Below are 57,671 nucleotides of genomic sequence, written 5' to 3'. Positions count from 1 at the left end.
TGGACGAAACGGTGAATTTCTCGGTTTGCTTGTAAGTATAACAACATTACCCGAATCACTTTTAATCCGCCGCCGGTCGAGCCGGCACAACCGCCGATAAAGGATGCCATCACCAATAATATAGGTAAAAAAGACGGCCATTGGCTAAAATCATTGGTGGTAAAACCTGCGGTGGTTGAAATCGATACCGATTGAAACAACGCATGTTGGAAGGTGATTTCGGCATTATCAAAATAGTTATAAATACTTAAAATGGCAAAACAAATCAAAAACAGGCTTAATTGGATCACGGCAAATGAACGAAACTCATAGTCTTTCCAATAGAGTCGTTTAAATATATTGCCGGTTTGTTTGTTATTTTTATCTTTCAATTGATCGATTAAGGCAAAATGTAAGCCGAAGTTAATTGATGAAATCAGTAAAAATACGGCGGTAATACTATTGATCACAATGCTGTCAAAATAACCGATGCTGGCGTCGTGCGTAGAAAAACCGCCAATCGAAATAGTGGCAAAGCTATGACAAATCGCATCAAACCAACTCATTCCCGCAATTTTAAAAGCAAGGGTGCATAAAATGGTTAAGCTAAAATAAATTTGCCACAGCAATTTAGAGATTTCGGCGATACGAGGGCGCATTTTTTGGTCTTTTAACGGCCCCGGCATTTCCGCACGGTAGAGTTTACCTAAACCGATAAGCGGAATAATTGCAATCGCCAATACGATAATCCCCATACCGCCCAACCATTGCAGAAATTGGCGGTAAAACAGAATGGCTTTAGGTAACTGGTCTAAACCGGTAATAACGGTTGCACCCGTTGTCGTGAGCCCTGAAAAGGATTCGAAAATCGATTCGCTAAAATTCAAATCGGGGTGCTCTAAAATAATAAAAGGCACGGAACCTAGCGAGCCGAGTACCACCCAGAAGAGGACTACGATTAAAAAACCTTCTCGGGAACGCAACTCATTTTTTTGGTTACGACTAAACCACCAGAGCAAAGTACCGACGCTAAACGTCAGTAAAAACGATTGTAGGAATTCTCGACCGCCGCCGTCGCCGTAAATAAGCGCGACGAAAGCAGGTAAGAGCATCGTAAATGAAAAGCTCATCACAAGAATGCCGACAATACGAAGAATTGATAAGAATTGCACAAAGACCTCAAATGAATCGGGTGCATTTGCCCGAAGGTAAGCGGTTAAATTTCGTGAGATTTTAGCAAAAAAGTCAATGGTTATGAATGATTCGCTCTTTCCTCAACCTCGGTAAGAGAAAGTTTTCCGGCAAAACGTTGGGTTATTTGTCGAATAAACAGCTCCAGTTCACTTGGGTTAATCGCTAAGGTTAGGTTAATTTTCTCATTAAATTGCTGTTCAAGCACTACAATATCATGCTCGGTGATTAAATGTTGCAACGTATTAAACTGATCGTATTCACAAATAAGACGGTAATGTTGGCGTAACACTTTACGTTGTTGCTCAACTTGCAGTAATGCTTGTTGTACGCCTCCGCCATAGGCTTTAACCAAGCCGCCCGTTCCTAGCAGAATACCGCCGTAATAGCGTACCACAACCGCAGTAATTTCGCCTAAACCTGAGCCGAGCAAATAATTTAACATCGGTTTACCGGCAGTACCGGATGGTTCGCCGTCGTCCGAAAATCCATATTGTTGCGAATCATTCGGCATCCCGGCCACCGTTGCCCAACACCAATGACGAGCGTGCGGATGCAAAGCCTTTATTTCCGCCCAAAAAGTTTTTGCCTGTTCCATGCCGTCGGTATGGCAAAGATAGGTAATAAAGCGACTTTTTTTGATTTCTTCTTCAAAAATAACGGTTTTTTGCGGGACAAAATATTCCATAAACTTAGCCGAGTAATATATAAAACAATGATGATACCCGAATTTGCCAAGATTTGGCGAAAATAGACCGCTTGTACATAAAAAATGTAGAAAAAAGTTGCATATATTGTACGAAAAAGTATATCTTCAAGCGGCAAACACAATTCTATTTTGAGGGTTTCTCTATGAAAATATCTTATAAACTTTCCCTTCTAGCCGGTTTATTGCTTACCGGTGTTGCGCAAGCTGATCCAACTCCGCTGAAATTGGGGACAGGCAGTGATAGCGGGCTTTATTTTGTAACAGGTAATGCGATTTGCCAATTTGTAAATCGCAGTGAAAATCACACCGCTTGTAAAGCGCTTGCCAGCGATGCTTCGGTTGATAATCTGAATAAAATTGCGAACGGTCAGTTAGAAATGGGGATTGTGCAGTCGGATTGGCAATATCATGCTTATCACGGTACCAGTTCATTTGAAGGCAAACAGAACGACAAACTACGAGCGATTTTCTCGATTTATCCCGAGCCGTTTACCTTAGTAGTACGCAACGATTCCGCTATTCAATCGGTCGATGATTTGCAAGGTAAAAAAGTGAATGTCGGCGTGGACGGTTCCGGCACGCAAGCAACGATGAATGTTCTACTAAAAACCAAAGACTGGACGGAAGCGAATTTTAAAGAAGCGTTAAAACTTACGCCGGCAGAAATGGGCAAAGCGTTGTGCGAGAAAGATGTTGATGCGATTAGTTATAATGTCGGTCACCCGAATGCCGCACTCAAAGAAACCGCCAACAGTTGCGATATTCGCTTGATTCCTGTGGCTGATGAAGTGGTCGGTAAATTAGTGGCGGAGCAAGGCTACTATGCGAAAGCGACTATTCCGGCTCACGTTTATAAAGGTGTTGAACAAGCGGTCGATTCTTTCGGGGTTTATGCAACGTTAGTCACGTCAAGCGATGTAAGTGAGGAACAGGTTTACCGAGTAGTAAAAGCGGTATTTGAAAACTTTGATCGTTTCAAAAAATCACATCCGGCATTTGCTCATTTATCCGAAATGGAAATGGTCAAAAATGCGCTATCCGCTCCGCTTCATTCGGGCGCAGTGAAATATTATAAAGAGCGTGGTTGGTTGTAATTGCCCACTCTGCGACTTTTCAAATATCTTCCTGATGGCGCTCATCTCTGACGAGTGCCTGTATTTTTCATATATCAATAATTACCAGCACCCGTCGGGAGACGGGCGCTATCTTCCGTGCAATCTGCGCATTCCGTGGTTAAAAATGTTTAGTACGAAACACAGTTGCTGTATTTCTTCTGTTACAATTCCGTTATCCATTCACTTATCAACGAAAAATTATGTCAAAACTTAATATTATTTTTGCCGGCACACCTGATTTTGCCGCACAACACTTACAAGCGTTATTAGATTCAGAACATAATGTGATTGCGGTTTATACCCAACCGGACAAACCTGCTGGCAGAGGTAAAAAACTGCAAGCCAGCCCGGTTAAACAATTAGCCGAACAACATAACATTCCGGTATATCAACCAAAATCCCTACGTAAAGAAGACGCACAAGCGGAATTAAAAGCACTGAATGCCGATGTGATGGTCGTAGTGGCTTACGGTTTAATCTTACCGGAAGCGGTACTGAATGCGCCGAAATACGGTTGTTTAAATGTGCATGGTTCGCTGTTACCACGCTGGCGTGGAGCGGCACCGATTCAACGCTCGATTTGGGCGGGCGATCAGGAAACCGGCGTGACCATTATGCAAATGGATATCGGCCTAGATACCGGCGATATGTTACACAAAGTTACTACACCGATTGCCGCAGACGAAACCTCCGCTTCGTTATATGCCAAGTTAGCCGAACTTGCGCCGCCGGCGTTATTAGAGGTATTAGACGGTTTAGAAAGCCAAGCATTTAAAGCGGAAAAACAAGATGAAGCGCTGTCCAACTATGCGGAAAAACTTTCAAAAGAAGAAGCAAAATTAGACTGGAATTTGACCGCTTGTCAGCTGGAACGCAATATTCGAGCGTTTAACCCATGGCCGATTAGCTTCCTCACGTTAGAGGTGGACGGCGTAGAACAAAGTGTGAAAGTGTATCAAGCGAATGTGTTACCGCATCAAGCTAAGGTTGCCGGTACAGTATTACAAGCGGATAAAAACGGTATTCAAATTGCAACGCAAGACGGTGTGTTAAATATCACTCAATTACAACCTTCCGGTAAAAAACCAATGTCCGTGCAAGACTTCCTTAACGGACGTGCCGATTGGTTTGCAGTAGGCAAACAACTCTAAAAATATAAAAACTCTCTGATACCGGAAAACATAACGCACACACTTAGCATAATTATTCCATTAGCGTTGTGTTTTCTGTCATAACAGGAACGCAATATGCCAAACATCAACATCCATAACGCCTTATTTTCCCTTGCTCAACACAATAAACTGTCGATTGAATCACTGGAAATCAATACTCACGATTTTTGGGTAATTGTCGGCGGTAACGGCTCGGGTAAAACCGCCTTCGCCCAAGCACTACACAACTCACTTTCGTTATATTCTGGCGAATATCAAAACAGCTTCCAACATATCGCTTTACTTTCCTTCGAGCAGCAACAAAAAATCATCGAGCAAATCTTTAAACACCGTAACAACGATATGATTTCACCGGATGATTTCGGTTTAACAGCACGTCAAATTATCTTAAACAGTAGCGAAAAAACGCAATTATGCGAAGAATATGCTGCGAAGTTACGTATCCAGCCGTTATTAGATCGCCCGTTTATTCAGCTCTCCACCGGCGAAAGCCGCAAAGTGTTATTTTGCCAAATGTTGGTTAGTGAACCGGATTTATTGATTCTAGATGAGCCTTTCGAAGGGTTAGACCAAGCCTCGGTCGCTTATTGGCAAGACGTTATGGCGCAACTCGGCAAGCAAATGGCGGTGGTTCTGATTTCTAACCGCTTTAACGATATTCCCGACTGTGCTACGCATATCGCTTTATTGGATAATCTACAATTAATTTTGCAAGGCGAACGCCAAGCGATTGAGCAACAAGCGGTCTATTCTCAGCTAAAATTTGCAGAACAGAATGTGAATGCACCGTTGCCGGACAGTGCCGCACCGCTGATTCAACTCCCACCGAATACCAATCCGTTCGAACTGAAAAACGTGATGATTCGTTACGGCGAAAAAACTATTATTGATGATCTAACTTGGACGGTTGCCCCAAAACAACATTGGTGGATTAAAGGCCCGAACGGAGCAGGGAAATCGACCTTGCTTTCGATTATTACCGGTGACCATCCGCAATCTTATGCTAATTACGTACATTTATTCGGTCGTCAGCGTGGCTCCGGCGAAACGATTTGGGATATTAAGAAAAATATCGGCTATGTAAGTAGTCAATTACATATGGATTATCGGGTGAATTGTTCGGCGTTAGACGTGATTTTATCCGGTTTTTTTGATTCAATCGGCGTTTATCAACAAGTACCGAATGCCTTACAGCTCAAAGCAATGGAATGGTTAGAACGCTTACATTTAGCCAGTCTGGCGAAAAAAACGTTCCGTTCACTTTCGTGGGGACAACAACGTTTATTATTGATTACTCGTGCCATGGTAAAACATCCGCCGATTCTGATTTTAGACGAACCTCTGCAAGGCTTGGACGGTGTAAACCGCAAATTGGTTAAACAGTTTATCGAACAGCTTGTGACTAATAGTCAAACCCAGTTGCTATTTGTTTCGCACCAAGATGCGGATGCCCCAAATTGCATCACCCATTTATTTGAATTTGTCCCGCAAGAGAATGGTGGTTATCGTTATGTACAGACGGCTTTGAATCAAATAGAAAACACCTGAGATTTAACCACGGAAAACACGGATTACACGGAAGATAGCACCAGTCTCCTCCTGATGGGGGCTGGATTTGATATAGGATAAAAATAAAGGCACTCTACAAAGACGAGTGCCATTGTAGAGTGCTATCGAAGAGAAATTTAGAGCCACAGCGTAGCTCTCTCAGCCGAAGGCTGATCATAACCACGTACGGCCCGTGCGTGGGCTATTAAAGCGTTGAGTTATAGAACTTGTAAGCCTCGTCTATATTCTCAAATTTATACATAATCCCTTTATCTAATACCATTGCATTATCGCAATAAGACTTCATTGCAGACGGGCTATGCGAAACCAAAATAATCGAACGATCTTTACGTTTTTCAAATAATTCATGCTTACATTTTGCCGCAAAGCGAGAATCGCCCACCGCAATCACTTCATCAATTAAGTAGCAATCAAACTCTACCGAAAGCGACAAAGCAAAGGCAAGTCGGGCTTTCATACCGGAGGAATATTTCTTAACCGGCTCATATAAATAATCACCCAATTCAGAAAATTCCTCGGTAAACGCTTTAACGTATTCAATATCCGCATTATAGATACGGCAAATAAAGCGTAAATTATCCATACCGGTTAAACTGCCTTGAAACGCCCCGCTGAAAGCGAGCGGCCAAGATATCGACATATTACGTTCGATAGTACCTGATGTTGGTGGCTCAACACCACTTAACAAACGGATTAGCGTTGATTTACCCGCACCGTTACGCCCTAAAATACCGATTTTCTCGCCTTTTTTCAGCTCAAAATTAATATCTTGCAATACGGTTTTTTTACCGCTTCGAGTATAGTAATCTTTACTCACATTTTTTACTCTAATCATTGCGGTTCGATTCCTTTACTGAAGTTTTTTACCATAATGAGCCCAAAAAGTAACATGGCTACATCACATATGACGAGATAACTTATACTTTCATATGTGATAACACTGTCGCCAAAATAACCGTGACGAAACATTTCCGTGCCGTGAATCATCGGTATTAAGGTTGCATATTGTTGAGCTTGGCTTGGTAGCGCATGCACAAAGAAAAATGCGCCTGAAAGAGGTAAAAGAACAAAGCTTAATGTTCCCCAGATTTTGCCAAATGCTTCAAATTTTTGTGCAATAGAACAAATAATCAAGCCTAATCCTAATGCAAAAAATGCCATTAATACCCAGGCCATAACCATATAAAACGTATCTTTCGGTATTTCTATCCAGCCTAATAAAATGACTAATGCCATAATAATGATTTGGGCAATCGTTGCACCCGCTACCTCAAGTATGACACGAGCCAGTAAGGTATCTAATACGCGAACATTACGATGATAAAGAAGACTCAAGTTACCGGAAATTGCACCGATAGTGCGGTTTGATGCATTACGCCACATCATTGCCATTGGGTAACCGGTAATCACAAAAGCAATAATATTTAAATCGGAAACGCGATCCGCTCGGATAAATTTCCACATCAAAACGATAAATAAAGTGAGTAATAGCGGCTCAACAAACAGCCACAAAAAACCCAAGTTTTTTCGTCCGTAACGCGTAATAATTTCCCGCATGAGTAACGCACCGATTACTCTTCCTTGAATGGCGAGAGATTGGCGGAAAGTTGTTTGATCACCATATTGCATTAGTTTTTGTGCTCTCTTACGCTTGCAATTAATAAGCTTAATACGCCGTACAGCATCAGTCCGATAAAGAATGTCGCTAAAATATTATATAAGCGATAAGGCTCTTCCGCCCAGTCCGGTTTGCTTGGCTGACTGATTACTTCTAAATAAAGTTGCTGGCGATCTGCTTCATTTTTCGTATTTTGTAACGAGGTTAATGCTGCGGTCAATTGTTGCTGTGCCAGCTCGTTTGCAAGTACTAAGCGTTGGTAATCGGCAGTTTGAATAGCAATAGAGCTATTACTGTTACTGGAAAGCTGTTTTGATTGCTCATCGATTTCCTTACGTAAACTTTTTTGGCGCATAAGCAATGCATCAACTTGTGGGTTGTCCGGTGTAATAGATTGCAATTGAGCCAATTGTGTTTCTACACGAATCAATTCGCTTTTTAGGCTGGAAATTAATGAAAGTTGTACACCGGATTGTGCCGGTAAATCAAAGATTTTATTTTTGATACGGTATTTACTTAAGTCGCTTGCCGTTGCGTTTACATTATTTTCCGCTTCCTTAACCGCTTGTTCCGCAAATGAAATGGTATCTTTTCTTGCTCGTTCATTTAAACGATTGATGAGTGTTTCACCTTCAGCAAGTAATTTTTGATTAATTTGTTGTCCCTCTTCCGCATTAAAAGCACGAATACGTAAGCTGGCAATACCGGATACAGAATCGAAATCAACACTTAAGCGATCTCGGAAATATTTGTAAAACGCCTCTTTACTATTATTTAAATCAAATCCATTAAAGCGAGCGATAATATCGCCTTGATTCTCATAGTATTCACGTATTGGCAAGTCTTTCATTAACTGTTCTAATGCCGTACGAGAATGCATATATTCTTGTACAGTATAAGTATCGTCTTGAGCACGAGAAAATCCGGAACCTTGTAATAAGGCCCCGACACCGGTTAAAGCGGTCTGATTTTTAGGAGATCTGACAACGAAGCTTGATTCCGAAATATAAATATCGGAAGCAACAGAACCGAAATAAAAGGCTGATAATACCGTCGGAATCGCTACAGTTACCCAAAATAACGGATTAAGCTTTTTTAACCAACTTTTTTTCTGTTTAACCGGTTTTTGTAGTTTTTCTGTCGGACTTGCCGTAATAGTTGTTTCCATCTTTTATCCTTATAAATTCAATATATTAATAGGCACGAACAGCATTAGTCGTACTTGTAACCGGCGAAGTAATCGAGAAAATCATTCTCAAGAATTTTTGGAATTCAGACAACGGTGCATTTGATACATAGACAATATCTTTATCTTGCATCGGGAAGCGTTGTAATAAAAATAGTGATTGCGGCTCAAGTAAATTCACACGATAAACCGTCGGTATATCCATACCCATACCATAGCCTTTCGCTCCCCATTGCGTTTGCTGATCTAAACTCAATTGAGAAAAAGGCACATGACGGAAGACGAATACCCCTCTCGGATCTGAACGAGTATCGATTAAACCGCCCATCTTACCGATAGCTTCGGCAAGCGTAAGACCTTTACTTGAGAATTTCATTTGCTGGTTATTGCCTACGGCACCTAAACCGGTAAAGCTATAAGGTGTGTTTAGCAGTGAAACAACATCGCCAGCACGTAACATAATATTTTGCGCCGGATCGGAAATTAACGTTTCGAATGCGAGTGTTTTTACTTCAGAACCACGGGTTAGCTTGACCGTCACATCTTCAATGTTTTCCGTTGTTCCGCCTACTGCAGCAACCGCATCTAATACACGTTCATTATTAGCGGTTAGTGGCATACGAATACTATTGCCTTGGCGAATAACCGTAACATCAGCAGAGTTATTATTCGCAATTTTGACTAATGCTTGCGGCTGATTCGCTTTACGCTGCAATGCCCCAACAATTTGAGACTGAATCGTTTCAGGTGTTTTACCTGAGACACGAATATTTCCCACAAACGGCACGGTTACCGTCCCGTTTTGATTAACCATTTGTGCCGGTAATTGCGTTAAATGCCCGCTACCTTGTCCTTCGGAACTAAATGTACCGCCAAATAATACTGCCGGCGGCGCTTCCCAAATTGAAATTTCAAGTACATCACCCACATTGACTGCACCGGCATAGCCCGCGCTGCCTACTGTGCCTAAAAATCCGGAAAATTGTTGGCTTTGCTGAGTTTGATACAGCTGTTGAACTAAACCGTTATCCAGTTCCACCACATTTACTTCCGGTAAGGGTTTATCCGAACTTTGTGAATTAGCCTCTAAGATCGCACTATGGCTAGGGCCTGAAGTCGGAAGGCTTGAGCAAGCAGAACTTAATAAAGTTGCTAAAGCTAACCTTATGATTGAATTATATTTTTTTGTTTTCATCTTGTAAAAAGACTCTATTGAAAAGGTGTGTAAAATGAGTATAGACTATAAAAAATTATAGATACAATACTATAATTATTGATTATAGTATAACATCCTGTCTTTTAACACGATAACCTAAGATATTACTTTTCTATAAACAATAGACATTATTTTAATAAATATAATTAGGTATAAATGTTGATGAAAATAGCATTTATCGCTTGGAATACTTTTCAAGTTTTACATTTCAAGCCTTTATTACAAGCTTTACCAAATGCGCTATTAATTATCGAGAAACGAAAGCGTAGTGTACCAATTTGTAAGGATATTTTAAGGGATATAAGCAACCATATTGCTTATATCAGTTCTGCGGATGTTCATGCAAAAATTGATGGAAATTTTGATGTTTTAGTCGCTCAAACTGCCTTTGAACAACTGTATTTGTTCAATTATACAAAAATTGCATTGCTGCAATATGGGTATGCTAAAGAACCATATAACTACGGTACTTGGAGAGCATTGGCAGATCTAAATTTAGTTTATGGACATTATGCTTATGAACGAATTTCCTATTTCTCTCCAACTGAAATAACCGGTTGTCCTAGATATGATTTATGGAGTCAGTCATTTTTTCATCAGAAAGCAAAAGAAAAATATAGAAAAATATTAGATACAAAGAAAAAAACGATTTTATATGCACCAAGCTGGGGGGACCTATCTAGCTTTACAGTATATATAGAAGAAATTGAAAAATTATCCTCACATTACAATGTGCTAGTCAAGTTGCACCATAATACGATTTTATTAGCTAATAAGTATCAAGACTATGAGAAATTATATCCGAATTTACATTTTTTCTATGAGAACGAAGAGCTACTTTCGCTTATTTCAATAGCTGATACTGTCATTTCTGATTTTAGCGGAGCAATCTTTGATGCTATTTTTTGTAAAAAACCGATGATACTGCTTGCTATTCCATCATTAAATCAACAAAAGTTAGACAAATTCAGTTTGGAAGTAGCGTGTCGTTCAAAGTTAGGATATGAAGTCTTTGAACCAAAACAAGTTGCTAATATCGTTAATAAAGCTCTTATCGAGCAAAGATTAGTAGATGAAGCATTATATCGACAGCTTTTTGCTTATCATGAAGATGCAACAAAGCAAGCTATAAAATATTTGCAAAGGCTCGCTGAAGGTAAGTATGTATTATCACAACAACAGTTATATGTACGACAAACAGAGAAATTATTAAATATTGAAAGAATAAATCAACAAAAAAAGAAAAAACGACCTTTCAGTAAAATATGGCTGATTTCTAAAAAATTGATTAAAAAATAACTTACAACATTTTCTTTTATATATCTTTTATTTAACGATATGAGGGTTAGGAATGAAAAAAGTATTGACCTATGGTACGTTTGATTTGTTACACCATGGGCATATTCGCTTATTAGAAAGAGCAAGAGCATTAGGTGATCATCTTACTGTTGCTATTTCAACCGATCAATTTAATTTAAGCAAAGGAAAAGTATGCGCTTATTCTTATGAAGAACGAGCACATATCTTAAAAGCAATTCGTTATGTAGATGAAGTGATTCCGGAAACAAGCTGGGAACAAAAAATCGATGATGTTAAAAATAACGCAATTGATGTGTTTGTGATGGGCGATGACTGGGAAGGTAAATTTGACTTCTTAGCAGATTATTGCGAAGTAGTTTATTTACCTAGAACTCCGGATATTTCAACCACTCAAGTGAAAAAAATGCTTGCGAAGAAAGACCTTGCAGCCGGACAAAAACAAATTCACGAACACGAATAAGAGTAATTTTTTGATGTTTCACACCCTAAAAAAGCATTTACTTACTTTGCAGAGAGTCTTGAGAGAAAGTAATGCTCCTCATTTTTTGCCTACATATTGGTATGGGCTTAGCCTACTTACTGCTCTTGAACAGGCGAATCATCCTCAAGTAAGAAAACTGGCTGAGAAAATGATCAATAAAGGCATTAATATCGGGCATTATTTTTTAGCACAAAGTTATTTCTTATGTGGGGAATATGATTTAGCGGAACAAGCGGTCAAAAAAATCACAAATTTTGTAAAAATACCCGAAGTTGTTTTTTTATATGCGGATATTCTCGTTAAATGCAAACGTAAAGAAGAAGCTTGGCAATTATTAGAACAATGCGCTTTACTTAATAAAAGAAAAAAAGTTTGGATATATCTGGCAAACTTAGTAAATACTGTTGCGGATTTTCAACGTTTAGAACAGCATATTGAAAAAGTAAGAACAACGACACCTCACCTAAAATCTGATTTATTAATTCATCAAAGAACAAATGCAGCATTAAGGGCTGGTTTAACAGAAACGGCATTAGCACTAACAGAACTCAACCCTTTGCCAAAGCAAGCAAAAGTGAAGAAAAAAACAACCGCTTATAATGATAAATTAGCGGCAATTGCACTAGCGGATCTCAAAAAAGTATTAGATCACAAAAAAATACCTTTCTTTCTGATTAGCGGTACGCTGCTAGGTTGTATTCGAGAAGGGAAATTATTAGGGCATGATAAAGATATTGATATCGGCGTTTGGGATGAGTACTCTTACGAAGAATTAGTAAACTGTTTATCTACATCGGGATATTTTTACGTAGTACCAACCCGCACAAATCATTTAGTCATGTTAAGACACGTTAATGGTATCGCAATTGATGTGTTTATCCATTATCGCGAATCTAATGATTATTGGCACGCAGGTGTCAAAATAAAATGGCATAACTCGCCATTCAACTTGATATATACAAATTTTCTCGGACAACAATATTTAATACCTGAAAATTACGATTTATACCTAACCGAAAATTACGGTGATTGGCGTACGCCAAAAACTCAATTTGATAGTGCATTTGATACGCCAAATATGGAAGTTATCAATGAAGCGGAAATGCAGATTTATGTTGCTAAACAACGAGAATTTAAAAAATGAAACATAATGTAAAATTATCATCAGTACCAAGCCTACTACATGGTCTATATTTATATAAGCACAAACAATATAAAAAATCGCAGAAAATTTTTAATAAAATTTTAGAAAAGCAGCCTCAAAATGCATATCTAAATTTTAGATATGGTATGGCTTTATATAAAGATAAGAAATGGGATGAAGCAAATCACTTTATTCAAAAAGCTGTTGAGCTTGCTCCTGAAAAAGAAGCATGGAAAAAGCAACTAGCGACAACTGAGCGATATAAGAATAATTCATCAAAAGTTAAAGTTTCTGAAAATAAGAAAAAGTTAGAAGCAAATCCGAATAACCCAGAATATATTTGGGAATACGCAATATCTTTAATTGGTAGTAGACAATATTGGTTAGCACAATTTCAACTAGAAAAATATATTGAGCTGCAGCCAAATTCTGAACGAGCATTTTATCAGTTAGGAATTGTAGCGGAGAAATTAGCGAATTATGAACAAGCATTTTCATATTTCCAAAAAGCAAGTCATTTTGATCCTCTTAATCGTAACTATAAATATAGTATAGGGTATAACCTCGAAAGGCTAGGAAAACTAGAAGAAGCTGAACATTATTACTCCAGTGTAATTGATATGAGCCTTCCAATAGATGATGTATCTAAATTTGGTATAGGGGCTTTACATGCTAAACGTGGATTATGGGATGTTGCTCTATCAGCTTATTTACAATATCAAATTCAATCTAACTCAAGAAATCCCCATTTATATTATCGTATTGGTATTGCTTATGAACGATTGTATATTTGGACTGAAGCTGCTCAATCTTTTGAAAAAGCTATTGAATTGTCAGAAGTAATAAATGCAAATTGGTGCTTTAAGTGCGGACAAGCCTATGAAAGAGCTGAGAATTTTGAGAAATCGGCTGAATTTTACCAAGAGGCTGTTAAGAGATCGGATAATTACAATGATTATTGGTGGTATCGCTTAGCTTTAATGTTAGAGAAACTAGGAAAATATGAGCAATCTGTGGTTGCTTTCCAAAACTCTAGACGACGTAAACTTGCTTATGCAGTTAATCCGAAAGATGTTATTAAACATAAAGAAGAAGAATTTCTTTCATACTATACTGAATATTATGAAACCTTAGAATTAGATGAGAAATTAGTATTAATTGAAAGTTTCTTTGGTGGGAATATTAGTTGTAATCCGTATGCAATTCTATCTTATATGTTAGAAAATAATTATGACTATACTTATGTAGTTGTAATTAAAGATGGAACAGTTATTCCTGACAATCTTAAATTTAATAGAAATATTATCTTTATTAAACGAGGTTCAGACGCATATTTACGTTATTTATGCACAGCGAAATACCTTATTAATAATGTTAGCTTCCCTTATTATTTTATTAGAAAAGAAGGTCAGGTTTATTTAAATACTTGGCATGGTACGCCAATGAAGACATTAGGGAAAGATATTAAAAGTCCATTTATGGACCACGCAAATGTCAGCCGAAATTTTTTACAAGCAACACATATTATTTCGCCTAATCGTCATACAACTGATGTTATTTTAGAGCAATATGATGTTAAGGACTTATTTAGTGGGAAATTAGCTGAAACAGGTTATCCAAGAATTGATTTATCATTCAATTTAACAGATAAAAGACGTGAAGAAATCAAAGAAAAATTGGGATTATCGAATACTAAACCCGTTGTATTCTATGCGCCAACGTGGCGAGGAACATCTCAATCAAAAGATTTTGATACAACTAAATTACAAAGTGATTTAAGAAAACTTAAATCAGATAAATATAATCTGATTTTTAGAGGACATCATCTAGTAGAACAATTATTAGAAACTATTGATTTAGATGTAATTGTTGCTCCGAAAGATATTGATAGCAATGAATTATTAGGGGTCTGTGATTTATTAATTACTGATTATTCAAGCATTATTTATGATTTCTTAGCATTAAATAAACCAGCAATTAGTTACATTTATGACTATGAAGAATATGATGCTGAGCGAGGTTTATATTTAAAACCAACGGAAATGTCAGGTACGGTTTGTACAACAATTATAGATGTTAAGAACGCAATTTTAGAAAATATTGCTTCGGGTAAAACTAATGTATCTGAACAAGATATTAATAAATATTCTTATTTAGATGATGGTAAAGCCACTAAGCGTACGGTTGAATTTATGTTTGATCGTGATGATTCTTGTGTTTATAAATATGAACGCAAAAAATCAGATATATTCTTTGAAGGACCATTTATACCAAATGGAATTTCACGTTCATTTTTAAACTTAATGTCATCAATTAAAAATTCAGAAAAGAATATTACTTTATTAATTAATGGTGCAGATATATCTCAAGATCAAAAACGCTTAGTAGAATTTGATAGTTTACCTTCACATATTACTGTTCTATCTAGAGTAGGAAGAACTCCTATGACTTTAGAAGAATTATGGGTAAGAAATAAGTTTGAAGAAACATATCAAATGTATTCTGAATCGTTTACTAATACTTTACTAAAAGTATATAAACGAGAGGCTCGTAGATTGTTAGGCAATTCCTCATTTGACAATGCTATTCATTTCGAAGGATATTCATTATTCTGGGTATTATTATTTTCTCAAATTAATGCGAAAAAACACGTTATTTATCAACACAATGATAAATATAAAGAGTGGAAAGGAAGATTCCCATACTTGGAAGGAGTATTTAACAGCTACCCATTATTTGATCAGATTGTTTCTGTATCAGAAAAAACCATGGAAAATAACATACTCAATCTTTCAAAAGAATTTAATATATCTAAAGAAAAATTTACCTTCTGTAATAACCCGATCAACATTCAACAAATTCTATCTAGCGCAGATGAGGATATTGAAATAGAAAAGGAATTTTCCGAATTTAAAGGAAAAAAATTTATTAATATCGGCAGGATGTCACATGAAAAAGATCAATTAAAACTAATCGAAGCCTTTTATGAAGCAAAAAAAATACACGCTAATATCAGATTATTTATTCTTGGCGATGGCGTATTAAAACAAGATTTAATTAATAAAATTAAAGATCTCTCACTAGAAGATAGTGTATATCTTCTTGGACAGAAGAAAAATCCATTCCCTTATTTAAAACAAGCGGATGTATTTATTCTATCTTCTAACCACGAGGGACAACCAATGGTTCTACTAGAATCCCTCACACTAGGAACACCTATTATTGCTACTGATATTGTAGGTAACCGCAGTATTTTAGGTGAGAATTATGGAACGTTAGTAGAAAACAACAAAGACGGATTAGTTCAAGGTATTAATGCTTATATGGAAAAAGGTGGTCGTAAAGACAATTTTGACCCATATGAATATCAAAATAATGCCATGGCTAAGTTTTACTCATTACTAGCAAATTAAAAAGATAAGGAATGAATAATGCTAGATTTTTTTAAAATTGAATTTAACGATAATACTAAATATGAAGAACTAAATATAGATTTTAATGCAAAGGAAATTTATATTGATAAATCAACTATTGGTAAGGATGAAAAGGAAAATTAAATTATAATTTTTTAGCTGTTGGTCGAACTAATATTGAAGCAAAGAAAATAATTTCTTCTTTGTCAAACAATAAATATTATTTGACAGCTCATTCTAACGGAGTATCTCTCTTTACTAAATTTATTAACGGGGATTCATTTTTATCAAATTTTAAAAATAAAAATATACAGGTATGGAATGATACGTTTTATACACTAGATACTCCATTAGAAAAAGATACATCTACAAACCGCTTATTAGTTGTCTTTTCATCTATTGCGGACTTAGCTTTTAATGCTTCAATTGAAAGACGTATGTTTTTATCTAAATAGTAATGCAGATCTTCAATTTGAAAATAAAGTCTTTAAGCTTATCAAAAAGATCCAAAAAGAATGCTCTGCACTTGATGAGCATACCGTATTATATGGAACATCAAAAGGAGCTACTGGAGCATTATTTCATGGAATAACTATGGGGTTAAAAACACTGGCTGTAGACCCTATAATATCAGATAAACACTACCTTGAAAAATTTAATGATTTACATTTTGTAAATAATGTTTTTCCGGAATATAAGCAAAATAAATTTGCAAAACTTTTTGATGAAAAAAAAGGCAGGACTTAAGTCATATCAAATTAGTTACTTCTCAGAGTTTTGAACATTTTAAGTACATTGTAGATATTCTTCTAATTAAAGAACTTAGCATATGTTCCTATATTTTTAACAACCCTAAAATTAAGGGATATACAGATATAGAAGAAAACACATTAAATTTTTTAACATCAATGTTAAATAACATGTTATATGACATTGATGTAAAGAGTACAATTTTAACTTCATTTTAAGGTAATGATTATGAATTTCTTATTAGAAAATAATTTAATTAACAATTCGCTAGTCAATTGGGATTTTAATAGCGTCGAAGTCATAAATGAAGAACTATCTACTATGGATATTCGATATGTGCCTAATTATTGTAAGTACTTGGCTGATATTGGAAAACTAGATAAAGTTAACTCACTCTTAAATTCCAGACAAAACATTCAAAAACTGATGCAAAAAGAGGAGTCATTCAAAGTATGCATATATCTAGAGCGTCTACATAGTCAATTATCGTCCAAAGATGACTTTTTTTCTCTACTCTATAGAAGATCATTTGGTGAATATTTAGCACTATATAATCTACTTAAGAATTTTTGGGATAAAAAGATTAATAATTCTCTTACACCAGAAGAAAATATGATTCTGAATTTTGCTATTGTGAAACTAGCCGAAAATAACCTATTAGACGTTGAATTATCAATTAAAATAATAAATCATTTTTTTAATGCAAAAAATGTAAATCACCAAAGAAGAAAATATATATTTAAACTAATCATAGAATATTGTGCAAGGGATAATACCATAGCACCTAATTTTTTTAAATTAAGAGAGCAATTTTATAATCATTTACAGAAAATTTTATCATTGTTACATAGATATTCCTCTGATGAATATGGAGCAAAAACGTTAATAAATACTCTTAACTCAGAAATACAAAAACATAATGACTTATCTCTTATAAGAAATGTAGTAGATAAACCCAAAGTTGCTGTTTGCATAAGTGGGATTTGCAAAGCTAGTTTAACTGGTTTGGAATCAATTTATAACAATATTATATCTCCCCTCAAGGCAGATGTTTTTATGCATACATGGGATATACAGCAAGATTGGGCTGGAGATGCTAGAGTATATAATTTCTGGTCGAGAGTTTTTGGTGTTAAAAATGATGAATTACCAAGTAAATTACATGACCTCAATTTTATTGAAAATGAGTATCCTAATATTTATAAATCTTTATTATCTAGCCATTACTCAAGTTTAAATATTGATACTTTGAAAAGTAACTTTATATTTAACGAGCTAGCAATAGAAAACCAAGATAATTTTATTCGAGTTAATAATATTGATGAAAACTACCAAACTAGAAATACATATAATCAAATTAAAATGTTTTATGGAATATATAAATCATTTGAATTGATGAAGAATTTTGAGAAAACGCAGAATATAAAGTACGATTATGTGATAAGAATTAGACCTGATTTGTTGATTACAGAAGAATTTAGCCTAGAAAAACTGGCACCTTTAAATATTGGTGAGTTAGCCGTCTCTACTGGAGATGTGGGTGTTGCGGATAGCCTATTTTATGCTCATAGGGAAACGTTTGAACAAGTTGTTAATATTTGGCTTGAAATGTTAAGGGTTAAGAAATTAAGCCCATTTGCTAAATTTCCGAAATATGATTGCCACGCATTGTTATGGTCTTGGTTACTTTATAAAAATATTATTCCAACACGAAATGATATTAAATCTAATTTGACCCTGGGAACAAAAGATTTAAAAGTTCCAAATTTAAAAGAATCACTTATTAGTGATTGTAATATTAAAACCCGTTTTAAATATCCAACAGAAACGGAATGGCTAGAAACATTTTTAACAGATAAGGCTAAATAAGGAACATATATGTTTATTATTCCCATGGCGGGATTAAGTTCCCGCTTTTTTAAGGCTGGTTATACAAAACCAAAATATCAATTGGAAATTGGTAATGAAACCGTATTCTCATGGTCTGTGCGATCTTTTGAACGTTACTTTACAACAGATAAATTTATCTTTATCTATCGTGATGTATATGAAACGCAAGACTTCCTAAAGCAAGAAATCGAAAAATTAGGTATCTCAGATTATGAGTTAATCTGTTTACCAGAAGAAACTTTAGGGCAGGCAGATACTGTGTATCAAGGTATTAACCATTTACCTATTGATGAGGAAATTTATATATTTAATATTGATTCTAAAATTATTGAATTTATAAAACCAGAATGGGTAAATGAATGCGATGGCTATTTAGAAGTCTTTAAGGGAGAAGGTGATCATTGGTCATTTGCTCTTGCTGAAAATAATTCTAAACGTGTAATTCGCACGACAGAAAAAGAAAGAATATCTGAACTCTGTAGTGATGGATTATATTATTTTAAAAAGAAATCAATTTTTGAATCATTATTTTTAAATGCAAGAAAAAATAATATAACATCAAAGAATGAATATTATATAGCCCCTCTTTATAATGATCTCATAAAACAAAATGGATTGGTTTTTTATGATCTTATTGAAAAAGAAGATATTTTATTTTGCGGTACGCCTGATGAATATCAAATCCTATTAAATGGAGGAAGTTGATATGAGACTAAATATTGAATATGAAAGAATATCTAATATATTAAGAGATCACAATATTTTCTTTACAGCTTCTGGTATTGATAGACATAAACCAACTGACAAAATTGTATTTGATGATTCCAATATTGATATAGAGCCTTATTCCGCATTTTTAGGAGGGGCTAATCTATGGAGTATGGGTTCTTTTTCTTATAGTTGGTCTACCTTACCTATTAATGCAAGAGTTGGGCGTTATTGCTCAATAGCTAGAGGAATGACGGTTTTAGGTGCTAGACATCCTATCGAATGGGTTACAACAAGTAGTTCAACATATGATAATAATTTTGTTATTTTTAAAAAATTTGCAGAGGACTTTAATACTAAGCATATTACTTATCCAAGAAATCCTAGTGTACGGCGTCATGGATTAATTATCGAAAATGATGTATGGATTGGAGCAAATGTCTGTTTTAAAAATGATATTGTTGTAGGCACAGGTGCAGTTATTGCAGCTAACTCAGTTGTTGTTAAGGATGTTCCACCTTATGCAATCGTGGGTGGGAATCCTGCTAAAATCATCAAATATCGTTTTACTGATTATCAGATAGTACGCTTATTATCAACACAGTGGTGGGAGTATGCAATGACAGATGTACAGTCATTAGATTTTAGAAACATAGATAAATTTTGTGATGATTTTTTAAAAAATAAATCACAAATGGAAATGTATACCCCCCCAAAATTATCCTTACTAGACTTAGGACTGAATAGATGAAACGTTTAATTATGGATTTAGATAATACAATTACTCTAACAGAGAATGGTGATTATCGTAATGCTAAACCAATTTTAGATGTAATTGAGAAATTACGAGAATATAAGAAACAAGGCTTTGAAATTATTATTAGTTCAAGTCGTAATATGCGTACTTATGAAGGAAATGTGGGAAAAATTAATGTTAACACATTACCAATTATTATAGAGTGGCTAAATCGCCATAATGTGCCATATGATGAAATCTATGTTGGTAAACCTTGGTGTGGACATGATGGCTTTTATGTTGATGATAGAGCTATTAGACCAGATGAATTTGCTACAATGAGTTACGAAGAAATTCGAAAACTAACAAAAATGGATGGTGAATATGATTCTAATTAACTCCGCTGCATACGTGAATGCTGAATTTCGTAATGAGTTTGGCGCTATTCCCCCATGTTTTTTACCAATTGGTAATCGTAAACTATTAACCTTTCAAGTTAATGCTTTACGAGAAAACCTAGGTAATGACCAACATATCGTGGTTTCTTTACCTATGAATTATTCACTAAGCATTGATGAGAAAGAATTAATTCAGAATTTAAATATTCAGCCTGTTTTTGTACCTGAAGGAATATCATTAGGTATGGCTGTTCTCTATGTATTGAACACTGTTGGTCATAATGAAGAAGTACTAAGATTACTTCATGGAGATACTCTCCTAAATAATATTCCTCTCGAAAATGACTGCATTGCACTTGTTAGTACACAAGAAGATTACGAATGGGAAGTGGATTCAAATACAAATATTCCACTCGTTTGGTGTGGTTACTTCTCTTTTACATCAAGCCAAAAATTTATTAAGGCTCTTGCTACAACCCAGGGGGATTTTGTCCAATCTGTGCATATGTATGCTAAGGAAGAACCAAATACCATTCATAAAGAGGTTAATGAATGGTATGACTTAGGTCATATTAATACTTATTTTAGATCTCGTTCTTCTATTACGACACAAAGAGCATTCAATTCATTAAAAATTGGAAATGGCGTTGTTTGGAAATCTGGTACACCTGCTAGAAAAATTGAAGCTGAAGCACATTGGTTTGCCAATTTGCCCGCACAACTAAAACGCTTTACTCCTCAATTAATCAATGCTGGTGTACTTAAGGGAAATCCATTTTATGAGACAGAATATCTCCCAATTCTTCCTCTAAATGAGATTTTCGTTCATGGGAAAAACCCTGTTGCTTTTTGGGAAAAGGTACTCAATTTAATTACATTTTATATGAGTGAATCTCGAGCACATTTACATAAAGAAAATAAAGATCTATTGGAGAAAATACACGTAGATTCTTTATCACTCTATTCAGATAAGACTTATGAACGATTAGAAAAATATGCTGAACAAAGCGGTATAGATCTAGATCAATCGACTCGCTATAACGGCATTGATTTACCATCTTTGAGAGAAATCGCAACTGAGTGTGTAACAAGAACATTAAAACTACCTGAAATCCCAGCTATAGTACACGGGGATTTATGCTTCAGTAATGTAATGTATGACTCTCGTAGCAATAATATTAAAGTTATTGATCCGAGAGGGTTAAATATTCAGCAAGAATTAACAATCTATGGAAACCAAAGTTATGATTTAGCAAAACTTTGCCACTCATTTATTGGTTTATATGATTTCATTATTGCGGATTCGTTTAAATTAGAAAAATCAGAATCATTAGGAGTGAAATTACACTTTAATATTGATTCTCGCTTAGAAGCAATTCAAGATGTATTTATGAGAAAAACTTTATTACCAAATATTAGTAATAAAGATATTATTGCTCCAACAATACTTCTTTTCTTATCAATGATCCCATTGCATTTCGATAAACCACATAGGCAAGAAGCAATGTTAGCTAATGCATTACGCTTATATTCTGAGTGGTTATAATTTTAATATATCTTTTTAGAACAAGCGGTCAAATTTTTCTAAAAACTTGACTGCTTATTTTATTCAAACTCTTATATAAAATTAAAGCTTATCATAATATAACCATTATCTAATGATAAGAAAATGCTATATATCAATATTGGTATAGCCCGATAAAGTGGCAGCCTGCTTTTCTCCATAATGTAATTTAGTGATACAATATCAATTAAAATTCATTTAACTTTGTATCAAGTCGTTGTTACTTCAAGAAGCAAACAGATTTTTAGGTATTGGTGTAAGTTAAAAAATAATCATTCTTAAAGTATCAAGAGTAAAAACATACTATGTTCAAAAAAATCACTTTATTCAGTTTTATTGCGTTAATCACCGGTTGTTCCTCTTCCTCACAACTGGAAACTTTCCCTGGGGAGTTTGCGAATGCGGATTATGTGTTATCGGACAAGGATGCGCAGCGTTGGGTGGTGGCGAGCCGTCAGGCGGAGCAGTGTATTTATCCGAACTTGACGCGGATTCAGCAGCAAGCGTTTAGCAAGGAAGATTCATATATTCATTCGCAATACGTATTTTTCTATCCGCTGGAAGAAATTATCGGCGAGCAATATGTGAAGATTATCCAAGATGATGAAAAATCCATGGGATATGCACAATATCAATTTAAGAAGTTTAGAGACGGTCAAGAGTTTGAGGCGTTAGCGGATAAACAGTGCCAAGTTTTACGAGAAAAAGCTAAGAACGATTTAGCGGTCGTAAAAGGGCAGTATAAGAGTGGAATGGTTGAAGAAACGAAGTCTGAGGGTAAAAATCCGGATGGTGTGGCGACCAATCAAAATAAATTCTTTTTTGATATTATCAAATGGGGATCGGTACTATTACTGTAATTCACGCTTGTTGTGATGTTGGGCTCTCCAGATAAGTACAAAAAGAGCTGTCGGTATGTTGTTATCGACAGCTCTTTTTTACTATTTTACGATTTGCTTGATTAACGCTAGTAATACCGGCATTTCCGTAATGCCTTCTCGATCAATAAAATGTCCGCCCGTTGCCAAACGAATATAGTCGGCTTGTAGGTATTGTGCTAACCGATCACTGAACGAATGGGGTACAACCGTATCATTTAATGCGGATATGACGTAAGACTGCTGCGGTAAACAAGCGGTCTGATTTGCATAAAAATCTGCAAAGCTATCTAATTCCGGCAAAGTTGGTAATTTTTCATAAAAGCCGGAAACAAAAATTGCGGCATTCACTTTTTGTTGCGTTACCGCCAGATAATTCAGTAACGCAATACAACCCAAACTATGCCCGATCAACACCGTCTCTTCATTTAATTTAAGTGTATTTTTATGATGCTCCAACCACGCTTGCGGATTCGGGTTATTGGCATCCGGCATTGCCAAACACTCACACTCAACCCCCAATTTTTCCAATGCTTGTTTTAACCACGGAAACCAATTTCGGCTCGGATTCGCCGTATAACCATGAGTTACATATACTTTTTTCATTATTTATCCTTTTTACTTGTCATTGCGAAAACGTTTGCTTTGTACTTAATTTAGCCCAAAAAATTGACTTTGGAAAGTGAGATCTCTGTCACAAATTGACAAAAAATTTTATAACTGCTTGATTATAAAGAACTTTTATTTTTCTCATTTAATTGACTTCCTTAGTGGCGAAGCGTAACTTATGAAACACCATTTTACTATTTGAAACGACATAAATTAGAGGTGTCCAATGAGAGTTTCTTATCAAGATTTAAAAGCCGAATTTAAACGTGTTTTATTAGCACGTAACGTACGTGAAGAAATCGCAGAAGAATGTGCAACGGTATTCGCCGATACTACCCAAGCGGGTGCATATTCGCACGGGGTAAACCGTTTCCCACGTTTTATTCAACAATTGGAAAACGGCGATATCGTACCGGAAGCGGTGCCGACTAAGGTACTCTCATTAGGAGCAATTGAGCAATGGGACGCTCATCAAGCTATCGGTAACTTAACTGCGAAAAAAATGATGGACAGAGCGATGGAACTCGCTTCGCAAAACGGTATCGGTGTGGTAGCGTTGCGTAATGCGAACCACTGGATGCGCGGCGGTTCTTACGGCTGGCAAGCAGCGGAAAAAGGCTATATCGGTATCTGCTGGACCAATGCGTTAGCGGTAATGCCGCCTTGGGGGGCAAAAGAATGCCGTGTCGGTACTAACCCATTAATTGTTGCCGTACCGACCACGCCAATCACAATGGTGGATATGTCTTGCTCAATGTATTCCTACGGAATGTTAGAAGTTCACCGCTTACAAGGTCGCCAAACCTTTGTCGATGCCGGTTTCGATGATGACGGCAACCCAACTCGTGATCCGGCAACCGTTGAGAAAAACCGCCGCTTAATGCCGATGGGATTCTGGAAAGGTTCGGGCTTATCAATCGTGTTGGATATGATCGCTACTCTACTTTCTAACGGTGAATCCACCTGTTCAGTAACCGAAGATAAAGATGATGAATACTGCGTTTCACAAGTGTTTATTGCGATTGAAGTGGATCGTTTAATCGATGGCAAAACCAAAGACGAAAAACTTAACCGCATTATGGATTATGTAAAAACCGCTGAACCGGCGGATCCGAATGTGCCGGTACGCTTACCGGGACACGAGTTCACCACCATTCTTGCCGATAACATCGCAAACGGTATTCCGGTTGATGAAACCGTATGGGCGAAATTGAAATCGTTGTAAATGACATAACTCTCCCCTTGCGGGAGAGAGGAACTAATACAAGCGGTCAAATTCTTTAAACATTTTACGAGGAACAAACGATGTTTTTCGGACACATTTCAAACTACAACCCAAAGCAATATCCGGAAGCGATCCAATACGCATTGCGTTATTTAAAAAACACCGACTTTGATGCGATGGAGACGGGTGTTTACGAACTGAAAGGTAGAGATATTTACGTCCAAGTATTGGATTTGGAAACCAAAGACATTTCAGCATTCCAACCCGAAGTTCACCGTAATTACTTAGATGTGCAATATCTGCATAAGGGTAAAGAGAAAATGGCTTTTGCGGTAGATAGCGGTAATAACCCGATTCACACCGCTTATCTGCCGGAACGAGATATTCAGTATTATCAAGCGGTCGAAAATGAGCAAATTTTTACCTGTGAAACCGGTAATTTTGCCGTGTTTTTCCCGGAAGATTGCCATAGAACAGCGATTTTTAATGGCACTGAAACGATTAGGAAAGTGGTCGTTAAGATTGCAATGACAGAAATCTAGCCAAGGGCGTAAGCCTTAGGATCAAATCAAGGAGCAAAAGATGAAACCCATCGCTCAATTTGTTGGAAAAGCAATTGAAGCCTTTGCCGTGATTATTTTATCGGCAATGTCAATTTTGGTTTTTCTCAATGTAGTGCTGCGTTACGGCTTTAACAGCAGTATCAATGTGACCGAAGAAGTTTCTCGCTATATGTTCGTTTGGCTCGCCTTTTTAGGTGCGGTATTGGCATTTAGCGAGAACCAACACGTTAGCGTCACCGTACTCACTGAGAAACTCTCGCCAATCGGTCGTAACGTTTTAAAACTATTTACCGATGCGGCGATGTTATTCTGCTGTTATCTCATCGTGGACGGCAGCTGGATTCAATTCCAACTCAACCTCAACAACCTCGCCCCGATTTCAGGTTTACCGCAAGGGATTACCTTCCTCGCCAGCGTGGTTGCCGGTGTGTTAATCGGTATTTTGATTATTGCAAGAATGGTGACAAATTTGACCGCTTTAGTTAAGGGAGAAGTGCAATGACAGTCGTAATTTTCCTTGCCGTATTACTTGGCGCAATTATTTTAGGTGTGCCGGTTGCCTTTGCATTATTAATTTGCGGTGTGGCGTTAATGCTTCACTTAGATTTATTTGATGCGCAAATTCTTGCTCAACAACTTGTTAGCGGTGCAGACAGCTTCTCGTTAATGGCGATTCCGTTCTTTATTCTCGCCGGTGAAATTATGAATGAGGGCGGACTTTCCAAACGTATTATCGACTTACCGATGAAATTAGTCGGTCATAAACGCGGCGGCTTAGGCTTTGTGGCAATTCTTGCCGCAATGATTATGGCGAGCCTTTCCGGTTCGGCGGTCGCAGATACTGCAGCGGTAGCAGCGATGTTATTACCGATGATGAAAACCACCGGCTACCCGATTGACCGCTCAGCCGGTTTAATCGGTACCGCAGGTATTATCGCACCGATTATTCCGCCAAGCATTCCGTTTATCGTATTTGGGGTAGCAAGTGGCGTATCTATCACTAAATTATTCTTAGCGGGGATTTTCCCCGGCATTATGATGGGTATCTGTTTAGCCGCACTCTGGTGGTGGCAAGCCAAACGCCTTGATTTAATGACCTTCTCAAAAGCGACCAAACAAGAACTTTGTATTTCGTTTAAAAACAGTATTTGGGCATTAATGTTGCCGGTAATTATTATCGGAGGTTTCCGTTCAGGTATGTTCACCCCAACCGAAGCCGGTGCAGTAGCAACTTTCTATGCATTAATAGTTTCACTGTTCGTTTATCGTGAGTTGAAATTCAAAGACCTCTACAAAGTGATTTTAGCGGCGGCCAAAACCACTGCAGTGGTAATGTTCTTAGTCGCAGCGGCAAACGTAACCGGCTGGTTAATTACCGTGGCGGAATTACCGACTATGTTAACCGAATTGCTTGAGCCGTTAATCGAAAGCCCGACAACGTTATTATTAGTGGTGATGTTAGCGGTATTCGTGATCGGTATGGTGATGGACTTAACCCCAACCGTTTTAATCTTAACCCCGGTGTTAATGCCGTTAATTGAAGAAGCGGGAATCGACCCAGTTTACTTCGGTGTGTTATTTATTCTTAACACCTCAATCGGCTTAATTACTCCACCGGTCGGTAATGTATTAAACGTGATTACCGGCGTGTCAAAACTACCGTTTGACCAAGCGGCAAAAGGCATTATGCCGTACCTATTTATGATGATTGGTTTATTACTGCTCTTCGTATTCGTACCGGATTTAATTTTAGTACCGTTAAGCTGGATGCAGTAACAAACATTACTCTCTCCCGTTTACGGGAGAGAGACAGCCAGTGAAGCGTTCAGCGAACTGGCAGAGAGAGGGAATATAAGCGGTAATTTTTCATAAATGTTTGCATTGAATATCGTTTTCCCCTCTCCCTGAAAAAATCGCTATACGCTATTTTTCTGTCCCTCTCCCACAAGGGGAGAGGGTAATAAAGCAACAAATTCCCAACCTACTTAGGAGACCCCTATGAAATTTTTTAATCTAAAAACTTTATCAGCTTTCGTTGCCAGCGCAGTGGCATTTTCAGGTGTAGCAAATGCGGAAATCTCGCTTCGTTTTGGTTATGAAGCGCCACGTTCCGACAGCCAACACGTTGCGGCGAAAAAATTTGATGAATTATTAAAAGACAAAACCAAAGGGGAAATTAAACTTAAATTGTTCCCGGACAGCACATTAGGTAATGCTCAAACCATGATCAGCGGTGTGCGTGGCGGTACGATTGATATTGAAATGTCAGGTTCACCGAACTTCACCGGTTTAGAACCGAAATTAAACGTGATTGATATCCCGTTTATCTTTAAAGATCGTGAACACGTTTACAAAGTGTTAGACGGGGAAATCGGTCAAGGTTTATTACAAGACCTTGAAAAACAAGGCTTAAAAGGCTTGGCGTTCTGGGATGTCGGCTTCCGTGCCTTCTCTAACTCAAAACATGCCGTCAATAAACCGGAAGATATTAAAGGCTTAAAAGTCCGTACCAACCAAAACCCAATGTACATTAAAGCATTCAGCTTATTGGGCGGCAACCCGGTACCGATGCCGCTTTCCGAACTTTATACCGCACTTGAAACCCGTGCGGTGGATGCACAAGAACATCCAATCGGTATTTTCTGGTCGGCAAAATTATATGAAGTGCAAAAACATTTAAGCTTAACCAACCACGGCTACACACCATTAATCGTCGTGATGAACAAAGCTAAATTTGACGGCTTAACACCGGAATTGCAAAAAGCGGTGTTAGACGCAGCAAAAGAAGCGGGTCAATTCCAGCGTGATCTCAACGTGAAAAACGAAAAAGACATTATCGAAAAACTTCGCAAAGCCGGTGTAGAAGTGATCGAACAAGTAGATAACGCACCGTTTAAAGCGGCAATTGAAGCGGAAGTTCGTAAAGACTTTATCGAAAAACACGGCAAAGAATTAGTCGAAAAAGTAGATGCCCTAGCTAAATAAGCCATGACAAGCGGTTTGATTTGCAAAATTTTTTGTAAATCAGACCGCTTGTTCTTCTCTCCCTCAAAGGGAGAGGGTGTATAGGAAACTGCTTAGTACCTTTTTGGAGAACGTTATGAAATGTTTTAATCTTAAAGCACTTGCGACATTGGTTGCGAGTTTCTCTTTATTTAGCGGCGTTCAGGCGGCGGAGACCACTTTCCGTTTCGGTTATGAAGCGCCACGTTCCGACAGCCAACATATTGCCGCCAAAAAATTTAACGAGTTATTACAACAAAAATCCAATAAAGGATTAAAACTGAGCTTGTTCCCCGACAGCACGCTCGGTAATGCACAAACGGCAATTAGCAGTGTACGCGGCGGCACCATTGATTTAGCGATGTCCAGCTCATCAAACTTCACAGGGCTTGCCTCTGAATTAAACGTGATTGATATTCCGTTTATTTTTAAAGATCGTAGCCACGCTTACCAAGTGTTAGACGGCGAAATCGGACAAACACTGTTGGCGAAACTCGAAGCACACGGCTTAAAAGGTTTAGCGTTCTGGGAAGTGGGCTTCCGTGGCTTTACCAACTCCAAACATCCGGTAATCAAACCGGAAGATATCAAAGGTTTGAAAGTACGCACCAACCAAAACCCGATGTATATCAAAGCGTTCTCGATTTTAGGCGCAAATCCGGTACCAATGCCGCTTTCCGAGCTTTATACCGCATTAGAAACCAAAGCGGTGGATGCACAAGAACACCCTATCGGCATTGTATGGTCGGCAAAACTGTATGAAGTGCAAAAATATTTCAGTCCGACCAATCACGGCTACACCCCGTTGATTGTGGTGATGAACAAAGCCAAATTCGATGCGCTACCAGCAGAACAACAAAAAGTACTTAGTGAAGCTGCACTTGAAGCGGGCAAATATCAACGCCAACTCAATTTAGATAATGAACAAGGCATTATCGAGAAAATGAAAAAAGCCGGCGTAGAATTTGTCGAAACATTAGATACTGCACCGTTTAAAGCGGCGGTTGAAGGTGAAACTCGCAAAGCCTTTATTGAAAAAAATGGCGACAGTCTTATCAAACAAATTGATGCGTTAGCGAAATAAGCTATTACAAGCGGTCTGATTTGCAAAATTTTTCGCAAAAATGACCGCTTGTAACAATTAGGATAAAAAAACATAGCAATCATGGGAGGCTCTCTTTCACCTCTCGAATAATTGGAGCAAAAAATGAATTACTACCTAGGCATAGACTGTGGCGGTACTTTTGTCAAAGCCGCACTTTTTGATCAAACCGGTGAGTTACACGGTATTCATCGTGAGAATGTGGCGGTTATCAGCGAACAGGCGGGCTATGCCGAGCGAGATATGCAGCAACTCTGGCAGGTATGTGCCGAGGTAGTACGTCAAACCATTGCAAAAAGCGGAGTAAATCCGACCGCTATCAAAGGGGTGGGCATTTCGGCACAAGGTAAAGGCGCATTTTTACTTGATCAGCAAAACCAACCGCTTGGCAGAGCGATTCTGTCTTCCGATCAACGTTCTCTTGCAATTGTGAAACAGTGGCAGGCGGACGGTATTCCGGAAAAACTTTATCCGATTACCCGCCAAACATTATGGACCGGACACCCTGTTTCGATTTTGCGTTGGGTACAAGACAACGAGCCGGAACGTTATGCGCAAATCGGCTCAGTGCTGATGTCGCACGACTATTTACGATTCTGTCTAACCGGCGAATTATTTGCCGAAGAAACCAATATTTCCGAAAGCAATCTCTACAATATGGCAACCGGCGAATACGACCAGACGCTTGCCGATTTACTCGGTTTACAAAATATTTTAGAAAAGCTACCGCCTGTAATTAAGCCGAATCAAATTGCCGGCTATGTTACCGAAGCGGCAGCCAAACTAACCGGATTAGCGGTGGGAACGCCGGTAGTCGGCGGTTTGTTTGATGTGGTTTCAACCGCACGTTGTGCCGACTTAGATGACGAAAGCAAACTGAATGCGGTATTAGGCACGTGGTCGGTTGTCAGCGGCGTTACCGATAATCTCGACCCGACTCAAACCTTGCCGTTTGTCTATGGTCGCTATGCGGACGAAGGCAAATTTATTGTCCACGAGGCCAGCCCGACTTCCGCCGGCAATTTGGAATGGTTCGTGAAGCAATGGAAATTGGATTATGCGGAAATTAACCAACAAGTGGCGAGCTTACCGCCGGCAGCCAGTTCCGTGTTATTTGTACCGTTTTTATACGGATCGAATGCCGGCTTAGGTATGCAAGCCGGCTTCTACGGCTTGCAAGCACACCACAGCCAAGCGCATTTATTGCAGGCAATTTATGAAGGCGTGCTGTTTAGTCTTATGCACCATCTCAACCGTATGAAGCAACGTTTCCCGAATGCAAACGTATTACGTGTGACCGGCGGACCGACTAAATCACCGATTTGGCTGCAAATGCTCGCCGATTTAACCGGTATGCAATTGGAAATTCCGCAGGTGGAAGAAGCAGGCTGTTTAGGCGCAGCATTAATGGCGATGCAAGGCACCGGCGCAGAGATTTCACAAGTGCAGGCATTAAAAGCGGAAATGTTAAAAGTGCAACCGAATCCGGCAAATTTCGCCGCTTACCAACAAAAATATCAGCGTTATCAACAGTTCACCGAAGCGTTAAAAGCAATGCTTTAAGCGTAAAAAAAGCGGTCGGAATCTGCAAATTTTTTACAAATTCCGACCGCTTGTCATTTCAAACTATTCGTTATAACTGCTCAACAAAACTTGGTAGCCATGCTTCTGCGGTGCCGTCGTGGTCAAAATTATTTGCCACATCAATACGAACCGATTCACATACCCGTTTCGCACCTTTGGCGGTTAGACCGTTTTCAACGATATCCACCGAATGGCAGAAAGTATCGTAATCAGTGCTGCCTAAACCGACCACACCGAATTTCATACCGCTGAGATCTAAATCGCTTGCCGCCAGTTCGTCAAATAACGGTTTGATATTATCCGGCAATTCGCCTGCGCCATGGGTTGAAGTCACCACAATTAAATGCGCTTGCTGTTGAATATCCGCTAAGGTCGCTTGGTTAAATAATTCAACGGTAAAGTTTTGTGCTTTTAAACAACTTTCGAGATGGTCGGCAACGTATTCCGCTCCACCGAGGGTACTGCCTGTGATGATACAAATAGATTTGGTCATAGAATTGAAAATAATTGGCGGAAGCGAATGGGAGTCGAACCCACCCAAGAACGCTGGCGTCCTCAACAGGATTTGAAGTCCTGCCACCTCACCGGAGATGACTCGCTTCCTTTAAAGAGTAGCGGTATTCTACTTTATTTATTAGAATTGTCCAAAATTTCTTAACATTTTTTATTATGCAAAAATTATTCCGTACCATTCCCGCTATCGACAAATTGATGAAAAACCCTCAAGGTATTGATTTAATTGAAAGATTCGGACATCAAGCCTTTGTTCAAGAAGCGCGTACATTGATAGAAAACGCACGTGAACAGATTATTAAACAGCAATGTTTACCTGCGTTTATGAACGAACAGTCTTCTATTTTTAGCTTGATTGAGCAAAATCTGCAAAAAAAGCGTATGGTATCCAGCAAAACCGTGTTTAATCTGACCGGTACGGTGCTACATACCAATTTAGGGCGAGGGCTGTGGTCGGAAAATGCGATTTCCGCCGCCGCTAATGCGATGCGAAATAACGTTGCGTTAGAATTTGATATCGACGAAGGGAAACGCAGCCATCGAGATCTGTATATCTCTCAATTAATTCAACTGATTACCGGTGCGGAAGCAGCCTGTATCGTCAATAATAATGCCGCTGCGGTCTTATTGATGTTAGCCACATTTGCGCAAGGTAAAGAAGTGATTGTTTCTCGCGGCGAGCTGGTGGAAATCGGCGGAGCGTTTCGCATTCCGGATATTATGGCGCAAGCCGGCTGTAAATTAGTTGAAGTCGGCACGACCAATCGTACTCATTTACGGGATTATCGCAATGCGATTAATGAAAATACCGCTTTTTTAATGAAAGTACATACCAGTAACTACCATATTCAAGGTTTTACCAAATCGGTTTCGGAAGAAGAGTTAGTTGAATTGGCAAAAGAATTTGATTTGCCGGTTATCAGTGATTTAGGTAGCGGTTCGCTGACGGATATGGTGGCACTCGGCTTGCCGGCCGAACCGATGGTACAACAGAAAGTGGCTGCCGGCGTTGATTTGGTGTCGTTTTCTTGTGATAAGCTGCTAGGTGGGCCGCAAGCGGGTATTATTGTTGGCAAAAAAGCATTGATTGACGAACTGCAATCGCATCCGCTTAAGAGAGTGCTACGTTGCGATAAAGTAATCTTATCTGGGTTGGAAGCGACACTTCGTCATTATCTTTTCCCGGAAAAATTAACCGATGAATTACCGACGTTTAATTTATTAACGCAATCTATTGCGACCTTGCAAACCAAAGCGGAACGTTTAAAAGCGGTATTGAATAAGCGGTTGGATTCTCGCTATATTTTGCAAGTGGAACCGAGCCTTGCACAAATCGGCAGCGGAGCATTGCCGACCGAAACCTTAGCTTCGGTAGCGGTCACGGTTTTTGCCGAGAAACAGAGTGATTTACTTGAATTAGAAAAAAAATTTAAAGCCTTACCCAGTCCGATAATCGGGCGATTTGCCCAGCAAAAATTTTGGTTGGATGTGCGTTCGGCGGCACAATTTGAACAATTGCTAAATATGTTGGAGGAAGCATGATTTTTGTTACAAGCGGACACGTGGATCATGGTAAAACGACCTTGTTACAAGCCTTAACCGGCACCAATACCGCTCATTTACCGGAAGAAAAAAAGCGCGGTTTAACGATAGATTTAGGTTATGCCTATTTACCGATTGAAGATGATATTCTCGGCTTTATTGACGTGCCGGGACACCAAAAATTCTTGTCGAATATGCTTGCCGGGCTGGGCGGCGTACAAAATGCGTTATTGATTGTGTCGGCGGAAGAAGGGATTAAGCCGCAAACTGCAGAGCATTTGGAAATTCTGCGTTTGTTGAATTTTACCAATATCTTAGTGGTCTTGACGAAAGTGGATCGAGTGGCGGCGGAACAAGCCGAACAACTTATTACGAAAATTAAAGCGACTTATCCGTTTCTATCTGACGCACCGTTTTTCTTGACCTCTGCGGTAACCGGACAAGGTATAGAAGCATTAAGAAATCAATTAATTCAGTTAAGCCGACAACAATCACATCTTGAAAAACCGTTTAGATATGCGATTGACCGAGTATTTAATATTAAAGGTGCCGGTTTGGTCGTAACCGGAACGGCGGTGGCGGGTAAAGTTAAAATCGGTGACGAGTTTTATTTATCAAGCGGTCAAAAAGTTAGAATTAAGCAAATTCACGCACAAAATCAGACGGCGGAAATCGGTACGGCAGGGCAACGTTTAGCTTTGAATCTTGCCAACGCGGAAAAAGAGCAGATACAGCGCGGTGATTGGATTACCGAGTTTATGCCGCAGTTTACCGATAGAATTACGGTTAAAATGCATACGGCACAAAACCTAAAAGAAAATCATATTGTGCATTTATACCATTTTGCTTCGCACGTCACCGGCAAGTTGAATCTCTTAACCGAAAAACAAGCGGTTAAAAATAGTGAAACTTTTGCAGAAATTATTTTCGATGTGCCGTTAGCAATGACCGTGACGGATAAACTGATTATTCGTAGCGGTGATGACAGTCAAACATTGGCTGGGGCGGAAGTCTTGGAAATTGATTCGCCGAAACGCTATAAGCGAACAGAGCAACGCCTTGCCTTAGTAAAAGAGTTGGCAAAAACGACCGCTTATGTGCAGAGAATCCCGCTTTACTTAAAGAATAGAGCGGAGCAGCTCGATACGTTATTATGGCGTGAGCAATGTTTTACGCAAGATTTGGCAAAACTCGGTTTTGATGTGCAGTCGAAATGGATTTTTACCGCTGAATTTAAGCAACGCATTCAGCAAAGTATTATCGAAAAACTTACCGAGTATCATCAAAATCACAATGACCAATTAGGCGTAACCAAAGCGAGATTATATCGTATTGCCGCATTAGATCAGCCGGAACAACTGGCTTATCAATTTATTGACGACTTAATCGAAAACAAACAGCTGGCACAAACCCGAGGTTGGGTTCATTTACCGAATCATCGTATCGAATTTTCGGCGGAGGAATTGCAACTTTGGCAACAAATTCGACCGCTGTTCGAAAGCAAAAATGAAGCGCTTTGGGTGCGTGATATTGCAACGGAATTATGTTGCGATGAAACCGAAATGCGAAACTTGCTCTATAAAGCCGGTAAATTAGGCTACTTAATTCCGATTGTGAAAGATCGTTTCTTGCTCAGCGAGAGAATGATCGAACTGGCTCAATTAGTGAAAGAGATTGTAGAACGAAACGGATCTGTTTCAGTGAATCAGCTACGTGATGAAATTCAGTGGGGACGTAAATTAACCGTTCAGCTGATCGAATATTTTGACCGCTCGGGCTTTTTAAGACGAAAAGGTAATATTCATTTATTACGTGATCAAGATACCTTCTGATAAGAATAAATTAATGAAAAAACAAAATGCCCGTGCGGTTGCCGCACAAATTATTTTACAAGTACTCGATCAAGGCAAATCGCTTGCCACCTTAATTCCCGAAGCGCAAGCAAAATTAGAAGCGAAAGATTTACCGCTGGTACAAGAGATTACCTTTGGTGTCTGCCGTACTTTACCTCGTCTTGAAGCTGTCATTGCGCAAGCGGTGGAAAAACCGTTAAAAGGTAAAACGCGTTTGGTGCATTGCCTGTTATTAGTCGGACTTTATCAGTTGCTTTATATGCGAGTGCCGGAATTTGCGGCGGTTGATGAAGCGGTTAATGCGACAAAGTCGCTAAAATTAGATACTTTGAAATCGCTTATCAATGGCGTGCTACGTCGTTTCTTACGTGAAAAAGAGGCGTTATTAGCTAAATTCGATAAAAACTGGCAAACGCTTCACCCGGAATGGTTTGTGAACAAGCTGAAAAAAGCCTATCCGAATTGGCGAGAGATTATTGAAGCGAATAATCAGCGTCCGCCGATGTGGATTCGTAGTAATATTCAGCAGATTAAACCGCAAGATTACCGCGTATTGTTAGGCGATTTAGTGGCAAAAAGTCCGGAAAATACGACCGCTTGCGTGCCTGAATCGGCAATTTTGTTAGCCAATCCGGTGCCGGTGCATAAATTGATGAATTTTGAACAAGGTTGGGCAACGGTGCAAGATGCGCATGCGCAATGGTCGGCAACGTTGCTGGAAGCACAAAACGGCGAATTAATTTTAGACGCTTGCGCCGCACCGGGCGGCAAAACTACGCATATTTTGGAAGTCGCACCGCAAGCGAATGTGATTGCGTTAGATATTGAAGAAAGTCGTCTAAAACGTGTACGTGAGAATTTGGAACGTCTCGGACAAACGGCAAAAGTGATTTGCGGTGATGCTTCCAAACCGGCGGAGTGGTTAGACGATAATGTAATGTTTGATCGTATTTTGCTCGATGCGCCTTGTTCTGCAACCGGTGTTATTCGCCGTCATCCGGATATTAAATGGTTACGTAAAGAAAGCGATATTGCCGAATTGGTGGCGTTACAGGCAAAAATCCTCAATGCGCTTTGGGCAAGATTAAAACCGAACGGCGTATTGGTTTATGCGACTTGCTCAGTATTGCCGCAGGAAAATAGTGAGCAAATTACTCGTTTTGTCGAAAGCCATTCGGATGCGGTATTAGCGGAAATGGATTTCAACGGCGAAAAAACTACAATGAAGCAATTTTTCCCACAAGAGCAGGGTGGTGACGGTTTCTTTTATGCGAAATTAATTAAACAATAAATTGCCTTAAGATAAAGGTTTATTTATCTTTCGGCGATTGGATTTTAAGATGAAAATTATTATTTTAGGTGCGGGTCAGGTCGGTTCGACCCTTGCAGAAAACTTAGTGAGTGAAGATAACGATATTACGTTGATCGATGATGATCAAAGTCGTTTGAACACGTTGCAAGATAAGCACGATTTGCAAGTATTAAAAGGCAACGGCGCATCGCCGCGAATTTTACGTGATGCCGGAGCAAGTGATGCGGATTTATTGGTAGCGGTTACCGAAAGTGACGAAACCAATATGATTGCCTGTCAAATTGCACATACCTTGTTTCATATTCCGACTAAGATCGCTCGTATCCGTAATTCCGATTATGTGCGAGAGAAGGAACAGCTGTTTAATGATGCGGCGTTACCAATCGACCATATTATTGCCCCGGAAGTTTTGGTTAAAAAAGAAATCTTGCGCCTGATTAACTATCCAGGTGCGTTGCAGGTAGCGCATTTTGCCAATGAATTAGTCAGCTTAGTCAGTGTGAAAGCCTACTACGGCGGACCGTTAGTCGGCTATCCGATTTCCGCTTTACGTGATCATTTACCTTATATAGAAGCGCGTGTTGTTGCGATTTTCCGTCAAGAACGTGCGATTTTGCCACAAGGTTCAACGATTATTGAAGCCGGTGATGAAGTGTTCTTTATCTGTGCGACCCATAATATAAAAGCGGTGATGAGCGAATTGCAACGTTTGGATAAACCGCATAAGCGAGTCATGATCGTCGGTGGCGGTAGTATCGGTATGGGGCTGGCGAAGGATCTTGAAGAACAATATAGCGTGAAAATGATCGAACGAGATCCGAAACGTGCGGAAAAACTGGCGGAGAAATTGGAAAAAACGTTGGTATTGTGCGGTGATGCTTCAGATCAGGAATTATTGTTTGAAGAGCATATTGAGAATATCGATTTGTTTCTTGCGTTAAGCGGTGACGATGAAGCTAATATTATGTCGGCATTACTGGCAAAACGTTTAGGTGCAAAGAAAGCGATTGTGTTAGTACAGCGCAACGCATATCTTCATTTGATCCAAGGCGGTACGATTGATATTGCTCTCTCTCCAAAACAGGCGACTATTTCCGCCTTATCTAGCCACGTACGTAAAGGTGATATTGTACAAGTCGCTTCGCTCAAACAGGGACAAGCGGAATGTATTGAAGTGATTGCACATGGTGATAAGGAATCATCAAAAGTAGTCGGCAGAGCGGTTCGAGAATTAAAATTGCCGCAAGGTGCGGTTGTCGGTGCGATTGTGCGTCGTGACGAAGTATTAATTGCGCATAAATCAACGGAAATCGAAGAAAACGACAGCGTGATTATTTTTGTAAATGAGAAAAAACAAGTTGGGGAAATTGAGAAATTATTCCAATTAGGTACGTTCTTCCTGTAGCGGAAAACAGAGATAAAAAAACCGACCATTTGGTCGGTTCTTTTATACAAAAAGCAATTACGCTAATTTTTTGATTTGAGCTGCTAAATTTGCTTTGTGGTTAGCTGCTTTGTTAGCGTGGATTAAGCCTTTAGATGCCATACGGTCCACTACTTTTTGCATTTCAACGAAAGCCGCTTGTGAAGCTGCTTTATCGCCTGCCGCTACCGCTGCATATACTTTCTTGATGAAAGTACGCATCATTGAGCGTTGGCTTGCGTTGTGTTGGCGGCGTTTTTCAGATTGAACCGCACGTTTTTTTGCTGACTTGATATTAGCCAAGGTCAAACTCCTAAAATATCTGTGTAAAAATTAAAAAACATAAACTTTGGTTTATGTTTAGCTATCGATAGTTTAAATTCATTTTCAACGAGACACGTGCTTGAAAATAACACCGTTTTGCTAGTAAGAAAACGATAGGCGGAGATTTTATCAGTTTTTTTCTGATTTTCCTATAACAAACTGATAAAATTCCGTGCAATTTCTATGGGGATCTTAGGATAAGCGGTCGGATCTTGAGAGATTTTTGTAAAAAATGGATAAAAACGAACCGCTTGTAACAAACCGCGATTAAGATCAAGAAAAGTTTAACTTATGCGGCGTTTCCGATAACGTATTCAAAGCCCTTTTGTTAAACTGCTATACTTTAATTTTGATATGAATTTATAACGCTTATGAGCAAAAAACTTTTAAAGTCGGGCATGATTGTCAGTTCAATGACCTTGATTTCTCGAGTTCTCGGACTCGTGCGTGATGTGGTGATCGCCGGCTTACTCGGTGCCGGAGCGATGTCGGACGTATTTCTGTTTGCCAACCGTATTCCGAACTTTTTACGCCGCTTATTTGCGGAAGGCGCATTTTCAAAGGCGTTCGTGCCGGTACTTGCCGAATATAACGCCGATAACGATTTAGACAAAACTCGTGAATTTGTCGCAAAAGTGTCCGGTACACTAGGCGGTTTAGTCACGATTGTCACTTTAGTGGCAATGATTGGTTCGCCTGTAGTCGCCGCCTTATTCGGTACCGGTTGGTTTATGGATTGGGTCAATGACGGCCCGGACGCACAAAAATTTACCCAAGCTTCATTATTACTGAAAATCACTTTCCCTTATTTATGGTTTATTACCTTTGTCGCACTGTCCGGTGCGGTATTAAATACCATTGGTAAGTTTGGGGTGATGGCGTTTTCGCCGGTATTACTGAATATTGCGATGATCAGTATGGCGTTATTCGGTGCAGATTACTTCGAACAACCCGATGTTGCCTTAGCTTGGGGGATCTTTCTCGGCGGCTTGTTGCAATTCTTATTCCAAATTCCGTTTATGAAAAAAGAAGGTTTACTGGTTAAACCGAAATGGGCGTGGAAAGATGAAGGGGTCGCTAAAGTCCGTAACTTAATGCTTCCGGCATTGTTCGGGGTTTCTGTGACTCAATTCAATTTGTTAATCAATCAAGTGATTGCCAGCTTTTTAGTGACCGGTTCGATTACGTGGTTATATTATTCCGACCGCTTAATCGAATTTCCGCTCGGACTATTCGGTATTGCGATTTCTACGGTTGTGTTGCCAAGTTTATCGCGTATTGCGAAAAAGAAAGAGATTGATGAAGCGCAACGTGCGTTGGAATTTCAAGGCACAATGGATTGGGGCGTGAGAATGGTGTTATTACTCGGTATTCCTGCAATGATTGGTATCGCCATATTGGCGCAACCGTTAATGATGACCATCTTTATGCGAGGCAAATTCGGTTTATCGGATGTGGTAGCCACCTCTAACGCATTATGGATTATGTGCTTAGGCTTGAACAGTTATATGTTAATCAGTATTTTGGCAAACGGCTTCTATGCCCGCCAAAATACCAAAACACCGGTCAAAATCGGCATTATCGCAACCATTTGTAATATCTGTTTCGGCGTATTGGCAATTCCGTTCGGCTATTTAGGTTTAGCAATGGCATCGGCACTTTCTGCAGCGGTGAATGCGTCGTTACTTTATCGCGGTCTTGCTAAAACCGGTGTGTATAAAGTAACGGCTAAAACCGGTATATTCGTATTGAAAGTGGCGATTTCGGCTTGTTTGATGGGGGCGTTAGTCGCTTATTTTTCTCCGAGTATCGCAAGTTGGCATGCGATGAGTACTTGGTTAAAAGTATATTGGTTAGTTTGGTTAATCGTACTGGCGGCGATTGTCTATTTTAGTTCGTTATTTGTATTGGGTATTCGTAAGAGAGATTTTCGATCTGCATAGCAAAATAAGGATATAAAGTATGAATGTGCAGAATATTATTTTATGGAGACGTTTTTTTTCCGGGCTTGCCTATACGGCTATGCAAAGTGTGTTCTTTATTTATTTAATGAAACACAAAGGGTTTGATACGGCACAAATTGCCAGTGCATTTTCTTTATTAGTTTTTGCCAGCCAGGCTTTTTCGCTATTCGCCGGTTCATGGGGAGATCGCTACGGGCGTACGTCGGTGATGATGTTCGGTTGTTTACTTGATTCGTTGGGTTATATTTTATTACTCACGATAAATCACTACAGCTTATTGCTGTTGGCAACCTTTTGCTTTGGTTTAGGCAGCACGTTGTTCAGTACCAATGCACGAGCGTTTTTGCTTTCTAATGCGGATGATGAGTATTCGTCTAAAACTAAGGCGCAGGGTAAGTTCCTTAAAATTTCCAGTATGGCATCGATGGTTGCACCGTTAGTTTCCATTCCGTTTATTCATTATCAAAAAGCGGAATGGTTAATTTGGTGCTGCTGTGCGATCGAAGTCATGATGTTACTTTTTATGTGGCAAATGATGCCGAGAAGAAAGTGTGATTTTCGTTTTGCACCTTTTCGCTTCACGCAGTTTAAAGAAGTGATTAACAAGCGGTTTATTTTCGTACATTTATTGCTATTTATTCCGTTAGGCATGAGTTCGGCTTTTTATGTGATTTTTCCGTATATTTTTACCGAATTGTTAGATAGACAAGAACTGGTTCCGATTGCGTTTTTTATCAATAATTTAATCGCCGTACTATTGCAAAGCGGTTTTTCGCGTCATATTAATTTTGGTGTGGTAAAACTGAATTATATTGCCCCATTGTTAATTGCTTTATTGATTGTACCGTGGTTTTACGCACTCGAATATCTTTCCGAAATTACCGCATTTTTATATTTAGCTATTTTCGCTTTGGTCGGATTATTTGCGAATACGGCACTTGCCAATATGTTGGTTAAATTAGATAGAGGGGAAAATCAGGGATTAATGTTCGGTTTATCGAAGTTGCTCTTAGCGGTAACGACCGCCGGTATTATGAATATATTGCCGTATATTTTTTTAGTTTAGAGAACAATCCGCCCTCAATATCAAATTACGTATTGAGGGCGGATAAATAGGCTAATTATAATTGGGCAAACGCTTTGTCAGCCGCCGCTAGAGTCGCTTGAATATCTTCATCGCTATGTGCAAGAGACATAAAGCCCGCTTCAAATGCGCTTGGGGCAAGATATACGCCCTGTTCCAACATTAAATGGAAGAAGCGGTTGAATTTTTCCGCATCGCACTTCATTACCTCTTGGAAATTCGTGACCTCCGTCTGCTCGGTAAAGAATAAACCGAACATACCGCCGACATATTGAGCGGTAAACGGTATGTTATGTTTTGCCGCCAGAGCTTTTAAACCTTCCGCCAATGTTTTGGTTTGTGCGGCAAGTTTCTCTTCATTACCCGCTTTGGAGAGTTCGGTTAAACAAGCTAGACCGGCCGCCATTGCAATTGGGTTACCTGAAAGCGTACCTGCCTGATATACCGGCCCTGTCGGTGCAATGTATTCCATAATTTCTTTTTTACCGCCAAACGCACCCACCGGCATACCGCCGCCGATAATTTTACCGAGTGTGGTTAAATCCGGTTTAACATCGTAATAGGCTTGCGCACCGCCTAATGCGACACGGAAACCTGTCATCACTTCATCGATAATAAACACCGCACCGTATTGATCACATAAAGCACGTAAACCTTTTAAGAAATCATTTTTCGGCGGAATACAGTTCATATTGCCGGCAACCGGTTCTACGATTAAACAGGCAATTTCATTTGGATATTGTTCGAAAGCGGTTTTTACCGAATCTAAATCGTTGTAAGTACAAGTGAGCGTGTGCTTCGCAAAATCGGCAGGTACACCCGGACCGCTTGGCTGACCGAGAGTTAATGCGCCGGAACCGGCTTTTACTAACAGCGAATCGGAATGTCCGTGGTAACAGCCTTCAAATTTAATAATTTTGTCACGGCCGGTATAACCGCGTGCTAAACGAATTGCTGACATGGTTGCTTCGGTACCTGAGCTGACCATGCGGACTAATTCGATAGAAGGGACTAATTTGGTGACCAATTCAGCGAGAGTAATTTCGCTTTCGGTCGGCGCACCGAAACTTAAACCGTTCGGCACCGCTTTCAATACCGCATCAATAATTGCTGGGTGATTATGGCCTAATACCATCGGCCCCCAAGAACCGACATAATCAATATATTTTTTACCGTCCGAATCGGTAATATATGCACCTTCCGCTTTTTGGATAAATACCGGTGTTCCGCCGACACCTTTAAATGCACGCACCGGCGAATTTACCCCGCCGGGGATAACTTTCTGAGCTTTTTCAAACAATTGTTCTGATTTAGACATAAATGATTCCTTAAATTGAAATTCTGAATAGCGTTGATCGACAAGGTTCCGCTTTACAAAAAATAGTTTAAAAATAACCGCTTGTTTTTGGTTACTTTTCTTTGGCGAAGCAAAGAACAATAATAGAGAAAGTATGTAATGGATTTTCTAAAGTTATTCTTAAACGAAATAAAGCAAACTTTATATTTATCCATTTTATAAAAAAAAGCCCAAATAACCTAAAAAAATTTGAGAGTCCTTGCCTTTGTGATATTCTTTACATACTTTTTTCTATTGATTTTGAGGGAGTAAACCCCTTATGTGGCTTACTTTTATTGCTGTTTTTGTGGTGTCGTTCGCCAGTCTGATTTTTATGCGACCGGTTGCGGAAAAAATCGGTTTAGTTGATAAACCGAACTTCCGTAAACGTCACCAAGGCTTAATTCCGCTAATCGGTGGGATTGCACTTTTTTTAGGTAATCTGACCTTCTATTTTATGGAATGGCAAGATATGCGTTTACCTTGGCTGTATCTTGCAGCGGTTACTATTTTGTTAGTGATCGGGGTGTTGGACGATCGTTTTGATGTAAGCCCGTTTTTACGAGCCGGAATTCAAGCCGGTTTGGCAGGTCTGATGATTTATAACGGGCTTTCTTTGGATAGCTTAGGGCAAGTGATTGCGCCGTTTAGTATTGAGCTTGGGATCCTCGGCATTATTTTTACCGTGTTTGTCACGATTGGCGTGATTAATGCGTTTAATATGGTGGACGGTATCGACGGCTTATTAGCCGGACTTTCCAGTGCCAGTTTTGCCGGGATCGGCGTGCTGATGTGGCTGGATGAGCAATATACGTTGGCGTATTGGTGTTTTGCGATTATTGTCGTATTAATTCCGTATGCGATGTTTAACCTCAGTGTATTCGGTGCCAAATGGAAAGTGTTTATGGGCGATTCTGGCAGTACCCTGATTGGCTTCACCATTATTTGGATTCTGTTACTCAGCACCCAAGGTCAAGGGCATACGATTAGCCCGATTACCGGTTTATGGCTGATTGCCGTACCGCTGATTGATATGGTGGCGGTCATTATTCGTCGCTTGAAAAAGGGCAAAAGCCCGTTTAGACCCGATCGCTTACATTTACACCATTTAATGATGCGTGCCGGTTTGACTTCTCGGCAAGCATTGGCAGTGATTACTTTCGGTGCGGCGATTTGTTCTACCATCGGCGTATTAGGCGAATATTATTATTGGAACCAATGGCTGATGACGATTGGCTTTATCGGTTTATTTTTTATTTATGCCTATTCGATTACCCATGCGTGGCGTGTGACGCGTTTTATTCGCCGTATGAAACGTAGAGCGAAAAGAAAACTCAGAATCGGTAATGAGTAAATTGAGTACTGCGACTCAAACAGTTTAGGATTATTTATGTTATTACGTTATTTATTCACTTTGATACTGTGTATTGTGATTGGGGTTGCCGGCGGATTCGGCTTGAGTTCGCTACAAACGCCGATATGGAAAGCGACCGCCGAATTTGAACCGCCGAAAGTATTGGAATTAGGTAATTATTATACGCTTTTTTCCACTTATACTTTTTTAAACGGCGGAGATAGTGTGAGCTATCATGTTATCTCGGATGAAAAAGGTGCATTCTCTCTCGCGCCGGAAGTGGGACGTAAAGCGGAGGATTTAGCCACGCAAGGCAGCTATAACGAATTTAAACGTAATTTAATCTCTCCGGACGTATTAGTCGCATTTCTTGCACAGACGGAAACGGTTAAGCTGAAAGCACAGTTGGCGAATCAGCCGATAGCGACAACGGCGCAACGTTTAGCGGATCAGTTTGTTTTTCAAGCTGCGAGCAAAACACAGCCTTTTGATCGGTTGAGTGTCAATTCTGAAAATCCGGAAGAAGCGCATAAGTTATTAAGTGACTTTATTACCTTTGCCAATCAGCAAACGAAACAGACTTTAAATGCCGAACTTGTCGCCAAGTGGAAAAATCTTTTTCAGCAAATTAAAAGTGCGGCGGAGATTAAACTCGGAGCAACGCAGCAAGGTAATCAAATTGCGACTCAAGATTGGAACGGTAAGCTAAATTTAATGCGTTCCGTTCAGCCGTTAGATGATCAATTAACCGCATTTAGATTGGTAAAAACACCAAGCGTCCCTTTAGCGGCTGATTCCCCGAATCAATCGTTATGGATGATGATTGGAGCATTAAGCGGTTTATTGCTCGGTATGATTATCGTTTCAATGACGGGATTGTTACGTAAAAAATCGACAGATGCCGAAAAAAATTAAAATTCTCACCATATTCGGTACACGACCGGAAGCAATCAAGATGGCTCCGCTGGCAAAGCTGTTAGCGGAGGATACCGGTTTTGAGGCAAAGGTTTGTGTAACCGGTCAGCATCGTGAAATGCTTGATCAAGTCTTGAACCTCTTTGCCATTCGGCCCGATTTTGATTTAAATATTATGCAAGTCGGGCAAGATCTAACCGACATCAGCGTACGAATTTTACAATCGCTGAAAGATCTGTTCGCACGCTATCGTCCGGATATTGTTTTAGTACACGGTGATACCACCACTACTTTTGCCGCCGCACTGGCTTGTTATTATCATCAAATTCCGGTCGGACATATCGAAGCGGGCTTGCGTAGCGGTGACCGCTATGCACCGTTTCCGGAAGAGGCTAATCGTTGTCTGACCGCTGTATTAGCCGATTATCATTTTGCTCCGACCGAACAAGCTCGCCTTAATTTATTACAAGAACATAAAGCCTCCGATAAGATTTGGGTAACGGGTAATACGGTGATTGATGCGTTACATTGCGTATCGGCTCGAATCCAAAACGATCAAAGTTTAATAGAAAGCCTTAAGCAACATTATCAATATTTGGATGATCGGAAAAAGCTGATTTTGGTGACGGGACATCGTCGAGAAAGTTTCGGCGAAGGGTTGGAACATATCTGCGCCGCATTAGCAACCGTTGCAAAGCAACATAATGACGTACAGATTGTTTATCCGGTGCATTTAAACCCTTGCGTCCGCAAAACAGTCAGCCGCTTACTTTCCGGAGTGGAAAATATTTTCTTAATCGAACCGCAGGAATATTTGTCGTTTGTCTATTTAATGAAACGCGCCTATTTGATATTGACCGATTCCGGTGGTATTCAAGAAGAAGCCCCCGCATTAAATAAACCGGTGCTGGTGATGCGTAATACTACCGAACGTCCGGAAGCGATAACGGCAGGTACGGTTCGTTTAGTCGGTACGGAGGTTGAAAATATTGTGCGACAGGTCACACTGCTTTTAACCGAGCAGCAGGTTTATCAAACCATGGCGCAGGCTAAAAATCCTTATGAACAAGATAATGCTTGCCGATATATTGTTGATGTACTGAAACAAGTATTGAGTTAGTCGGCAGGCTTTGTACTTAGAAAAGACAAAGCCTGTTTTGCTGGCAGACAGCATAAAGTAAAACGAGAAAAATACCAGATGAATATGTTTAATCGAATTGCGATTATCGGACTCGGTTATATCGGTTTACCGACAGCCGTTGCTTTTGCACAGCGAGGTAAGTCGGTTCAAGGGGTAGATATTAATTCCGAAGTCGTAGCAAAAATTAATCAAGGTCGGATTCATATTGTTGAGCCGCAACTTGAGAATGCAGTCAAACAAGCGGTGGAAAACGGGTTACTTTTTGCAACCCAAACTCCCGCCCCTGCCGATGCGTTTATTATTGCCGTACCAACGCCCCTTTCACACCATCACCAACCCGATTTGCATTATATTGAACAAGCGGTGAAAGCGATTGCGCCGTATTTAGTCAAAGGAAATTTGATTGTATTGGAATCGACTTCGCCGGTCGGTACTACGGAACAATTAGCTCAATGGTTGCAAAAAGCTCGTCCTGATCTGCGTTTTCCCACTAAATATGAGGAAAGTTCTGACATTTATATTGCTTATTGTCCGGAACGAGTGCTACCGGGCAGAGTGATGATTGAATTATTTGAAAATGATCGGGTTATTGGCGGACTTACCGCGGAATCAACCCGACAAGCGATCGATTTATACCGAATTTTTGTCAAAGGCGAATGTATTGCTACGGATGCTCGCACGGCGGAAATGTGCAAATTAACCGAGAACAGCTTCCGTGATGTAAATCTGGCGTTTGCCAACGAATTATCAATGATTTGCGATAAGCTCAATATAAATGTGTGGGAACTGATCCGATTGGCAAATCGTCACCCGCGTGTCAATATCCTGCAACCGGGGGCGGGTGTCGGCGGACATTGTATTGCGGTCGATCCGTGGTTTATTGTGGAAAAAACGCCTGAACAAGCCCGTTTAATTCGCACTGCTCGAGAAGTAAACGATAGCAAACCTCAATGGGTTATCGAAAAAGTAAAACAACTACTGGCAGATTGCGTAACCAGTAAAAATTGTGCGCCGAATGAGGTGACGATTGCCTGTTTAGGCTTGGCATTTAAAGCGGATATTGATGATTTAAGAGGCAGCCCGGCACTGGAGATTACTCAATATCTCGCCGATTGGCATTTAGGACAAATATTGGCGGTGGAACCGCATATTAAGGAATTGCCACCATCTCTGATGGGAAAAGTTGAGCTAGTCGGGTTTGAGCAAGCGAATCAGCAGGCGGATATTTTCGTGCTATTAGTCGATCATTCGGCATTTAAAAACATCTCGTCCGATAGTATTGTGCAGCAGTGGGTAATTGATACAAAAGGGATATGGATAAAATAATGAAGCAATATTTGCCGGATCCGTGGCTATCGGATTTCTTTGGTCGCCCGATTGTACAAGCGAAAGTTGCCGCTCAAGATTACTTGCAAATTCAACACTTGCAAACTCAAGGTTTTCAATTTGTGGAAGGCGAAATTGAGTTTTGCTTTAGTCTTGCCGAATATCAAGAAAAAACCACCGCTTGCCAAGTAGCAACTACTGAAAATATTGCCGAATTAGAAGCCCTATTCGGACAAGCTTTTCCGACAAGTCGCTTTCGAGAACCTTGGTTTTCAGCAGCGGAAAATCAACGTTTTTACCGTACTTGGATTGCCCGTGCGGTACGGGGAGAGTTTGATCAACTTTGCTTTGTTTTAAAAACGGCAAGCGGTCAAATTCAAGGTGGAATTAGTTTGCGTTTAGTCGGTGAACAGGCTCGAATCGGATTATTAGCGGTATCGCCTGTTTACCAACGACAAGGGATCGCGACTATATTGTTACAAGCGGCACAAAATTGGGCGAAACAGCAAGGGGCGGAGGTTCTGTTAGTAGCGACCCAAATCGGTAATTTGCCAGCAATTAATGCCTATTTAAAACAAGGGGCGAAAATGCTATCGACTTCTTATTGGTTCTATCGGAAATAATGTATGCAGATTCCTTTTAATAAACCGCCGATTGTCGGTACGGAGCTTGCTTATATGCAACAAGCGATGGCAAGCAGTAAATTATCCGGTGACGGTTTTTATAGCCGACGTTGCGAGCAGTGGCTGGAAAATCAATGCGGTACGGCAAAAGCATTGCTGACGCCCTCTTGTACCGCAGCATTAGAGATGGCGGCGATGTTAGTCAATATTCAAGCCGGTGACGAAGTGATTATGCCGAGCTATACCTTCGTTTCGACCGCCAATGCTTTTGTGTTGCGTGGGGCAAAAATTGTGTTTGTCGATATTCGTTCGGACACGATGAATATTGATGAAACGAAAATTGAGGCGGCAATTACAGCAAAAACTAAAGCGATTGTGCCGGTGCATTACGCCGGTATCGCCTGTGAAATGGATACAATTATGGCGATTGCCGAAAAGTATCGATTGTATGTGATTGAAGATGCGGCACAAGCGGTAATGTCTTTTTACAAAGGTAAAGCATTAGGCACTATCGGACATTTCGGTTGTTATAGTTTTCATGAAACTAAGAATTATAGTGCCGGCGGAGAAGGCGGAGCTTTATTGATTAATGATGATCGATTTATTGCCCGAGCGGAAGTGATCCGAGAAAAAGGCACAAACCGTAGCCAGTTCTTCCGCGGCGAAACGGATAAATATACTTGGCGTGATCTCGGATCCAGTTTTTTAATGTCGGAATTACAAGCCGCTTATTTATATACTCAACTGGAAGCGGCCCAACAAATTAAACAAACCCGTTTAGCCATTTGGCAACGTTATTTTGAAGTTTTACGTCCGTTTGCCGAACAAGGGCGTGTTAGCTTACCGACTTGTCCACCAGAATGTGAACAAAACGGACATCTGTTTTATCTGAAATGGCAGGATATGAGTGAATGCAATGCGTTTATCGACTGGTTAAAGCAACACGGAATTTTGGCAGTCTTTCATTACGTGCCGTTGCACTCTAGTCCCGCCGGTCGGCAATACGGCAGATTTGTCGGTGAAGATCGTTTCACCACCTCGGAAAGCGAACGCTTGGTGCGTTTACCTTTATTCTACAATTTACAACCGCAAGAATTAGATAGAATTATTCCCGTTATATTGGAATTTCTTACGCAATGAGATCACTGAGTAAAACCGCTGTTTGGACGGCAAGTTCCACGGCTTTTAAAATCGGTATTAGCCTAATACTGGTTAAGCTGTTTGCCTTGCAATTCGGGCTGGAAGGATTAGGACAAGCGGCGAATTTTATGACGTTGATTACCGTGTTGGGCGTTTTTGCCGGTGGCGGCATTTTTAACGGTGTGACGAAATATGTAGCGGAATTTGAGCACGAACCGCAAAAATTATATGTATTATTTGCGACAGCGAGTCGGATTGTACTGAGCTTTTCTGCCGTACTAGCGGTCGTTTTTATCCTATTTTCTGCAAAAATCAGTGAATGGATTTTTTATTCCAAAGAATATCAGCCGGTTATCGTAGCGACCGGGATAATTCAACTCGGCATTGCAAACAGTAATTATCTACTGGCTATTTTGAGAGGACATCGACAAGCCCGAGCCAATGCCGTCAGTCAGAGCGTTGGGATATTGTTGGCAATTAGCGTTTTTTTAGGCGGATTGTACTTCTGCGGTTATTCGGGCGCATTAATCGGATTCGCCGTGATGCCCGCACTCGCTTGTTTACCCGCTCGCTATTTTTTAAAACAGAGGGGCTACGTCTTTCACTTTTGGGAACCCGGTTTTGATTGGCAATATGCACGCAACTTATTTAAATTTAGTATGATGGTGTTAGTCACGGCAATCACTTTACCGCTTGCGTATATTTTGCTTAGAGATTTATTAGTGGAATCTCATTCGATTGAAGCGGTCGGTTTATGGCAGGGTGTGAGTAAAATTTCCGATGCGTATTTACAACTCATTACCGCCGTCTTTTCAGTATATCTATTACCGACCTTCGCTAAATTAATTCAAAAATCCGACATTAAATGTGAATTAATCAAAGCGGTTAAATTTGTCGGAGTTTCTGCAATCGGTATCGGTTTGCTGGTATTTAGCTTAAAGCGTGAAATTATTCTGACCCTATATTCCGAACAGTTTTTACCGATGGAATCGTTATTTATCTGGCAGCTGATCGGCGATATATTTAAAGTGATTGCTTATGTATTCGGTTATTTGGCTATTGCCAAAGCCTCGTTAAAACTGTATGTGTTGGCGGAAATTTGCCAATTAACGTTATTGGTTACGATAGGACATTGGTTGATTCCGTTAAATGGTGCGGAAGGGGCGGTGCAGACCTATTTATTGACCTATTGTTGTTATTTCTTCGTCTGTTTATTAGCTTTTCGTTACTATCTTAGAACATAAAAACCTCAAAGATGTCCTTTGAGGTTTTTTGTTAATAAAACTTATAAAGAAACCGAGACGTTTTCTTTGACGCGGCAACTACACGCTAGCACATAGCCTTGTGCAATTTCTTCTTCGGTTAAATCGCCGGTGTGTACCACTTCATATTCCCCTCCAGTCACTTTGGTTTTACATAAACCGCATAAACCGGTGCGACAGCCGGAAACCACCGGTTGTTCTTGTGCTTCTAATGCGGCTAATAGGGTCATACCAACCGGCACTTCTGCAGTGATTTGTTTTGCACCGTTGATGGTTAAGGTGGTTTTCTTATCCGAACTGATTTCACCGGCTAAGGCAGTATTAAAGAAAGCTTCGGTAAAGAATCGATCTTCGCTTACGCCTAATTCAAGCACGATATTTTTTAACGCCGTCATATAGGCTTCAGGGCCGCAGGTCATCACAGTGTAATCGCTCACATTCGGCACTACATTTTTGATAATTTCTGCCGAAATTCGACCGCTTGCAAAGCCCTCTGTTGCTCCGACCGAAGCGTTAATTACTAAGTTGAGTTTCGGATATTTAGCTTGTAGCTCTTGCCATTCCGCTTTGAAAATCACATCTTCCGGCGAGTGTACCGAATGGATAACGGTTAAATTCACTTCCGGACGATTTGCTAATAACCAACGAGCCATCGACATAATTGGCGTCACGCCGCTACCCGCACCGACTAATAAATAATTATTCGCTAACACCTGTTGGCAAGAAAACTCGCCCATTGGATTCGAGAACCACACTTGGTCACCGACTTTCACGTTATTGTTGAGCCAAGTCGAACCGACTCCACCTTCAATTTCACGCACGGTAATCGACACGAAACGGCTTTCGCCCGGGGTAGAAGACAGTGAGTAAGCACGGGTAATATGCGGTGTGTTTTTAATGCTGACTAACGCATATTGCCCCGCTTGGTACGGGTAGAAATCCTGTGCGATAAAGTTAATCGTTTTGACATTTGGCGCTTCTTGTACGATTGAATACACCTGTAATTCATTAATACATAAAGGGTTTTTATTGGTATTTGCCATTTTGTTGTTCCTTTCGATATATGTAGGGACGCAATGTGTTCTTACATTCAACAAGCGGTCAAAATTGCTGAGAAATTTGCAAAAATTTTGTGAAATTTGACCGCTCTTTTTAATTAGCCGATTATTTATTGATGATATGACCGAAATCTTGCTCTGGAGTGGTTAAACCGCTTAAACCGAATTTTTCGTGTAATAAATTCATCACGTTTTCGTTTAAGAACGCCGGTTTGCTTGGGCCTGAATAAACATTTTTCACGCCAAGCGCTAACAGCGTTAATAACACGATAATCGCTTTTTGTTCGAACCAAGAAAGCACAATCGAAAGTGGCAATTCGTTTAAGCCAATTCCTAATTTCTGCGAAAGCGTTACCGCTAACATAATCGCTGAATAGGTGTCGTTACATTGACCTGCGTCTAGTAAGCGAGGTAAGCCGCCGTCAATTGTCCCGAAATCCAATTTGTTGAAACGATATTTACCGCAACCAAGCGTAAGCACTGCAGTATCTTTCGGTAACGCATAGGCTAAATCCGTGTAGTAGTGGCGTTCTTCTTTATCGCCGTCACAACCGCCGATCACGAATACGTGGCTTAATTTGCCTGCTTTGACTAAATCAATCACCGCATCAGATGCGTCGATTAAGGTTTTACGACCGAAACCGACAGTGATGTAGTGTTCTAATTCGGTATATGGGAAGCCGTCACATTCCAACGCTTTTTCGATAACCGGTGCAAAGTTGTGTTTTTCTAAATGCACCACGCCCGGCCAGCCCACGATGTTACAAGTGAAGATACGATCGGCATAATCGCCCACATTCGGATCGATTAAACAGTTTGAAGTCATCACGATCGCCCCCGGGAAGCGTGCAAATTCTTTTTGTTGATTCTGCCAGCCTGAACCATAGTTACCGACTAAATGTTTGTATTTTTTCAGTTCCGGATAGCCGTGTGCTGGTAGCATTTCACCGTGGGTGTAAACATTAATGCCTTTGCCTTCAGTTTGTTCTAATAATTCTTTTAAATCTTTTAAATCGTGGCCTGAAATCAGAATGCATTTGCCTTTCACCGGACGGATATTAACCGTTGCCGGCACAGGATTACCGAAGGTTTCGGTTTCGCCGGCATCTAACATTGCCATCACTTTAAAGTTCATTGAACCGATAGCGAGCGATTTTTCAAGTAATTCGTTTAAATCGCTTGGTTTTGTACCTAACCAAGACATAAAGCCGTGGTATTCCACATATAAATCGTTATCGAATTTGCCTAACACATAAGCGTGTTCTAAATAAGCCGCCGCACCTTTTAAGCCGTAAAGGGCTAATAAACGCACGCCGTGAACTTCTTCACCGATTTCCGCACGATCAGTATCTAATGCAAATTCTTTGGCTTGTTCGGCAAGTTGATCAATCGAAATACCTTTGAGTTCAATATGCGCTAATGGGTGGTCAATTTGTGGATTTGCTTCAACTTTAGCAATTTCGGCAATCAGTTGATTACGGTAAACCAATGCTTGTTGCGCATAGCCAACGATACGGTTCGAATCGAAGTTTACGTTGGTTAAAGTGGCGAAGAATGCTCGAGGGGCGAAGTTATCCGCATCGTGGTTGATAATGCCGTGTTCACGTGCTTTTAACGCCCACGCGGAAAGGCTGTGTAAGCAGGCGATTAATAAGTCTTGTAAATCTGAGGTTTCCGCCGTTTTACCACACATACCTTGACCGAAACTACAACCGTTCCCCATCGGGGTTACCATGGTTTGTTCACATTGAACGCAGTACATAAAATCACTCCAAACTAATTAAAAAAATGAATAACCTACTAAAATAGTAGGAATTAATGTGCTAAATCATAGCGAGAACAAAAATGGATAAAAAGAAGAAAATTTTGAAAAATGCAAGAAATTTGATCTAGTCGTAGTTCTCTACTTAGAATAGGGTATGAGTGGATTTTAGTGAGAATTATTGTTAATTTTATTGGTAAGATTTTGGCGGTTTTTGACCGCTTGTTTGATGTTTCCCGCTTATAATGAAGTAAGTTAAACAAACTTTAAAAGAGATCATGCACCCTATTTATCATATTCTAGGTTCGGATATTCCGCATCATAACCAAACGGTATTGGATTTTTTTCGTGATCAACTATTGCCCAAATTAGCCGGACAACAGCACTATTTTTATGTTGTCGGGCAAGCAGACTTATCTTCGCAATATCCGCAACTTAATTTGCAGCTTTTCCGTTCTCGTCAAGCGATTGCGAAGGCGGTGGTAAAAACCGCCAAGCAAACAAAAACGGCAAAATTTGTCTTGCACGGTCAGTATAATATTTGGTTATGGCTTGCGATTTTGTTTGGAAAGTTACCCGCTTGTCGTTGCGTATGGCATATTTGGGGGGCGGATTTATATGAAGAAGCAAGCGGCTGGAAATATAAATTATTTTATCGTTTACGCCGTCTAGCGCAGCAAAAGTTACCGGTTTTATGGGCAACGCACGGCGATCTTGCGTTTGCTAAACAACACTTAAAACGAGAGAATGTTCAAGATCGAGTCCTTTATTTCCCGACTAAAATGGCTCCGCAACAAGAAATGCTTGTGCAAGATCCGGCTAAAGATAAGCCGTTTACTATTTTGCTCGGCAATTCCGGAGATACGTCTAATCGTCATTTAGCGGCACTAACCCAGCTGAAACAAAGACTTGCTGAAAATCTGCGTATTATTATCCCGATGGGTTATCCGGAAAATAATCAAAGCTATATTAAGCAAGTTCAACAACAAGCGGTCGCATTGTTCCCTAAAAATACCGTTGAGGTACTGACGGAAAAACTGGATTTTATCCGGTATCAACAATTATTGGCGCAGTGTGATGCAGGCTATTTTTATTTCAAACGGCAGCAAGCTATCGGTACGATTTGCCTACTGATTCAACTAAATGTTCCGTTGGTACTAACTAAAGAAAATCCGTTTTGTATCGATATGCAAAAGGAAAACGTACCGTTTTTGTATAGCGATGAATTAACGATAGCGAAGGTGCGGCAAGTAAAGCAACAGCTACAAGATTGCGATAAACGCAATATACGCTTTTTTGCTCCTCAGTATAATGAACAATGGCTGACATTATTAACGGAACTCAGTAATGATTGAATATACTTTATTAACCGGCTTCTATTTGCTCTCGGTATGGCTGATAGCGATTTACATTTATAGCGACTACCAAAAGCAAGCGTTTTCATTTCATTTATTGTTTAGTTTAATTTATTTAGTCATTTTTTATCTGGGCTTTCCGTTTTCGATGGCAATGGCGTTGGGCTTTGACAGCCCGTTAGTTGAGCCAGACATACTTTTTATCACCCTGTTTGCTATGCTGGCGGGTTATTTGATTTATTGGATAAGTTATCGCTTTTTTGCCGGAACAATACGCCGTCAAAAACAACAAGCGGTGCAAAATCGACAAAATTTTGCAAAATTATCAGCAAATTTAACCGCTTGCTTCTTATTATGTGTGGCTATCGGTAGTTTAGTTTGGTTTGTATCCCTTAACGGCTGGCTATTGTTTGAATTGGAAAAATACAGCCAAATATTCTCGGCATCGATTCAAAACGTCTGGCTGAAGCGTTTCTTCTATTTTTTCTTGCCGGCACTCTTAATTTTATTTTTCCTAGATCAAAATAAAAGAGTCTGGTGGTTTTTCCTTATACTGGGCATTGTGCTTGGCGGCTTAAATTATATTGCAGTAGGCGGGACTCGCGCTAACTTAGCGATGGTGGCACTATTATTTTTCCTGTTAGGGCTTTATAAAAATTATGTGTCGTTTAAAGCTTTGGTTGTTGCCGGTTGCGTTATGATTGGCGCAATGTTTTTATTAGCTTTAGTTCGCTACGGGTTAAAGGTAAACGGATCAGAGGCACTGTTTACTTTTTTATATCTTACACGAGATACGTTTTCTCCATGGGAGAATTTAGCCAAGATATTAAGTTATCCGGTTGAATCTCAAGGACTAATGCCGATTGTTCGAGATTTCTATGTCTATATTCCGGATTGGTTGTGGCAGGCAAAACCGATTTATATCGTCAATACGGCAAATTATTTCACACGGGAGATGTTAGGCAATTTCTCGGGGTTAGCGATTTCACCGACGCTACTCGGTTCTTTCTATATTATGGGCGGATTACCGATGATAACTCTCGGTATGGCATTGGTCGGCTGGATTATTCAAAGTTTCGATCGTTTATTTAGTTATGCAACATATCATCAGGACAAAAGTTATTCCGCTATTATTCAAGCGTATTGCCTGGCGAATTTGTTTAACTTTGTTGTGTTAGTACGAGAAGGTCTGGACGCATTTATTTCTCGCTGGGTATTTTTTAGTATCGTTTTCTTATTATGTTGGTGCGTGGCAAAATTAATTACGCTTAGCTTTGAAGCTGGATTATCAAGAACAAAGGTAGATAAAAATGATAGCAATGGCTGAAATTCGAGGGATTAATATTCTTCTTGCAAGGAATCAAACCGAATTTGTCGATTTTTTAATGAGTAAAGGACAACTTAAAACAGGCAAATTAATTGCAATGAATGCCGAAAAGTTGGTGATGAGTGAGAAGGATCCTGAAATTAGGCAACTGCTCACTCATGCGGAATATAACTATGCGGACGGTATTAGTATCGTTCGTTCGGTCAAACGTAAATATCCGCATATTAAACAAATGGAACGGATTGCCGGTGCGGATTTATGGGAAGAGTTAATGCAAAAAGCAGGCGAATTAGGTATTCCGGTATTTTTAATTGGAAGCACAGCAGATACGCTTGCAAAAGTTCAACAGAAATTAACCGCTTGGCAAGTAAATATCGTAGGCTCGCAAGACGGTTATTTTGATGAAAGCCAGCAACCGCTTATTATTAAACGCATAAAACAAAGCGGAGCAAAGTTTGTAACGGTTGCGATGGGGTCGCCGAAACAAGAAATGTTTATTGCGGATGTCGAACGAGAATATCCCGACTGCTTATATATGGGAGTAGGCGGCACTTATGATGTATTTGTCGGAAAAGTAAAACGAGCACCGAAAAGTTGGCAAGACCTCGGCTTAGAATGGTTATATCGTCTATTCAGCCAACCGACTCGTTGCCGGCGACAAATTAATTTATTACGTTTTCTCTATTACTACTGCACAAAACAGCTCTAAAAAGCACCGATTATGACAATTAATATTCATTTTGAATAAATTAAAAACAAACAAATGATTTTTTTAAACTTTTTTGCAAAAAGTGCTAGACAACAAAAAGGAAAATCTATAATATACGCCTCCGTTGCGACGCACTAAACAAGATGATGAAAATCATAAGCGTTCGTAGCTCAGTTGGATAGAGCGTTGGCCTCCGGAGCCAAAGGTCGCAAGTTCAAATCTTGTCGAGCGCGCCAGTGGTCAAAGCAATATTCAATCGGCAATGGTGGCTATAGCTCAGTTGGTAGAGCCCCGGATTGTGATTCCGGTTGTCGTGAGTTCGAGTCTCATTAGCCACCCCATTTAAAATATACTCTTATGAGTAACTGACGGCGAGTAGCGCAGCTTGGTAGCGCAACTGGTTTGGGACCAGTGGGTCGTAGGTTCAAATCCTATCTCGCCGACCACTTTATTTTTCGTTCTTTAACAATATATCAGACAATCTGTGTGGGCACTTGTTGATTGACTTGATTTTAAAAAATTATTTAAAACTTGAAGTCTTAATAGGTGCTTAAACTAGAAATTCATATTTTTCTTTTTACTTAACTTGGTTAGGTAAGGGAAGTGAACTTAGCTAAGCAGTATATTGAGCGATTAAACTTTTTGAATTGAAGAGTTTGATCATGGCTCAGATTGAACGCTGGCGGCAGGCTTAACACATGCAAGTCGAACGGTAGCACAAAGGAGCTTGCTCCTTGGGTGACGAGTGGCGGACGGGTGAGTAATGCTTGGGAATCTGGCTTATGGAGGGGGATAACTACGGGAAACTGTAGCTAATACCGCGTAATATCTTAGGATTAAAGTGTGGGACCTTCGGGCCACATGCCATGAGATGAGCCCAAGTGGGATTAGGTAGTTGGTGGGGTAAAGGCCTACCAAGCCGACGATCTCTAGCTGGTCTGAGAGGATGACCAGCCACACTGGAACTGAGACACGGTCCAGACTCCTACGGGAGGCAGCAGTGGGGAATATTGCACAATGGGGGGAACCCTGATGCAGCCATGCCGCGTGAATGAAGAAGGCCTTCGGGTTGTAAAGTTCTTTCGGTGATGAGGAAGGTGGATGTTTTAATAGAACATTCAATTGACGTTAGTCACAGAAGAAGCACCGGCTAACTCCGTGCCAGCAGCCGCGGTAATACGGAGGGTGCGAGCGTTAATCGGAATAACTGGGCGTAAAGGGCACG

General features: G+C 39.8%; 50 protein-coding genes, 4 tRNA genes and 1 rRNA gene (2 of these 55 running past the window's edge). 42 read left to right on the top strand and 13 right to left on the bottom strand.

From position 1 onward, the window contains the following. Together NYR63_RS08570 and NYR63_RS08565 are read right to left on the bottom strand one after the other, a co-directional pair. On the bottom strand, positions 1 to 1,151 hold the 5' portion of the coding sequence (locus NYR63_RS08570) for a TrkH family potassium uptake protein (RefSeq protein ID WP_279457146.1). It extends 328 nt beyond the left edge of the window; 1,151 of the gene's 1,479 nt are visible here — the first part of the coding sequence; it begins with the start codon at positions 1,149 to 1,151; its stop codon lies beyond the left edge, outside the window. 80 nt (positions 1,152 to 1,231) lie between these two features. After that, entirely contained in the window at positions 1,232 to 1,858 is a 627-nt protein-coding gene (locus tag NYR63_RS08565) for a YigZ family protein (protein ID WP_279457145.1), read from the bottom strand. Positions 1,859 to 2,022: 164 nt separating this feature from the next. On the opposite strand from NYR63_RS08565, the gene NYR63_RS08560 reads away from it, so the two are divergent. The 3 genes from NYR63_RS08560 to modF all read left to right on the top strand — a co-directional run bounded on the left by NYR63_RS08560 (position 2,023) and on the right by modF (position 5,714). Further along, entirely contained in the window at positions 2,023 to 2,973 is a 951-nt protein-coding gene (locus NYR63_RS08560) for a TAXI family TRAP transporter solute-binding subunit (protein ID WP_279457144.1), read from the top strand. A 221-nt stretch (positions 2,974 to 3,194) separates the two neighbouring features. Then, positions 3,195 to 4,145, top strand: a complete 951-nt coding sequence (gene fmt / locus NYR63_RS08555) for a methionyl-tRNA formyltransferase (RefSeq protein ID WP_279457143.1) — start codon at positions 3,195 to 3,197, stop codon at positions 4,143 to 4,145. Between the two features lie 96 nt (positions 4,146 to 4,241). Next, entirely contained in the window at positions 4,242 to 5,714 is a 1,473-nt protein-coding gene (gene modF / locus NYR63_RS08550; RefSeq protein WP_279457140.1) for a molybdate ABC transporter ATP-binding protein ModF, read from the top strand. 205 nt (positions 5,715 to 5,919) lie between these two features. Here the strand turns inward: modF and NYR63_RS08545 are convergent, their stop codons facing one another. From NYR63_RS08545 to NYR63_RS08530, 4 genes are read right to left on the bottom strand one after another with little or no spacing between them, the layout of a single operon-like run. Next, the gene (locus NYR63_RS08545) at positions 5,920 to 6,570 is read right to left on the bottom strand and encodes an ABC transporter ATP-binding protein (RefSeq protein WP_279457139.1); all 651 of its coding nucleotides are present in this window, start codon (positions 6,568 to 6,570) and stop codon (positions 5,920 to 5,922) included. After that, complete coding sequence (locus NYR63_RS08540; protein ID WP_279457138.1) at positions 6,567 to 7,364, bottom strand: ABC transporter permease; 798 nt, start codon at positions 7,362 to 7,364, stop codon at positions 6,567 to 6,569. The genes NYR63_RS08545 and NYR63_RS08540 overlap by 4 nt, the downstream gene beginning before the upstream one ends. Continuing rightward, a complete protein-coding gene (locus NYR63_RS08535) occupies positions 7,364 to 8,521 on the bottom strand; it encodes a capsule biosynthesis protein (protein ID WP_279457137.1) in 1,158 nt (385 codons plus the stop codon). The genes NYR63_RS08540 and NYR63_RS08535 overlap by 1 nt, the downstream gene beginning before the upstream one ends. Before the next feature lie 25 nt (positions 8,522 to 8,546). Continuing rightward, positions 8,547 to 9,734 carry a polysaccharide export protein gene (locus NYR63_RS08530; RefSeq protein WP_279457136.1) on the bottom strand — a complete coding sequence of 396 codons (1,188 nt, stop codon included), beginning with the start codon at positions 9,732 to 9,734 and terminating at the stop codon, positions 8,547 to 8,549. Between the two features lie 177 nt (positions 9,735 to 9,911). Between NYR63_RS08530 and NYR63_RS08525 the strand changes: the two genes are divergently transcribed. From NYR63_RS08525 to NYR63_RS08470, 12 genes are all read left to right on the top strand, one after another. Next, positions 9,912 to 11,054 (top strand): CDP-glycerol glycerophosphotransferase family protein, encoded by a 1,143-nt coding sequence (locus NYR63_RS08525; RefSeq protein WP_347710366.1) that lies wholly within the window; start codon positions 9,912 to 9,914, stop codon positions 11,052 to 11,054. 52 nt (positions 11,055 to 11,106) lie between these two features. Further along, positions 11,107 to 11,535 (top strand): glycerol-3-phosphate cytidylyltransferase, encoded by a 429-nt coding sequence (gene tagD / locus NYR63_RS08520; protein WP_279457134.1) that lies wholly within the window; start codon positions 11,107 to 11,109, stop codon positions 11,533 to 11,535. A gap of 13 nt (positions 11,536 to 11,548) precedes the next feature. Then, the gene (locus NYR63_RS08515; RefSeq protein WP_279457133.1) at positions 11,549 to 12,700 is read left to right on the top strand and encodes a hypothetical protein; all 1,152 of its coding nucleotides are present in this window, start codon (positions 11,549 to 11,551) and stop codon (positions 12,698 to 12,700) included. After that, complete coding sequence (locus tag NYR63_RS08510; RefSeq protein ID WP_279457132.1) at positions 12,697 to 16,113, top strand: CDP-glycerol glycerophosphotransferase family protein; 3,417 nt, start codon at positions 12,697 to 12,699, stop codon at positions 16,111 to 16,113. The genes NYR63_RS08515 and NYR63_RS08510 overlap by 4 nt, the downstream gene beginning before the upstream one ends. An 18-nt stretch (positions 16,114 to 16,131) precedes the next feature. Then, positions 16,132 to 16,257, top strand: coding sequence for a hypothetical protein (locus NYR63_RS08505; protein ID WP_279457131.1), 126 nt, complete (start codon positions 16,132 to 16,134; stop codon positions 16,255 to 16,257). A 273-nt stretch (positions 16,258 to 16,530) separates the two neighbouring features. Beyond that, positions 16,531 to 16,860 carry a hypothetical protein gene (locus tag NYR63_RS08500; protein ID WP_279457130.1) on the top strand — a complete coding sequence of 110 codons (330 nt, stop codon included), beginning with the start codon at positions 16,531 to 16,533 and terminating at the stop codon, positions 16,858 to 16,860. 231 nt (positions 16,861 to 17,091) lie between these two features. After that, positions 17,092 to 18,732 (top strand): hypothetical protein, encoded by a 1,641-nt coding sequence (locus NYR63_RS08495; RefSeq protein WP_279457129.1) that lies wholly within the window; start codon positions 17,092 to 17,094, stop codon positions 18,730 to 18,732. A 9-nt stretch (positions 18,733 to 18,741) separates the two neighbouring features. Further along, the gene (locus tag NYR63_RS08490) at positions 18,742 to 19,458 is read left to right on the top strand and encodes a glycosyltransferase family 2 protein (RefSeq protein WP_279457128.1); all 717 of its coding nucleotides are present in this window, start codon (positions 18,742 to 18,744) and stop codon (positions 19,456 to 19,458) included. Between the two features lies 1 nt (position 19,459). Further along, positions 19,460 to 20,212 carry a CatB-related O-acetyltransferase gene (locus NYR63_RS08485; protein ID WP_279457127.1) on the top strand — a complete coding sequence of 251 codons (753 nt, stop codon included), beginning with the start codon at positions 19,460 to 19,462 and terminating at the stop codon, positions 20,210 to 20,212. Then, a complete protein-coding gene (locus NYR63_RS08480; protein ID WP_279457126.1) occupies positions 20,209 to 20,595 on the top strand; it encodes an HAD-IIIC family phosphatase in 387 nt (128 codons plus the stop codon). Before NYR63_RS08485 ends, NYR63_RS08480 begins: the two co-directional genes overlap by 4 nt. Further along, positions 20,582 to 22,141 carry a phosphotransferase gene (locus NYR63_RS08475; RefSeq protein ID WP_279457125.1) on the top strand — a complete coding sequence of 520 codons (1,560 nt, stop codon included), beginning with the start codon at positions 20,582 to 20,584 and terminating at the stop codon, positions 22,139 to 22,141. The genes NYR63_RS08480 and NYR63_RS08475 overlap by 14 nt, the downstream gene beginning before the upstream one ends. Before the next feature lie 323 nt (positions 22,142 to 22,464). Continuing rightward, complete coding sequence (locus tag NYR63_RS08470; RefSeq protein WP_279457124.1) at positions 22,465 to 23,019, top strand: DUF5358 domain-containing protein; 555 nt, start codon at positions 22,465 to 22,467, stop codon at positions 23,017 to 23,019. 81 nt (positions 23,020 to 23,100) lie between these two features. Here NYR63_RS08470 and NYR63_RS08465 read toward each other — a convergent pair whose 3' ends face one another. After that, positions 23,101 to 23,643: an RBBP9/YdeN family alpha/beta hydrolase gene (locus tag NYR63_RS08465; protein ID WP_279457123.1), complete on the bottom strand. Its 543-nt coding sequence runs from the start codon at positions 23,641 to 23,643 to the stop codon at positions 23,101 to 23,103. A 229-nt stretch (positions 23,644 to 23,872) separates the two neighbouring features. Between NYR63_RS08465 and yiaK the strand changes: the two genes are divergently transcribed. The 7 genes from yiaK (at position 23,873) to NYR63_RS08430 (ending at position 31,102) form a co-directional block, all read left to right on the top strand. Continuing rightward, complete coding sequence (gene yiaK / locus NYR63_RS08460) at positions 23,873 to 24,871, top strand: 3-dehydro-L-gulonate 2-dehydrogenase (RefSeq protein WP_039198525.1); 999 nt, start codon at positions 23,873 to 23,875, stop codon at positions 24,869 to 24,871. Positions 24,872 to 24,951: 80 nt separating this feature from the next. Then, positions 24,952 to 25,413 carry a YhcH/YjgK/YiaL family protein gene (locus tag NYR63_RS08455; protein WP_279438455.1) on the top strand — a complete coding sequence of 154 codons (462 nt, stop codon included), beginning with the start codon at positions 24,952 to 24,954 and terminating at the stop codon, positions 25,411 to 25,413. Between the two features lie 40 nt (positions 25,414 to 25,453). Next, a complete protein-coding gene (locus NYR63_RS08450; protein WP_279437077.1) occupies positions 25,454 to 25,936 on the top strand; it encodes a TRAP transporter small permease in 483 nt (160 codons plus the stop codon). Continuing rightward, positions 25,933 to 27,210 (top strand): TRAP transporter large permease subunit, encoded by a 1,278-nt coding sequence (locus NYR63_RS08445; protein ID WP_278226586.1) that lies wholly within the window; start codon positions 25,933 to 25,935, stop codon positions 27,208 to 27,210. The genes NYR63_RS08450 and NYR63_RS08445 overlap by 4 nt, the downstream gene beginning before the upstream one ends. Before the next feature lie 222 nt (positions 27,211 to 27,432). Further along, complete coding sequence (locus tag NYR63_RS08440; protein ID WP_039198515.1) at positions 27,433 to 28,419, top strand: TRAP transporter substrate-binding protein; 987 nt, start codon at positions 27,433 to 27,435, stop codon at positions 28,417 to 28,419. 115 nt (positions 28,420 to 28,534) lie between these two features. Further along, complete coding sequence (locus NYR63_RS08435; protein WP_279457122.1) at positions 28,535 to 29,521, top strand: TRAP transporter substrate-binding protein; 987 nt, start codon at positions 28,535 to 28,537, stop codon at positions 29,519 to 29,521. 123 nt (positions 29,522 to 29,644) lie between these two features. Next, on the top strand, positions 29,645 to 31,102 hold the full coding sequence (locus NYR63_RS08430; protein WP_279457121.1) for an FGGY-family carbohydrate kinase: 1,458 nt from the start codon (positions 29,645 to 29,647) through the stop codon (positions 31,100 to 31,102). A gap of 70 nt (positions 31,103 to 31,172) precedes the next feature. On the opposite strand, the gene mioC is transcribed toward NYR63_RS08430, so the two are convergent. Together mioC and NYR63_RS08420 are read right to left on the bottom strand one after the other, a co-directional pair. Beyond that, positions 31,173 to 31,616, bottom strand: coding sequence for an FMN-binding protein MioC (gene mioC, locus NYR63_RS08425; RefSeq protein WP_279457120.1), 444 nt, complete (start codon positions 31,614 to 31,616; stop codon positions 31,173 to 31,175). A 15-nt stretch (positions 31,617 to 31,631) separates the two neighbouring features. Next, positions 31,632 to 31,726: transfer RNA gene (locus NYR63_RS08420), tRNA-Sec, on the bottom strand. A gap of 66 nt (positions 31,727 to 31,792) precedes the next feature. Here NYR63_RS08420 and selA point away from each other — a divergent pair. Genes selA through trkA form a run of 4 tightly spaced genes read left to right on the top strand, consistent with a single transcriptional unit; the run spans position 31,793 to position 37,748 of the window. Then, positions 31,793 to 33,178: an L-seryl-tRNA(Sec) selenium transferase gene (selA, locus tag NYR63_RS08415; protein ID WP_279457119.1), complete on the top strand. Its 1,386-nt coding sequence runs from the start codon at positions 31,793 to 31,795 to the stop codon at positions 33,176 to 33,178. Next, the gene (gene selB / locus NYR63_RS08410; RefSeq protein WP_279457118.1) at positions 33,175 to 35,010 is read left to right on the top strand and encodes a selenocysteine-specific translation elongation factor; all 1,836 of its coding nucleotides are present in this window, start codon (positions 33,175 to 33,177) and stop codon (positions 35,008 to 35,010) included. Before selA ends, selB begins: the two co-directional genes overlap by 4 nt. A gap of 13 nt (positions 35,011 to 35,023) precedes the next feature. Beyond that, positions 35,024 to 36,322: a 16S rRNA (cytosine(967)-C(5))-methyltransferase RsmB gene (gene rsmB / locus NYR63_RS08405; protein ID WP_279457117.1), complete on the top strand. Its 1,299-nt coding sequence runs from the start codon at positions 35,024 to 35,026 to the stop codon at positions 36,320 to 36,322. A 49-nt stretch (positions 36,323 to 36,371) separates the two neighbouring features. Continuing rightward, positions 36,372 to 37,748, top strand: a complete 1,377-nt coding sequence (gene trkA, locus NYR63_RS08400; protein ID WP_279457116.1) for a Trk system potassium transporter TrkA — start codon at positions 36,372 to 36,374, stop codon at positions 37,746 to 37,748. Between the two features lie 57 nt (positions 37,749 to 37,805). On the opposite strand, the gene rpsT is transcribed toward trkA, so the two are convergent. After that, complete coding sequence (gene rpsT, locus NYR63_RS08395; protein WP_279457115.1) at positions 37,806 to 38,069, bottom strand: 30S ribosomal protein S20; 264 nt, start codon at positions 38,067 to 38,069, stop codon at positions 37,806 to 37,808. A gap of 392 nt (positions 38,070 to 38,461) precedes the next feature. Here rpsT and murJ point away from each other — a divergent pair, with 392 nt between their 5' ends. Both murJ and NYR63_RS08385 read left to right on the top strand, forming a co-directional pair. Then, entirely contained in the window at positions 38,462 to 40,033 is a 1,572-nt protein-coding gene (gene murJ / locus NYR63_RS08390) for a murein biosynthesis integral membrane protein MurJ (RefSeq protein WP_279457114.1), read from the top strand. Between the two features lie 19 nt (positions 40,034 to 40,052). Next, a complete protein-coding gene (locus tag NYR63_RS08385) occupies positions 40,053 to 41,120 on the top strand; it encodes an MFS transporter (protein WP_279457113.1) in 1,068 nt (355 codons plus the stop codon). A gap of 55 nt (positions 41,121 to 41,175) precedes the next feature. Here the strand turns inward: NYR63_RS08385 and hemL are convergent, their stop codons facing one another. Next, complete coding sequence (hemL, locus tag NYR63_RS08380; protein ID WP_279457112.1) at positions 41,176 to 42,456, bottom strand: glutamate-1-semialdehyde 2,1-aminomutase; 1,281 nt, start codon at positions 42,454 to 42,456, stop codon at positions 41,176 to 41,178. A gap of 298 nt (positions 42,457 to 42,754) precedes the next feature. On the opposite strand from hemL, the gene wecA reads away from it, so the two are divergent. The 7 genes from wecA (at position 42,755) to wzxE (ending at position 50,217) form a co-directional block, all read left to right on the top strand. After that, positions 42,755 to 43,828 (top strand): UDP-N-acetylglucosamine--undecaprenyl-phosphate N-acetylglucosaminephosphotransferase, encoded by a 1,074-nt coding sequence (gene wecA / locus NYR63_RS08375; RefSeq protein WP_279457111.1) that lies wholly within the window; start codon positions 42,755 to 42,757, stop codon positions 43,826 to 43,828. A gap of 36 nt (positions 43,829 to 43,864) precedes the next feature. After that, positions 43,865 to 44,743 carry a transporter gene (locus tag NYR63_RS08370; protein ID WP_279457110.1) on the top strand — a complete coding sequence of 293 codons (879 nt, stop codon included), beginning with the start codon at positions 43,865 to 43,867 and terminating at the stop codon, positions 44,741 to 44,743. Next, positions 44,727 to 45,863: a non-hydrolyzing UDP-N-acetylglucosamine 2-epimerase gene (gene wecB / locus NYR63_RS08365; RefSeq protein ID WP_279457109.1), complete on the top strand. Its 1,137-nt coding sequence runs from the start codon at positions 44,727 to 44,729 to the stop codon at positions 45,861 to 45,863. Before NYR63_RS08370 ends, wecB begins: the two co-directional genes overlap by 17 nt. 78 nt (positions 45,864 to 45,941) lie before the next feature. Further along, entirely contained in the window at positions 45,942 to 47,210 is a 1,269-nt protein-coding gene (gene wecC, locus NYR63_RS08360) for a UDP-N-acetyl-D-mannosamine dehydrogenase (protein ID WP_279457108.1), read from the top strand. Continuing rightward, positions 47,210 to 47,833 (top strand): dTDP-4-amino-4,6-dideoxy-D-galactose acyltransferase, encoded by a 624-nt coding sequence (gene rffC, locus NYR63_RS08355; RefSeq protein WP_279457107.1) that lies wholly within the window; start codon positions 47,210 to 47,212, stop codon positions 47,831 to 47,833. Before wecC ends, rffC begins: the two co-directional genes overlap by 1 nt. A gap of 3 nt (positions 47,834 to 47,836) precedes the next feature. Beyond that, positions 47,837 to 48,973 (top strand): dTDP-4-amino-4,6-dideoxygalactose transaminase, encoded by a 1,137-nt coding sequence (gene rffA, locus NYR63_RS08350; RefSeq protein WP_279457106.1) that lies wholly within the window; start codon positions 47,837 to 47,839, stop codon positions 48,971 to 48,973. Continuing rightward, a complete protein-coding gene (wzxE, locus tag NYR63_RS08345; protein ID WP_279457105.1) occupies positions 48,970 to 50,217 on the top strand; it encodes a lipid III flippase WzxE in 1,248 nt (415 codons plus the stop codon). The genes rffA and wzxE overlap by 4 nt, the downstream gene beginning before the upstream one ends. Positions 50,218 to 50,258: 41 nt before the next feature. Here the strand turns inward: wzxE and hcr are convergent, their stop codons facing one another. Beyond that, complete coding sequence (gene hcr / locus NYR63_RS08340; protein ID WP_279457104.1) at positions 50,259 to 51,278, bottom strand: NADH oxidoreductase; 1,020 nt, start codon at positions 51,276 to 51,278, stop codon at positions 50,259 to 50,261. A gap of 121 nt (positions 51,279 to 51,399) precedes the next feature. Then, on the bottom strand, positions 51,400 to 53,055 hold the full coding sequence (gene hcp, locus NYR63_RS08335) for a hydroxylamine reductase (protein ID WP_279457103.1): 1,656 nt from the start codon (positions 53,053 to 53,055) through the stop codon (positions 51,400 to 51,402). 278 nt (positions 53,056 to 53,333) lie between these two features. Between hcp and NYR63_RS08330 the strand changes: the two genes are divergently transcribed. The 7 genes from NYR63_RS08330 to NYR63_RS08300 form a co-directional block, all read left to right on the top strand. Beyond that, the gene (locus tag NYR63_RS08330) at positions 53,334 to 54,410 is read left to right on the top strand and encodes a TDP-N-acetylfucosamine:lipid II N-acetylfucosaminyltransferase (RefSeq protein ID WP_279457102.1); all 1,077 of its coding nucleotides are present in this window, start codon (positions 53,334 to 53,336) and stop codon (positions 54,408 to 54,410) included. Then, the gene (gene wzyE, locus NYR63_RS08325) at positions 54,403 to 55,737 is read left to right on the top strand and encodes an ECA oligosaccharide polymerase (protein ID WP_279457101.1); all 1,335 of its coding nucleotides are present in this window, start codon (positions 54,403 to 54,405) and stop codon (positions 55,735 to 55,737) included. The genes NYR63_RS08330 and wzyE overlap by 8 nt, the downstream gene beginning before the upstream one ends. After that, positions 55,721 to 56,446, top strand: coding sequence for a lipopolysaccharide N-acetylmannosaminouronosyltransferase (gene wecG / locus NYR63_RS08320; RefSeq protein WP_279457100.1), 726 nt, complete (start codon positions 55,721 to 55,723; stop codon positions 56,444 to 56,446). Before wzyE ends, wecG begins: the two co-directional genes overlap by 17 nt. Positions 56,447 to 56,605: 159 nt before the next feature. Further along, positions 56,606 to 56,682 (top strand) — tRNA-Arg (locus tag NYR63_RS08315). Positions 56,683 to 56,711: 29 nt separating this feature from the next. Beyond that, a tRNA-His gene (locus NYR63_RS08310) sits at positions 56,712 to 56,787 on the top strand. A 28-nt stretch (positions 56,788 to 56,815) separates the two neighbouring features. Continuing rightward, a tRNA-Pro gene (locus tag NYR63_RS08305) sits at positions 56,816 to 56,892 on the top strand. Between the two features lie 198 nt (positions 56,893 to 57,090). After that, a 16S ribosomal RNA gene (locus NYR63_RS08300) occupies positions 57,091 to 57,671 on the top strand; it runs 959 nt beyond the window's last position.

The sequence above is a fragment of the Actinobacillus genomosp. 1 genome, from assembly GCF_029774175.1.
Classification (GTDB): domain Bacteria; phylum Pseudomonadota; class Gammaproteobacteria; order Enterobacterales; family Pasteurellaceae; genus Actinobacillus.
This window is presented reverse-complemented; position numbering and strand designations above follow the sequence as displayed.

Coding starts and splice junctions, on each gene's coding strand:
- NYR63_RS08565 (WP_279457145.1), bottom strand. CDS start 1,858: ATGGAATATTTTGTCCCGCAAAAAACCGTTATTTTTGAAGAAGAAATC.
- NYR63_RS08560 (WP_279457144.1), top strand. CDS start 2,023: ATGAAAATATCTTATAAACTTTCCCTTCTAGCCGGTTTATTGCTTACC.
- fmt (WP_279457143.1), top strand. CDS start 3,195: ATGTCAAAACTTAATATTATTTTTGCCGGCACACCTGATTTTGCCGCA.
- modF (WP_279457140.1), top strand. CDS start 4,242: ATGCCAAACATCAACATCCATAACGCCTTATTTTCCCTTGCTCAACAC.
- NYR63_RS08545 (WP_279457139.1), bottom strand. CDS start 6,570: ATGATTAGAGTAAAAAATGTGAGTAAAGATTACTATACTCGAAGCGGT.
- NYR63_RS08540 (WP_279457138.1), bottom strand. CDS start 7,364: ATGCAATATGGTGATCAAACAACTTTCCGCCAATCTCTCGCCATTCAA.
- NYR63_RS08535 (WP_279457137.1), bottom strand. CDS start 8,521: ATGGAAACAACTATTACGGCAAGTCCGACAGAAAAACTACAAAAACCG.
- NYR63_RS08530 (WP_279457136.1), bottom strand. CDS start 9,734: ATGAAAACAAAAAAATATAATTCAATCATAAGGTTAGCTTTAGCAACT.
- NYR63_RS08525 (WP_347710366.1), top strand. CDS start 9,912: ATGTTGATGAAAATAGCATTTATCGCTTGGAATACTTTTCAAGTTTTA.
- tagD (WP_279457134.1), top strand. CDS start 11,107: ATGAAAAAAGTATTGACCTATGGTACGTTTGATTTGTTACACCATGGG.
- NYR63_RS08515 (WP_279457133.1), top strand. CDS start 11,549: ATGTTTCACACCCTAAAAAAGCATTTACTTACTTTGCAGAGAGTCTTG.
- NYR63_RS08510 (WP_279457132.1), top strand. CDS start 12,697: ATGAAACATAATGTAAAATTATCATCAGTACCAAGCCTACTACATGGT.
- NYR63_RS08505 (WP_279457131.1), top strand. CDS start 16,132: ATGCTAGATTTTTTTAAAATTGAATTTAACGATAATACTAAATATGAA.
- NYR63_RS08500 (WP_279457130.1), top strand. CDS start 16,531: ATGCTTCAATTGAAAGACGTATGTTTTTATCTAAATAGTAATGCAGAT.
- NYR63_RS08495 (WP_279457129.1), top strand. CDS start 17,092: ATGAATTTCTTATTAGAAAATAATTTAATTAACAATTCGCTAGTCAAT.
- NYR63_RS08490 (WP_279457128.1), top strand. CDS start 18,742: ATGTTTATTATTCCCATGGCGGGATTAAGTTCCCGCTTTTTTAAGGCT.
- NYR63_RS08485 (WP_279457127.1), top strand. CDS start 19,460: ATGAGACTAAATATTGAATATGAAAGAATATCTAATATATTAAGAGAT.
- NYR63_RS08480 (WP_279457126.1), top strand. CDS start 20,209: ATGAAACGTTTAATTATGGATTTAGATAATACAATTACTCTAACAGAG.
- NYR63_RS08475 (WP_279457125.1), top strand. CDS start 20,582: ATGATTCTAATTAACTCCGCTGCATACGTGAATGCTGAATTTCGTAAT.
- NYR63_RS08470 (WP_279457124.1), top strand. CDS start 22,465: ATGTTCAAAAAAATCACTTTATTCAGTTTTATTGCGTTAATCACCGGT.
- NYR63_RS08465 (WP_279457123.1), bottom strand. CDS start 23,643: ATGAAAAAAGTATATGTAACTCATGGTTATACGGCGAATCCGAGCCGA.
- yiaK (WP_039198525.1), top strand. CDS start 23,873: ATGAGAGTTTCTTATCAAGATTTAAAAGCCGAATTTAAACGTGTTTTA.
- NYR63_RS08455 (WP_279438455.1), top strand. CDS start 24,952: ATGTTTTTCGGACACATTTCAAACTACAACCCAAAGCAATATCCGGAA.
- NYR63_RS08450 (WP_279437077.1), top strand. CDS start 25,454: ATGAAACCCATCGCTCAATTTGTTGGAAAAGCAATTGAAGCCTTTGCC.
- NYR63_RS08445 (WP_278226586.1), top strand. CDS start 25,933: ATGACAGTCGTAATTTTCCTTGCCGTATTACTTGGCGCAATTATTTTA.
- NYR63_RS08440 (WP_039198515.1), top strand. CDS start 27,433: ATGAAATTTTTTAATCTAAAAACTTTATCAGCTTTCGTTGCCAGCGCA.
- NYR63_RS08435 (WP_279457122.1), top strand. CDS start 28,535: ATGAAATGTTTTAATCTTAAAGCACTTGCGACATTGGTTGCGAGTTTC.
- NYR63_RS08430 (WP_279457121.1), top strand. CDS start 29,645: ATGAATTACTACCTAGGCATAGACTGTGGCGGTACTTTTGTCAAAGCC.
- mioC (WP_279457120.1), bottom strand. CDS start 31,616: ATGACCAAATCTATTTGTATCATCACAGGCAGTACCCTCGGTGGAGCG.
- selA (WP_279457119.1), top strand. CDS start 31,793: ATGCAAAAATTATTCCGTACCATTCCCGCTATCGACAAATTGATGAAA.
- selB (WP_279457118.1), top strand. CDS start 33,175: ATGATTTTTGTTACAAGCGGACACGTGGATCATGGTAAAACGACCTTG.
- rsmB (WP_279457117.1), top strand. CDS start 35,024: ATGAAAAAACAAAATGCCCGTGCGGTTGCCGCACAAATTATTTTACAA.
- trkA (WP_279457116.1), top strand. CDS start 36,372: ATGAAAATTATTATTTTAGGTGCGGGTCAGGTCGGTTCGACCCTTGCA.
- murJ (WP_279457114.1), top strand. CDS start 38,462: ATGAGCAAAAAACTTTTAAAGTCGGGCATGATTGTCAGTTCAATGACC.
- NYR63_RS08385 (WP_279457113.1), top strand. CDS start 40,053: ATGAATGTGCAGAATATTATTTTATGGAGACGTTTTTTTTCCGGGCTT.
- hemL (WP_279457112.1), bottom strand. CDS start 42,456: ATGTCTAAATCAGAACAATTGTTTGAAAAAGCTCAGAAAGTTATCCCC.
- wecA (WP_279457111.1), top strand. CDS start 42,755: ATGTGGCTTACTTTTATTGCTGTTTTTGTGGTGTCGTTCGCCAGTCTG.
- NYR63_RS08370 (WP_279457110.1), top strand. CDS start 43,865: ATGTTATTACGTTATTTATTCACTTTGATACTGTGTATTGTGATTGGG.
- wecB (WP_279457109.1), top strand. CDS start 44,727: ATGCCGAAAAAAATTAAAATTCTCACCATATTCGGTACACGACCGGAA.
- wecC (WP_279457108.1), top strand. CDS start 45,942: ATGAATATGTTTAATCGAATTGCGATTATCGGACTCGGTTATATCGGT.
- rffC (WP_279457107.1), top strand. CDS start 47,210: ATGAAGCAATATTTGCCGGATCCGTGGCTATCGGATTTCTTTGGTCGC.
- rffA (WP_279457106.1), top strand. CDS start 47,837: ATGCAGATTCCTTTTAATAAACCGCCGATTGTCGGTACGGAGCTTGCT.
- wzxE (WP_279457105.1), top strand. CDS start 48,970: ATGAGATCACTGAGTAAAACCGCTGTTTGGACGGCAAGTTCCACGGCT.
- hcr (WP_279457104.1), bottom strand. CDS start 51,278: ATGGCAAATACCAATAAAAACCCTTTATGTATTAATGAATTACAGGTG.
- hcp (WP_279457103.1), bottom strand. CDS start 53,055: ATGTACTGCGTTCAATGTGAACAAACCATGGTAACCCCGATGGGGAAC.
- NYR63_RS08330 (WP_279457102.1), top strand. CDS start 53,334: ATGCACCCTATTTATCATATTCTAGGTTCGGATATTCCGCATCATAAC.
- wzyE (WP_279457101.1), top strand. CDS start 54,403: ATGATTGAATATACTTTATTAACCGGCTTCTATTTGCTCTCGGTATGG.
- wecG (WP_279457100.1), top strand. CDS start 55,721: ATGATAGCAATGGCTGAAATTCGAGGGATTAATATTCTTCTTGCAAGG.